The organism is Embleya hyalina (assembly GCF_003967355.1).
Classification (GTDB): domain Bacteria; phylum Actinomycetota; class Actinomycetes; order Streptomycetales; family Streptomycetaceae; genus Embleya; species Embleya hyalina.
Window position 1 is genome coordinate 209065 of sequence record NZ_BIFH01000017.1, and the last position, 56026, is coordinate 265090.

Here is a 56026-nt window from a genome sequence, read left to right on the forward strand (position 1 = left end):
GAAGACGACCCCGACCCAGCCCCGAGACCTTCCCGCCACGACCCCGGCCCCCAGACCGCCACGCCACGACCCCGCCCCCGAGACCTCCCGCCACGCCCCGACACCGCCCCCAGACCTCCCTCACCACACCGCCCCCGAGACCTCGCCTCACACCACCGCCCCCAAGCCCCCAGCCACACCGCCCCCGAGATCTCCCCCCACACCACCGCCCCCAAGCCCCCAGCCACACCGCCCCCGAGATCTCCCCCCACACCACCGCCCCCAAGCCCCCAGCCACACCGCCCCGCCCCTACCCCCGCCGATGCAGCCGCGCCACCGACAACCGCCCCACCGCCAACACGCGCGTATTCACCGACTCGACCCGCCCCGTCCGTCCCACCACGACCTTCGGATACACCGGAGGAAGCACCACCGCGTCCCGTGCGACGATCTCCCCCGCCACCCGCGTGAGTCGCGCCCGTCGCGCGTTGTCCGGGGTCGCCGACGCCTCCTCGACGAGGCGATCCAGTTCGGGGTTCGCATACCCCGTGCTCTCGGCCCCGGTCGACACCGCCGGCGCCAACGCCGCGAAGCCCGTACGCCCCACCGCGTACCCCGACCCGCGCCGATCCACCAGTGCCGCGTCGAAGTCACCGACCCGTCGCCGCGCCGCCCACGTCGTCGCGTCCACCAGCTCGACCGCGACGGTGAACCCGACCCGGTTCCACCCCTCGGCCAACACCCTTGCCACGTCCGGGAGTTCCCCGGCCTCCCCGATCACCGCAAGCAGCGTGAACCGCACGCCGCCCGGTGGCAACGGCACCGGCGCCTCGCCCAGCATCGCGGTGACCCGCTCCGGCTCCACCGTCGGCCCCGCCGTCGCGCTCGGGCTCGGCTTCGGCGACGCGGTCGGGCTGACTCCCCGACCGTACGGGGTGTACTCCGGGTCCCAGCCCTCGTTGCCCGGCCCCAGCGGCCCCTGCCCGATCACCGCGTCGCCCCGGTACACGTCCCGCAGCACGCGGGTGCGATCCATCCCGAACCCCAGCGCCCGCCGCACCGCGACGTCGTCGAACGGCGGCCGGCGCAGGTTCGGCAGTACCACCAGGTCGGCCGGCCCGCTCGCGGTCTGCACGTAGGTGTCGTCCGCCTTGCGCAGCCGCCGCACCTGATCGGGCGTCGGGTGCGGGTACACCGCGAGCCGGTGCGCCTTCAGATCGGCCACCGGATCGGCCGAGGCGCGGAACTCCAACGCGTCCGCCGGTGCGGCCTTGTCCCGATGGCCCGCCTCCCGGCACAGCACGACCGCGCCCCCGTCCGCGCTCGCCAACCGGAACGGCCCGGTGCCCACCAGCGCCCGAGGGTCCCCCAGGCTCGCCTGATGCGGGATCGGCAGACAGGCCAGGAACGCCCGGAGCGCCCCGAACGCACGCGGCAGCTCGATCCGTACCGTCCGCGTGTCCGGGGCCTCGATCGCGCCGAACCGCCCCGCCAGCCACGGCGCCCAGTCCCCCGCCGTCGCCGGGTCGTTCACCCGACGCAGACACGCCACCACATGCTCGGCGGTGAACGGATCCCCGTTGTGGAAGCGGGCGTCCGTCCGCAGCCGCACGGTCCAGCTCAGCCCGTTCGGCGCGATCAGCGGATCGGCCGCGGCCAGCACCGGCCCGATCGTGGTGTCGTCCCGGTAGGTGTACAGCGCCTCGACCACCGGGTCGGCGATCCACCGGGTCGCCTCGGCGGTCGAGTGCACCGGATTGAGCACGTCGGGCAGCCGGGGCAGGCCCACCACGAGCGTGCCCCCCGACCGCGACTCGCGCCCGCCGCAGGCGGCGAGCAGGCCCGCGGACACCGCGGCCACCCCCGTACCGGCCCCCAGGGCAAGCACACGGCGACGGGACAAGGGCATCCGACGGTCCTTCCGAAACAACCCACGCGACCGACAACCGGGACCCGACAACCGGAAACCGACGGTCGAATCAACCAGGGCAAGCGGGTCACAAATGTCAAAAAGGTCAGACCAAAAAGGTCAGACAGTGAAAACGATCTTCCCGAACACGTCACCCTCCGCCAACCGCCGGAACCCCTCGACCGCCTCGCCCAACGGCAGCACCGAATCGATCAGCGGCCGCACCCCACCATGCGCGCACAGCCGAAGCAGCCCCGCGAGTTCGTCCCTGTCGCCCATCGTCGAGCCGACCACGCGCAGTTCGTTGAAGAAGATCCGGGTCAATTCGGCGGCCGGCGGCCGATCGCCCGAGGTGGCCCCCGAGATCACGATCGTGCCGCCAGGCTTCAGGCTCTTGATCGAGTGCGACCAGGTGGCCGCGCCGACCGTCTCCATCACCGCGTCCACCCGCTCGGGCAAGCGCGCGCCCGAGGCGAACGCCGCGTCGGCGCCGAGTTCCACCGCCCGCGCGCCCTTGGCCTCGTCCCGGCTGGTCACCCACACGCGGTACCCGGCCGCCTTCCCGAGCACGACCAGCGCGGTGGCCACCCCGCCGCCGGCGCCCTGGACCAGGATCGTGCCGCCCGGCCGCACGCCCGAGTTGGTGAACAACATCCGATACGCCGTCAGCCACGCCGTCGGCAGGCAGCACGCCTGCTCGAAGCTCAGCTCGGCGGGCTTGGGCAGCAGGTTCCAGCGCGGTACGGCGACCTTCTCGGCGAAGGTGCCGTCGTAGCGTTCGGTCAGGATCGACCGGGGCTCGTCGGTCCCGAGCCCGCCGATCACCGAGTGCACGACGACCTCGTTGCCGTCCTCGTCGATCCCGGCCGCGTCACAGCCCAGGATCATCGGCAACTGCTTCTCGGAGATGCCCACACCCTTGAGCGACCACAGGTCGTGGTGGTTCAGCGAGGCGGCCTTGACCGTGACGGTCGTCCATCCCGGCGGCAGTGCCCCGTCCGCGCCGGGCTCGGGTCGTTCCCCGAGCCGGAGACCGGACAGCGGGTCCTGGGCATCGATGCGCACGGCACTCACGGCAAACATGCAGGCACCCTACTGACGCCGGCGACGAGCCGAGGGGCCCACCCGCCCGGGTGGGCCCCTCGGCTCTCGGCGGCCGTGGCCGCGCGTCGATCGTCGAACGGTCGGCGAGGAGCCGTCGGACGATCGGCGATCCACGGACCGCGGCTCAGACGCGCGCCACGCCGTCCCGGCGCGCGGCCTCGGCCACCGCCTTGGTCACCGCCGGCGCGACCCGCTCGTCGAACGGCGACGGAATCACCCGGTCGGGCGCCAGCTCGTCGGCGACGACCGCGGCCAGCGCCTCGGCGGCGGCCACCTTCATCCCCTCGGTGATCCGCTTGGCGCGCACCGACAGGGCACCGGCGAACACACCCGGGAAGGCCAGCACGTTGTTGATCTGGTTCGGGTAGTCGCTGCGCCCGGTGGCGACCACGGCCGCGTACTTGTGCGCGACGTCCGGGTCGATCTCCGGGTTCGGGTTGGCCATCGCGAAGATGATCGCCTCGGGCGCCATCGTCGCCACGACGTCCTCCGCCACCTTGCCCGCGGAGACCCCGAGGAAGACGTCGGCGCCCTTCATCGCGACCTCGATGCCGCCGCGCAGCCCGGCCTTGTTGGTCAGCTCGGCGATCATCCGCTTGATCGGCGTCAGGTCGTCGCGGCCCTCGTGCACGATGCCCCGGCTGTCCACCACGCACAGGTCGCCGATGCCCGCCTCGATCAGGATCTTGGCGATCGCGATGCCCGCCGCGCCCGCGCCCGAGATGACCGCGCGCAGGTCGCCGAGGCCGCGTCCGGTCACCGTGGCCGCGTTGCGCAGCGCGGCCAGCGCGACGATCGCGGTGCCGTGCTGGTCGTCGTGGAAGACCGGGATGGACACCCGCTCCTGGAGCCGGCGCTCGACCTCGAAGCAGCGCGGGGCGCTGATGTCCTCCAGGTTGATTCCGCCGAACGAGGGCGCGAGCCGGGCGATGGTGTCCACCAGCTCGTCCACGTCGGTGCAGTCGAGCGCGATCGGCACCGCGTCGACGCCGCCGAACTGCTTGAACAGGATCGCCTTGCCCTCCATCACCGGCAGCGACGCGGCCGGACCGATGTCGCCCAGGCCGAGCACGGCGGTGCCGTCGGTGACGACCGCGACCGTGTTGGACACCCACGTGTAGTCGTGGACCAGCTCCGGGTTCTCCGCGATGGCCGTGCAGACACGTGCCACACCGGGCGTGTAGGCCAGCGACAGGTCGTCGCGATCACGCACCGGGACGGTCGAGCGAACTTCCATTTTCCCGCCCCGGTGCAGGGCGAAGACCGGATCGAGTTCGTCCGTCGCCATGCTGTCCGTGGGGATGATCTCCGCTGCCACAGTGACCCCTCTTATCGACTTCATCGACATTGCTCAGTGGAAGTGCAGCTCTCGGAACGCGAGCGCCGGCTGCATTACCTCAGCGGTATCGGCGCCTCGTGCAGCGCACATGATCCGGCTGAGAGTACGGGGGTCACCCGTGACGCCGATTTTGGCACACCCCCCGAACGGGGGTACGCCGGGGCGATGAACCGATTACCACCTTTTTGTGATGGCCCGTCAGACCCTGGTGCACCCGGCCCAGACGCTAGTGCCACGGGGGGTACGCTGACAGTAACCGCCGCCACATCCGTCAGGTCGTTCCGGGCGAATCGCGCGCCGATCGTCCGCGCGAGGAAGGGCAGCCGTTGGACCTCTCCGCGTACGCCGAGCACGCGGTCCGCCTGGTCAACACCGAACAGCCGGCCCGCGGCGAGGACCTGCTGCGCTCCCCCGACGACGTGCCCGCGCTGATCGCACCCGTTCGGCGGATCCCGTCCCGGGTGACGGACGGTGACGTGGCCCGGCTGCGCTCGGTCCGCACCCGCCTGCGCGCCGTCTTCACCGCCGCCGCGGCCGGACGCGAGGCGGACGCGGTGGCGACGCTGAACGGACTGCTCGCCGAATTCCCCGTCCACCCGCGCCTGACCGGCCACGACGCCAGTCCGTGGCACCTGCACCTGGCGGGCGACGCGGTCGGCGCGGCCGAGGGCTTCGCCGCCATCGCCGGCATGGGCCTGGCCGTGCAGTTGGCCACGCACGGTATCGACCGACTCGGCGTCTGCCGGGCGCTCCCGTGCCGGAACGTGTTCCTGGACCTGTCCGCAAATCGCTCCCGCCGGCACTGTTCGGACCGGTGCACCTCCCGGGCCAACGTGGCCCTGTACCGGGCCCGGCGCCGGGCTCGGGAGCCGCAACCCGACCGACATACCTGACATTTGCGGGTTGGCGCGCGGTCGACTGTGGCACATGTACATGGACGGCTTGATCTCCCGGTGCGAAATTACCAAAGTCGGGTACACTACGTACTCGTCAAATCACATATCGTGACGTACCGTCGGGTGGACGGTTCCCGGGTCGTTCCCGCCCACGTTCGCGCATCGATGACGACAGTTGTCGGCCGGCGCGGTAGCGTCGCTGGGGTTCCCCGACATCGGTGGTGACCGCCTCCGGCGGCCACCCACAGCAGCACCTTGGAGGTGAGGGTGTCCCAGCGATCCGCACACACCGCGGACGAGGCCGGCACCGGGCAGCGTGACTTCGTCGAGGTCCGACTGCCTGCCGAAGGTGCCTATCTCTCCGTCCTGCGCACCGCCACGGCGGGCCTCGCGGCCCGACTCGACTTCACCCTGGACGAGATCGAGGATCTGCGCATCGCGGTGGACGAGGCGTGCGCGATGTTGCTCGACCAGACGGTGGCCGGCGGAGTCCTCTCCTGCGTGTTCAACCTGGTGGGCGACGCGTTGCACGTGACCGTGTCCGCGCCGACCACCGACGGTCGAACACCCGCGCGCGACACGTTCGCCTGGACCGTCCTGTCGGCGCTGGCCGGCGAGGTGGACGCCACGGTGAGCGACGACAAGGTGGTCGCCATCAGCCTGCACAAGAAGCGCGGTGGCGGGCCGGAGCAGACGTGAGCAGTGGTGTTGAAGGCGCGGCCAACGAACCGCAGCCGAGCGCGGCCTCACCCGACGAGGCCGCCGGGCGCGGCCGAGGGGAGGGTGAGGGCATGGTGAGCGACGCGAGTATGACGATGGACGGTGGCGTCGAGGCGACGGGGTCGGCGCAGCCTGCCGGAGCCGCCGGACCCACGGGTCCCGCGGTGCCGAATCGGCGGCGGGCCGGTTCCGAACGCCACGCCCACGACCGCGAGGTCGCGCGGGGCCTGTTCGCCCGGTTGGCGGAGCTCGAATCGGATCCGCCGGCCCGGGCCGCGGTGCGCGATCGACTGGTGGAGATGCATCTGCCGCTGGTCGAGCACCTGGCCCGCCGGTTCCGCAATCGCGGCGAGCCGCTCGACGACCTGATCCAGGTGGCCACCATCGGCCTGATCAAGTCGGTGGACCGGTTCGACTCGGATCGCGGTGTCGAATTCTCGACCTACGCGACGCCGACCATCGTCGGCGAGATCAAGCGTCACTTCCGGGACAAGGGCTGGGCGGTGCGGGTGCCGCGCCGACTCCAGGAGCTACGGCTCGCGTTGACCTCGGCCACCGCCGAGTTGTCCCAGCGCAACGGCAGGTCCCCCACGGTCGCCGAACTCGCCGTGCAGTTGGGGATCTCCGAGGAGGAGGTGCTCGAAGGCCTCGAATCGGCCAACGCCTACAGCACGCTGTCGCTGGACGTGCCGGACACCGACGACGATTCGCCGGCCGTCGCCGACACGTTGGGCGCCGAGGACGACGCGCTGGAGGGGGTCGAGTATCGCGAGTCGCTCAAGCCGCTCCTGGAGCAGTTGCCGCCGCGCGAGAAGAAGATCCTGCTGCTGCGCTTCTTCGGCAACATGACCCAGTCCCAGATCGCGCAGGAGGTCGGCATCTCCCAGATGCACGTCTCGAGGCTGTTGGCGCGCACGCTCGCGCAGTTGCGCGAGCGCCTGCTGGTCGAGGAGTAGCACCGGAGCGGCACCGGGCACGAGGTGTGCGCGGGTGTGCACGTGCGGCGGCCCCGGACCGATGTCGGTCCGGGGCCGCTCGCTTCGCCGAGTCGGTGTCCGCGCGCTCAGGCCCGCCGGGTCCGGTGCCGCGTTTCGAGCGCCTTGTACATCCCGGGGGTGCCGAGCGTGCCGATGGTGGCCACGCCCACGATCATGGTCGCGATCCCGATCGCCATCTGATCCGCCTTGATCAGGTACCAGCCCATGCCGACGACGATCAGATTGGCGGTGATCGCCGGCGATCGGCTCCAGCGCCGGCCGCGCACCATGCCGACGAAGGCGGCGACTATCCCGGCGGCGAGGATCAGCAGGTAGATGCCGATCGCCACACCCTCCGAGGAGTTGGTCGGATGGCCGAACTCGCTGCGGAAGGTCAGATAGAGGGCGTAGCCGAGGAGCGCGAACGCCTCGACACCGACCACCGCGGTACAGACGCGCCAGGTGAGCGGGAGGGCCCCGGCGGGGTCCGGCTGGTCCTGGGCGGAAGGGCTCTCGGTCACCCCAAGACTGTAACCTCGGGCCGGTGCGGTCCGGGCCGGGGGCGTCCTACCCGCCGGTAGATACCCTGTCGTAATGCGTGCCCTTCTCGTCGTGAACCCCAAGGCCACGACCACCAGTGAGCGGACCCGCGACGTGCTGGCACACGCGCTCGCCGGCGACCTCAAGCTCGACGTGGTGAGCACCGAGCACCGGGGCCATGCCGCGGAGCTGGCCCGACAGGCGGCCGACGACGGCATCGACCTGGTGATCGCGCTCGGCGGCGACGGCACGGTCAACGAGGTGGCCAACGGCCTCCTGGCGGCGGGCCCGGCCCCCTCGCTGCCGGCGGTCGCGGTGGTCCCGGGCGGCAGTACCAACGTCTTCGCCCGCTCGCTCGGACTGCCCAACGACCCGGTCGAGGCGACCGGCCTGCTGCTCGACGCGCTGCGCGCGGGCCGCAGTCGGGAGATCGGCCTGGGTCTGGCCGACGAGCGCTGGTTCCTGTTCTGCGCCGGGTTCGGCTTCGACGCCGAGGTGGTCGGACGGGTGGAGCACCGACGGGCCGGCGGCCGGCGGGCCACCCCGGGGTTGTACGTACGCTCCGCGATGCACCGCTTCGTCGGCGGTCGCGACGCGCGCAGGCACGGGCCGCTCACGCTGGAGGTCCCGGGCGCGGACCCGATCGGGGGAATCTGCCTCGGCATAGTCCAGAACACGGTCCCGTGGACGTTTTTGCGCAATCGACCACTGAATCCCTGTCCGCAAGCGTCATATGACACCGGATTGGACCTCTTCGCGCTCACCCGGATGACAACACTGCCCACATTGCGCCATCTGGCCCAGATGCTGGGCTCCACGGGTAATGCTCCACACGGGCGTCACGTCGTGTCCCTGCACGACTGCGATGCGTTCACTCTTCGGGCTGAAGAACCTGTTTCCCTTCAGGTCGATGGGGACCATCTGGGAGAACATCGGAGTGTGACCTTCAGGGGGGTTCCCCGTGCACTGCGTGTGATTGTGTGAGTGGAAGGGCCTTTTGGCCTTTCACTCGAACGCGAATACCCCGTTCATCCCTTCGATGTAGTGGTGTGACCTAGTCGACACCGATGATTTAAAAAATCCTGGCCCAAGGGGGTTGTATCGGAGGCCGAGGTTTGTAAGGCTCTACGAGGCGGCAGGGACGTGGCCGAAAGGTCATCTTCACCGCCCGAATCCACTGCCAAACCTGGGGACCGACTCCGTCGGCCCCTTGCTTGTCGGGGGGTTCGTGAAAGCGTTCACATTCACAAGCCACAGCGGGGCCGGAAGCCCTTGCTGACCCACGAGGAGTTGGACCGCATGGACTGGCGCCACGTTGCTGCCTGCCGTGACGAAGACCCGGAGCTGTTCTTCCCGATCGGCAACACCGGTCCCGCTCTGCTTCAGATCGAGGAGGCGAAGGCGGTCTGCCGCCGTTGCCCCGTGATGGAGCAGTGCCTGGGCTGGGCTCTCGAGTCCGGTCAGGACGCGGGTGTGTGGGGCGGTCTGAGCGAGGACGAGCGTCGCGCTCTCAAGCGCCGCGCCGCCCGCAACCGCGCCCGCGCCTCCGCCTGATCACACACGACGGGCTGAACTCTCCGGAGACTTGGATCACCGGAAAACAAAAGAGCTTTACCGCAGTTGCCCCGCCGGGGTCCGATCGGACCGAGGCGGGGCAACTGCTTTTCCCGTGTGGGTGTTCGCGAGTGTGCGCCGCGGGTGTTCGTCGCGTACGCGGGATCCCGGTGCGCGGGCGTCCCGCGAATCGATCCGAAATTCGCCGGCGACGCTCAGCGGCGCTGCCGCAGTTGTACGTCCAGCCTGACGATCGTGCCGCCGGCCGGATTCGGCACCATGTCGAAACGGCCCGCGAGTTCGCTGCCCACGAGGGTGCGCACGATCTGCAGGCCGAGATTGCCGGACGTCTGCGGATCGAAGTCGTCGGGCAGGCCGATCCCGTCGTCGGTGACGGTGATCAGCAGTCGTTCCGCCCGCCGTTCCGCGTGCACCTCCAGGGTGTTGGCCCGATCCGCGTACGCCGGGTCCTCGAACGCGTGCTCCAGGGCGTTCTGCAGCAACTCGGTCAACACCATCGCCAGCGGTGTGGCGGTCTCCGCGATCAGCTCGCCGAAGTTGCCGTGCCGGGCGGTGCGCACCCGCAGCGAGGACGCGGCGACCTCGGTGACCATGGACAACACCCGGTCGGCGATCTCGTCGAAGTCGACCCGCTCGTCCAGCGTCTGGGACAACGTCTCGTGCACGATCGCGATCGAGCCGACCCGGCGCACCGCCTCCTCCAGCGCGGCGCGGGCCTGCGGCGCGTCCATCCGACGGGCCTGCAGGCGCAACAGCGCGGCCACCGTCTGGAGGTTGTTCTTCACCCGGTGGTGGATCTCCCGGATGGTCGCGTCCTTGGTGATCAGCTCGCGCTCGCGGCGGCGCAGTTCGGTCACGTCGCGCAGCAGCATGATCGCGCCGATCCGCTGACCGCGCGGCTTGAGCGGGATCGCCCGCAGCTGCACCACCGCGGCCGGCGTCTCGACCTCGGTCTCGCGGGGCGCCCAACCGCTGGCGACCGCGGAGATCGCCTCGTCGACCGGCCCCTCGTGCGGGGCCAGTTCGGCGGTGATCCGGCCGAGGTGGCAGCCGACCAGGTCGGTGGTCAGGCCGAGTCGGTGGTAGGCGGAGAGCGCGTTGGGGCTGGCGTACTGCACGATGCCGTCGGCGTCGAGCCGGATCAGCCCGTCGCCCACGCGCGGCGAGGCGTCCATGTCGAGCAGTTCGCCCGCGTGCGGAAACGTCCCTGCGGCGATCATCTGCGCCAGGTCCGCGGCGCTTTGCAGATAGGTCAGTTCCAGCCGGCTGGGAGTGCGCGCGGTGAGCAGGTTGGTGTTGCGCGCGATCACCCCGATCACCCGGCCCTCGCGGGAGACGGGGATCGCCTCGACCCGCACGGGGACGTCGTCGCGCCACTCCGGGTCGCCCTCGCGCACGATGCGTCCCTCGTCGAGGGCGGCGTCCAGCATCGGCCGCCGGCCGCGCGGGACGAAGTCGCCGACCAGGTCGTCCTGGTGCGAGGTGGCGCCGGTGTTCGGCCGCATCTGCGCCACCGCCACGTACTGCCCGTCGTCGGTGGGCACCCACAGCACCAGGTCGGCGAACGACAGATCCGCGAGCAGTTGCCATTCGGACACCAGCAGGTGCAGCCACTCCAGGTCGGCGGCGGACAGTGCGCCGTGGCGGCGGACGAGATCGTTCATGGAGGGCACACGCGCAGCGTACTTTCCACCCGGCCTGCGATCCTGGCCGCCCCACTCCGCCGCACCCGTGAGGTATGGATGTCCACCGAATCGCCCACACCCGACCGGTCCCTCCCCGGCGGCGGTCATCCGCTCGACTGGCTGGACCTGCGGGAGAAGGAACGGGAGGAGGCGGGGCTGCGTCGCCGGCTGCGCCCGCGCGAGGCCGCGGTCGGCGGTCTGGATCTGGCCGGAAACGACTACCTGGGGCTGACCCGCGACGAGCGGGTGATCGAGGCGGGCGTGCGCGCGCTGCGCACCTGGGGCGGCGGGTCGACCGGATCGCGCCTGGTGACCGGATCCACGACGCTGCACGCCGAGCTGGAGGCGGAGCTGGCCGGGCACATGGGGGCCGAGGCGGCGCTGGTGTTCTCCTCCGGCTACCTGGCCAACCTCGGGGTGATCTGCGGCCTGATCGGCAAGGGCGGACTGGTCGTCTCGGACGCGATCAACCACGCCTCGATCGTGGACGCGTGCCGGCTCTCCCGGGCCCGGGTGGCGATCACTCCGCACCGCGACGTCGACGCGGTGGCCCGGGTGCTGGCGGAACGGGCCGAGGAACGGGCCCTGGTGGTCGTGGACGCGGTTTTCTCGGTCGACGGGGACATCGCCCCCCTCGCGGAGCTCGCGGCCGTCACACGGCGATATGGCGCCGTCCTGCTCGTGGACGAGGCGCACGGGCTCGGCGTGGTCGGCGCGGGCGGTCGGGGCGCGGTGCACGCGGCCGGGCTGGCGGGGGCCGACGACGTGGTGCTGACCGCGACGTTGTCCAAGGCGCTCGGCGCCCAGGGCGGCGCGGTGCTGGGTCCGCGCCGGGTGGTCGAGCACCTGGTCGACGCGGCCCGCTCGTTCATCTTCGACACCGGACTGGCCCCGGCGAGCGTCGCGGCGGCCCTGGAGGCGCTGCGGATCCTGCGTACGGAGCCTGACCTGGCCGAGCGGGTACGGGCGAACGCGCGCGCGCTCGCGGCCGGCGCCCGGGAGGCGGGCCTGCGCGCGACCGAGCCCCGCGGCGCGGTGACGTCGGTGCTCGTCGGCGAGGCGCGACTCGCGTTCGACACCGCCGCGCGCTGCGCGGAGGCCGGGGTCCGGGTCGGCTGCTTCCGTCCGCCGTCGGTGCCCGACGGCATCTCCCGACTTCGGCTCGCGGCCCGCGCGGACCTGACGTCGGCCGATCTGGAGCGTGCCCTGACGGCGCTGCGAAACGCCACTTCGTGACCCGATAACCACCGGTATACGTGTCATGTCCCTCGACATTGGTCTAGACAACTGGGATTGGTCTGAACCAAAATGGGCGGCGGCCTCCCGGCCCGCACCGGGAGGCCGCCGAACGTTCGGCCGCGTAGCGGTCCCGCAGGGAAGGAAGGGCACGCGTGGCCGGCATTGGGGCACCTCGCGTGCTTGTGGACGGGAAGCTCGTGGGCCCGGCCGAGGTGGGGGTCGAGCAGGGCCGGATCACCGGCGTCACCGAGGGCCCCGGCCGCCCCGACACGCTCCGGCTGCCGCACGGCGTGCTCACCCCGGGCCTGATCGACGTACAGCTCAACGGCGCGTTCGGGCACGATTTCGTGGCCGCGGACGCGACCGCCTGGCGTGAGGTCGCCGCCCGGCTCCCGTCGACCGGGGTCACCGCCTTCTGCCCGACCTTCATCACCGGCGACCTGGACACCCTCACCGCGGCCCTCGTGCGGGCCGCGGAGTTGCGCGCCAAGCTCGCCGCGGAGCCCATCGCGCGCGATCTGGGCGTGCACCTGGAGGGCCCGTTCCTGTCCCCCGCCCGGGTCGGCACCCACCCGCCGGAGTACCTGCGCGAGCCCACTCCCGAACTGGTCGACCGGCTGCTCCTGGACGACGCCGTCCGCGAGGCGCTGACGCTGGTCACCCTGGCCCCCGAACTTCCCGGTGCGCTCGAGGCCATTCGACGCATCGTCGCCGCGGGGATCCGAGTCTCGGCCGGACACACGGACGCGACCGCCGCCGAGATGTCCGCCGCCGCGGACGCGGGCGCGACCATGGTCACCCACCTGTTCAACGCCCAGCGCGGCCTGGGCCACCGCGAGCCGGGCGTGGTCGGCGCGGCGCTGAGCGACCCGCGCCTGACCCCCGGCCTGATCGCCGACCTGCACCACGTGGTGGGCCCGGTCTGCTCGCTGGTCCTGCGCGTGGCGGGCGAGCGCACCGCGCTGGTCACCGACGCGATGGCGGCCGCGGGCATGCCGCCCGGCCGCTACCGGCTCGGCGACGTGGACGTGACCCTGGTCGAGGGCGACGTCCCGCGCAACCCCGACGGCACCATCGCCGGCTCGGCGCTGACCCTGGACCTGGCCGTGCGCAACCTGATCGGCCTGGGCAACCCGCCGGCGCGGGTGCTCACCTCCGCGACCCGGGTCCCGGCCGACGCCCTGGGCCGCACCGACCTCGGCCGGATCGCCCCCGGCGCGACGGCCGACCTGGTCTGGTGGAGCAACGACTGGACGGTCCTGAGGACCTGGATCGGCGGAGTGGTCGCCTACGAGGCCCCCACCCTCTGAGACCACCCCCGCGACACGCCGACGACCGACCCGGACCGGGTCGGACCGGGCCGTCGAGGCGGGGCGAAGGGCCGGCGACGAGGCGAAGTCGAGGACTTCGACCTCCGTCCGGGCGACGAAACGACCCGGGCCTGGACCGTGATGGTCCGGGCCCGGGTCGTTTCGTCGCCCGACGACCGCCGGTGGCGCGAGGCCGAGTCGGCGGACCCGCGACGCGCCCTCGCCGAGCGCGCCCCGGGACCGCCCCCGGCCGGCGCCGTCAGCGCGTCTCGGTCACCTTCGCCAGCGCCCGAGGGGCGTCCGGGTCGAGACCGCGGGCCATGGTGACCTCGTACGCCAGCAGCTGCAGCGGAATGATCTCCAGGATCGGCTGCACCTCCTCGGCCACACCCTCCGGCAGCACGAAGCCCGCCGAGGCCCGGGCGACCTGGTCCGCGTCGCCGATCACCATCAGGTCCGCCCCGCGCCCGCGCAGCCGCTCCAGGACCGGCTGGAGGGCGTCGCCGCCCTTGCCGTCGGGCACCACCGCGATCACCGGGCTGACGTTGTCGACCATGGCCAGCGGCCCGTGCAGCAGGTCCGCGCCGGAGAACGGCTGGGCGGGGATGTAGCTGGTCTCCATGATCTTCAGCGCGGCCTCGCGCGCCGTCGGATAGCCGTAGCCGCGCGAGGTGATCACCAGGCGCTGCGCGAAGCGGTAGCGCTGCGCCAGCTCGGCGACCTCGTCCCGACGGTCCAGCACGTCCTGCGCCAGCGCCGGCAGCAGGTCGGCCGGCGAGGTGTCGCCGCCGCGCAGGCCCTCGACGAACAGGTACAGCGCGAGCAGTTCCGCGGTGTACGTCTTGGTCGCGGGCAGCGCCTTCTCCGGACCGGCCAGCACGTCGATGTGGAACTCGGAGACCGCGGCCAGCGCCGAGTCGGCGTTGTTGGTCACCGCGAGGGTGATCGCGCCGGCCTTGCGGGCCGCCTCGGTGGAGGCCACCAGGTCGGGCGAGCCGCCCGACTGGGAGACGGTGATCACCAGGCAGTCGGTCAGGTCCGGTTCCGCGCCGTACGCCGTGGTCGTGGACATCGAGGTGAGCCCGGCGGGCTTGCCCAGCAGCACCTCGATCAGGTACTTCGCGTACAACGCGGCGTTGTCGCTGGTGCCCCGCGCGGTCAGCAGTACGAACCGCGGGTTGCGCGCGGCGATCTCGGCCGCGACGGCACGGATCGAGGGCGCGCCCTCGGCCAGGATCCGGCGCAGCACGGCAGGCTGTTCCGCCATCTCGGCGGACATGATGGTGCCCCGGTTCGGTGCCAGGACGTCACGGTCGTCGGTGGCGGACATGGTGCGGCCTTCCGTTGATTCCACGTGCTGATTCGGTTCCACATACGAATGCGGAGGTCGGGCGGATCCGCGGGGTCGAGCCTCGGGAACGCCCGCCTCCCCAGTGTCCGGTTTCCCGGTGTCGAGCGGGTTCACGGGGGCCGGACGCCCGGTGTCGAACGGACACCGGGCGTCCGGCCCCTCGTCGACGAACGCCGTCAGGCGAGCCGACGGCCGGTCAGGATCTCGGCGGCGGCGATCCCGCACACCGTGGCGGCGCCGTGCGTGGCGAGATGGGCGGCGCCCGGAGTGGCAGCTCCGGGGACGCCCATCTCGACCACGACGGCGTCCGGCCGCGCGGCGAGCAGGCCCGCCACGATCTCGGTCGCCCAGACGTGGTGCTCCAGGTTGCGCACCACGAGTATCAGGGGACGGTCCGTCCCCGCGCGCAGCACCTCGTCGATCAGCCGCGGCTCGGCGGCCCGGGCCCGGGTCACGGTGGTCCCGGGCAGCGCCTCGGCCAGCACCGGCGCCAGGCCCCACGGGGTCTGCTCGCCGACCGCGATGTTGGCGGTGGGCGACAGCTCCACCACGTGCGCGGGCCGGTCGATCGGCGTCACGGTACCGGTCACCCGGACCGCGCGGCGGGCCGCGTCGAGCCCGAGCGCGTAGTCGACCGGCTCGGCCGCGCCGACCTTGGCCCACGCGGCCAGCGCGTGCACCCGACCGGCCGCGTCGACCAGCCGCTCCTCGGCGAGCCGGCCCTCGCGGACCGCGTCCACCAGCGCGTCGCGCAGGTGCAGCACGGTGTCCTCGTCGCACAGCCCGCCGCCCACGCACACCGCGTCGACGCCGGCCGCGATGGCGCGGACGGTGCCGTCGGCTATGCCGTAGGTGTCGGCGATCGCGCCCATCTCGATGGCGTCGGTGACGATCAGGCCGGTGTAGCCCAGTTCCTCGCGCAGCAGCCCGGTCATGATCTTCCGGGACAGCGTCGCGGGCAGTTCGGTGTCGTACGCGGGCAGCAGGATGTGCGCGCTCATGATCGCCTTGGTGCCGGCCGCGATGCTCGCGTGGAAGGGCACCAGCTCCCGGGCGGCCAGCGTCTCGCGCGAGACGTCCACCAGCGGCATGCCGTGGTGCGAGTCGATCGCGGTGTCGCCGTGCCCGGGGAAGTGTTTGACGCACGCGGCCACGCCGGCCGCCTGCAGCCCGGTGACGTACGCGGCGGTGTGCCGCGCGACCAGGTCGGGCTCGGCGCCGAAGGCCCGCACGCCGATGATCGGGTTGTCCGGGTTGGAGTTGACGTCGGCCGACGGCGCCCAGTTGAGGTTGACGCCGCACGCGGCCAACTCGCGCCCGAGCCCGCGCGCGACCGCCTCGGTGGTCGCGGTGTCGTCCACCACGCCCAGCGCCAGGTTGCCCGGCCAGCGGCTGCCGGTGTTCACGTGTATCCGGGTGACGTCCCCGCCCTCCTCGTCGATCGCGACGATGAGGTCGGGGTTCTCCCGGCGCAGTTCCTCGGTCAGTGCGGTGACCTGTTCGGGGGTCGCGATGTTGCGACCGAACAGGCCCACCGAGCCCAGCCCGCCGGCGATCCGGTGCCGCAGCCATCCGGGCGCGGTCAGGCCGTCGAAACCGGGCTGCAGGACGGCGAGCGCCAAGCGCTCGAGACGTTCGGACATGGTTGATCAGCCCTTTACCGCGCCGGAGGTGAGCCCGCCGGTGACCTTGCCCTGCAACACCAGGAAGATCGCAAGCACCGGAAGCATGAAGAGGGTGGAGGCGGCCATGATGGCGCCCCAGTCGATGGTGAGCCCGTTGCTGAAGGAGTTGAGCCAGGTCGGCAGCGTGCGCTGCTCCGGCTTGTTCAGCAGCAGCGCGTTGGCGAACGCGAACTCGTTCCACGCGGTGATGAAGCCGAACAGCGAAGTGGAGAGCAGACCCGGGGCCAGCAGCGGGAAGACGACCTTGCGGAACGCGGTGAAGCGCGAACAGCCGTCCACCCGGGCGGCCTCCTCCAGCTCCACCGGGATGCCCCCGAGGAAGCCGCGCAGGGTCACGATCGAGAACGGCAGTGTCATCACGAAGTAGATCGCGGTGAGCATCGGCAACGAGTCGAGCAGGTCGTTGTCGCGCGCGATCAGGTACATCGGGATCATCAGCGCCTCCCACGGCGCCATCTGCGCGATGAACACCATGAGGATGAAGGGCGCCCGGCCCTTCCAGTGCATGCGGGCCACCGCGAACGCGGCGAAGCACGCCACCACCAGTGCCAGGAGCACGCCGCAACCCGCGACCAGCAGGCTGTTGCGCCAGTAGTCCCAGAAGTGCGGCGTGTTGACCGCGGTGTCGAAGTTGTGGAACGAGATCGAACTCGGCAGGAACTTCGGCGTCGACGACTGGATGTCCTTGGCCGGCTTGAACGCGGTGAGGACCATCCAGTAGACCGGGAAGATCGACACGGCGAAGACCAGCAGCGCCGCGATGTTGAGCGGAATCCGCTTCAGGGTGCGCGCCTTCACTTGTCGGCCTCCCGCTCCTGCTTGAACATCTGACGGAAGTAGAAGACGAGCATCACCACGAGGATCAGCACGGTGATCGTGGAGATCGCGCCGGCCATGTCGAACAACTTGAGCGACATGCCCTGCTGATACGCGTACACGGGCAGCGTGCGGACGTCGTTGATCGGCCCGTTCTCGCCCGCGATCGCCCAGATCTGGGCGAACGACTTGAAGATCCAGATCACTTCCAGCGAGGTCACCAGCGCGAAGATCGGGCGCAGGATCGGGAAGGTGATCGAACTGAAGATCCGCACCGGACCGGCGCCGTCGAGCCGGGCCGACTCGTAGACGTCGGTCGACACGGTGGTCAGCCCGGCGTACAGGGTCAGCGTCGCGAAGGGGATCGACTGCCACACGATGAGCAGGGTGACCACGGTCAGCGTGGAGGTTCCGTGCGCGAACCAGGTGTAGCCCTCGTAGTCGAAGCCGAGCTTGACCAGCGCCCAGTTGACCACGCCGTTGTCGGAGCGGAAGAGCCACTTGAAGATCGTGGTGGCCGCGATCACCGGGGTCGCCCACGCGGCGACCAGGCCGATCAGCACCACGATGCGCATGGTCTTGCCGAGCTTCATCAGCATCAGCGCGCACAGCGTGGAGATCACCATGATCGCCACGACGTTGATCGCGGTGAAGTAGAAGGTCCGCCGGGTGACCTCCCAGAACTCGTCGTCCTTGAAGACGGCCTGGTAGTTCTCCCAGCCGACGTAGTCGGCCGACCGCGAGATCAGCTGCTTGAAGCGGTAATGCTGGAACGACAACATGACGTTCCGGACCACCGGATAGAACAGCAGGAAGGCGATCCCGAGGATCGCGGGCGCGACAAGAAGGTAGGGGGTGACCGACTTGACGATCCCCGACGGCTTGCGTGGGGGCTTCGATGCGCGTCTGGCACCCGATGGTGCCTGCTTGCGCGGGGGCTGCGTAGGTGTCGCGACCACCGCGTCTGCCTTGGAGGCTGACACAGCTGCCTTCCCGTTGTTCGGTGTCGGGGGTCTCCGGCCCGTCCGGCCCGGTGGCGGGACGTGGCGAGAGCGCGGAGCCGGCGACGGGGGACCGCCGGCGGGCCGCGCCGGGTGGGCCGGGCCGGTCCCGCCGCGGAGGAGTACCCCGCGGCGGGAGCCGACCGTTCGGCCGGATCGTGCGTCACCCGATCCGCTCAGCGGTCCGGGCGGGTGTGGCGGGTCAGTTCTTGGTGTTCAGCGTCTTCTCGATCGACCCGTTGGCTTCCTTGCCGGCCGCGGCCGGGTCGCCGCCGGTCATCACCTTGGTGAGGTACGCCTTGATCGGGTTGTTCTCCTCGACGGAGGCCCAGTTCGGCGAGTTGGGGGTGGCGAAGCCGTTCTTCGCGCCCTCCATCATCGCCGCGCCGCCCGGGTCGGCGGTCACGGCACTGGCGAGCGTGGTCTTGTTCGGGAGCTGCTTGGTCGCCTGCGCGAGCTTGCTCTGCCACTCGTCGCTGTTGATCAGCTTGATGACGTCGTAGGCCAGGTCCTGGTTCTTCGACGCCTCGGGGACCATCAGGTCGGAACCACCGGTGAGGGTGGCACCGGCCTTGCTCGCGTCCTTGCCCGGGATCGGGAAGAAGCCGAACTTGTCCTTCAGGGCCGGGTTCGACTTGATGATCGTCTCGGCCTCGCCCGGAACGGCGATGAACTGGGCGATCTTGCCGCCGTCGGCCGCGAGGACCTCGGGCTGGGTCTTCTCGTCGCCGTCCTTGGCGGCCTTGCCGAGCGCCTGGAGCTGCTTGTAGAAGCCGGCGGCGGCCACGGCCGGGGCGCCGTCGAGGTTGGCCTTCCACGCGCTGCCGGACTTGGTCGCGATCTCCGCGCCCTCGTCCTTGAGCAGACCCGAGTAGAAGTACCAGTTCTGACCGGGCAGGTAGATGCCCTGCTGGTCGCCGGTGTTGAGGCGGGTGGTGACGTCGAGCCACTCGGCGCGGGTCTTCGGCGGCGTGGTGATGCCGGCCTTCGCGAAGAGGTCCTTGTTGTAGATCACGACACGGTTGGCGGCGTAGAACGGGATCCCGTAGGTCTTGCCGTCGACCTTGCCCGGGTCGGACAGGCCGGTCAGCCAGTCCTTGCCACCGAGCTCGTTGACCTTGGAGCTGAGGTCCTTCAGACCGCCCGAGGCGCCGTACTGGGCGATCTGGGTGTTGCCCGCCTCGACGACGTCGGGGGCGTCGTTGCTGGCGAGGGCGCCGGTGATCTTCTGACCGATACCGTTCCACTGCTGGATCTGCACGTCCAGCTTGGCGCCCGGGTGGTCCGCCTCGAACTTGGTCTTCAGCGCGGCGATGTAGTCGTCGGGCGCGGAGCCCTTCATCAGCCAGACGCGAACGGTCTTGCCGTTGCCCGCGGCCGGCGCGCTCGCGCCCGGTGCCTTGGATTCCTTCTTGTTGTCATCGCTGCTGCTGTCGGACCCACAGGCGGCAACACCGGTCAGCGCCGCCGCGACACCGGCCGCGACGAGAAGACGACGCTTCACTACATCCTCCTCAGGATGTCGGGCACCGCAGTTCGGTATGAAGTCGTCGGTATTCGCCCGTCGGATCCGTGAGGTGCGCGGACCGACCGAGTCCCCCACTGGGGAGGGGACTCGAAATGGGAAAACACCGACGCCCCAGGGACGAGGGTTGCGCGGTGACCATCAATGGTTTAGACCATTTCGGAGGTTGGCATAGACCAATTGGGGTGTCAAGGTTCCGTAGACGGCGAAGGCACGCCGTTATCGGACCGACATCCGCGCTCCTGGTCCTGGGGGGATCGGTGGTCGTGCCACGATGGGGACCGAACGTGTCAGGAGGGCACCGGTGACGGCGGAACACGTGATCACGACCACGGCGGACAGTGCGATGGCGGGAGGCGACGCCGGCCTCGAGCCGAGCGCTCGCGTGCCCAAGTACTACCGCCTCAAGCGCCATCTTCAGGAGCTGACCAACACCCAGCCACCGGGCACGCCCGTGCCACCCGAGCGCACCCTCGCGGCGCAGTTCGACATCTCCCGCACCACCGTGCGCCAGGCGCTTCAGGAGCTGGTCATCGAGGGGCGGCTCGAGCGCGCCCAGGGCCGGGGCACCTTCGTCGCCAAGCCCAAGGTGGCACAGAGCCTCCAGCTGACGTCGTACACCGAGGACATGCAGGCCCAGGGCCTGGAGCCGACCTCTCGGCTGATCGAGATCGGCTACATCACCTGCGACGACCACCTCGCGGAGCGGCTCGCCATCCGACCCGGCAACCGCGTGTTGCGGATCGAACGACTGCGGCTGGCCAACTCCGAGCCGATGGCGATCGAGACCACCCACCTGTCCACCAAGCGCTTTCCCGGGTTGCGCAAGCACCTGGCCAAGCACAACTCGCTGTATCGGGCCCTGTCGGCCGGTTTCGACGTACACCTCGCCGAGGCCGAGGAGACCATCGAAACCGCGATGGCCACCCCGCGCGAGGCCGGACTGCTCGGTACCGACGTGGGCCTGCCGCTGCTGCTGCTGTCCCGGCACAGTTTCGACACCGACGGCGAACCGGTCGAGTGGGTGCGATCCGTCTACCGAGGCGACCGGTACAAGTTCGTCGCCCGCCTGCGCCGCCCCCAGGAATGAGCCGGTGAGCGCGCCGTGAGCCCGCCGGCGATCCTCCCGAACACATGCCATCGGCCGGACGGCCCGGGCCCACCCGGACCGTCCGGCCGATCGCCGGAGGATTGCCGTTCACTCCCACGGCCCCGTGCAGAGGACCGCTCGTCCGGTGTCGCGCGCGGCCCCGCCGGACCACGCGCCCACCACCTCGATCATGCCTCGCCGCCGCGCCCCGACGCGGGGGCCACAGGTCCACGAACCGCGGGCCCAAGGTCCCCCCGAGCGTGCCTGCGCTCCCCCGTGGGCCCCGCGGCGTTCGGTGCCGGGCGTCGTGCTGCCCGTCGGGGGGCCGAAGGCACGCCCTACGCTGGACCGTCATGAGCGTTCTCGTGGTGACCGGCACCGACACCGGGGTGGGCAAGACGATCGTCACGGCGGCCGTCGCCGCCATCGCCGCGGTGCGCGGCGGCTCCGTCGCCGTGGTCAAGCCCTCGCAGACGGGGGTGGCGCCCGACGAGCCGGGCGACCTCGCCGACGTGCGGCGCCTGGCCGGGGTGACCGACCTGCACGAATACTCCCGCTACCCCGACCCGCTCTCCCCCGCCGCCGCCTCCCGGGTCTCCGGCCTGCCGCCGGTGGACCTGTACGGGGTCGCCGACCGGGTCCGCACGCTGGCCAAGGAGACCGACCTCGTGGTGGTCGAGGGCGCGGGCGGCCTGCTCGTGCGCTTCGACGACGACGGCACCACGATCGCCGATCTCGCGCACGAGCTCAGGGCGGGCGTGCTCGTGGTGGCCCGGCCCGACCTCGGCACCCTCAACCACACCGCGCTCACCCTGGAGTCGTTGGCCCACCGGGGGGTGGACCTGGTCGGCGTGGTGATCGGCGCCTGGCCGGAGGAGCCCGACCTCGCGATGCGCTGCAACGTCCGGGATCTGGAGACCCTGGCCGCCCGACCGCTGGCCGGCGTACTGCCCGCCGGCGCCGGTTCGCTGCACCCGGCCGACTTCCTGCTCACGGCCCGCGCGAGTCTGGCCCCCGCCCTGGGCGGTACCTTCGATCCGGCCGCGTTCCGCGCCGCACAGGATCCGACCGCAAGGTGAGCCACATGACGGAATCCCTCGACACCGCCCTCGACGACCGTACGCAGACCGGGACCGACGACATCCTGGCCGTGGCCCGACAGCAGGTCCTGGAGCAGGGTCGCGGCCTGAGCGCCGAGCAGGTGCTGGCCGTGCTGACCCTGCCCGACGACCGGCTGGAGGAACTGCTCCAGCTCGCGCACGAGGTGCGGGTCCGGCACTGCGGGCCCGAGGTCGAGGTCGAGGGCATCGTCTCGGTCAAGACCGGCGGCTGCCCCGAGGACTGCCACTTCTGCTCGCAGTCCGGTCTGTTCCCCTCCCCGGTACGGGCCGCCTGGCTCGACATCCCCTCCCTCGTGGAGGCGGCGAAGGAGACCGCCGCGACCGGCGCCACCGAGTTCTGCATCGTGGCCGCGGTGCGCGGCCCGGACGCGCGCCTGATGAAGCAGATGCGCGAGGGCGTCGCGGCGATTCGCGAGGTCGTCGACATCAACATCGCCGCCTCCCTCGGCATGCTCACCCAGGAGCAGGTCGACGAGCTGGCCGACATGGGCATCCACCGCTACAACCACAACCTGGAGACGGCGAAGTCGTACTTCACCAACGTGGTCACCACCCACACGTGGGAGGAGCGCTGGGACACCCTGCGGATGGTGCGCGCGGCGGGCATGGAGGTGTGCTGCGGTGGCATCGTCGGCATGGGCGAGTCGGTCGAGCAGCGCGCCGAGTTCGCCGGCCAGCTGGCCGAGCTGGAGCCGGACGAGGTGCCGCTGAACTTCCTCAACCCGCGCCCGGGCACCCCGTTCGCCGACCAGAAGGTGCTGGAGCCGCGCGAGGCGCTGCGGATCATCGGCGCCTTCCGGCTCGCCCTGCCGCGGACCATCCTGCGCTACGCGGGCGGCCGGGAGATCGCGCTGGGCGACCTCGGCACGCGCGACGGCCTGCTCGGCGGGATCAACGCGGTGATCGTCGGCAACTACCTCACCACCCTGGGCCGCACCGCCGACGCCGACCTGGCCCTGCTCGACGAACTGAGCATGCCGGTCAAGGCGCTCAACCAGACCCTGTAGCCGACCGCCCCGCCGGCGGCCCCCGACCCGGGGGCCGCCGGCGCCGGCCCCTCTACTGCCCGTCGGGCGCGCGCGGATAGGTTTCCCCCCGGCACACGAGGGTGGCGGCGTCTACGGCGACGGAGGCCGGGCATGCGCGCACGACGAGGGGCCGGGGGCCGGGGACCCGCGAGCGGGACGGTCGAGGGGCACGGTGGCGCGCTGGCGGTCGCCGCCGCCCGGGCACACGGGATCGACACCATGTTCACCCTGTCGGGAGGCCATGTCTTCCCGCTCTACGACGGCGCGGTCGGCGCGGAGCCGGCGCTGCGGGTGATCGACGTACGGCACGAGCAGACCGCCGTGTTCGCCGCCGAGGCGACCGCCAAGCTCACCCGCCGACCGGGCCTGGCCGTGCTCACCGCCGGCCCCGGCGTCACCAACGGGATCAGCGCGGTGGCCACCGCCTGGTTCAACGGCTCGCCGATGCTGGTCCTGGGCGGCAGGGCGCCCGCCTTCCGCTGGGGCTCGGGCGCGCTCCAGGAACTCGACCACCCCCCGCTGCTCGCGTCGATCACGAAACGCGCGGCCACCGTGCACGACACCGACCGGATCGCGACCGAGGTGGACGCCGCACTGGTCCTGGCCGACAGCCCGCACCGCGGTCCGGTCTTCCTGGACGTGCCGATGGACGTGCTCTACGACCGGGCCGAGGTGACGCTGCCCGCCGCCGTGCGGCCCGCGCCCGCGGCGCCCGACCCGGACCTGGTCGCGGTGATCGCCGACCTGCTGGTGCGCGCCGCCCGCCCGGTCCTGGTGCTCGGCCAGGACGTGTGGATCGGCGGCGCCGAACACGCCGCCCGCCGGGCCGCCGAAACGATCGGCCTGCCGGTGGTGGCCAACGGCATGGGCCGGGGCGTGTTGCCCGCCGGACACCCGCTGCTCGCCGGTCGGGCCCGGGTCGGCGCGCTCGGCGGCGCCGACCTGGTCCTGGTGGCGGGCGCGCCCCTGGACTTCCGGCTGTCCTACGGCGGCTTCGGCGGGCAGGGCGGCGGGCCGCCCGCCCGGGTGGTGCACCTGGCCGACGCGCCGCCCGAGGCGACCCCGCACGGGCACTGCGCGGTACGCGCCTGCGGCGACCTGAGCGCCCTGTTCGACGCGATCACCGCGGCGTGGGAGCGGGTCGGCCGGGTCGGCATGTACCGCGACTGGGCCGCCCACGTGCGCGCCGCGGCCCGTACCGCCGCGCAGTCCGACGCGCCGCTGCTCGGCAGCGCCGGCCGACCGATCCATCCGGCGCGCGTGCACGGCGAACTGCTGCGCCTGCTCGACGAGGACGCGGTGGTGATCGGCGACGGCGGCGACTTCGTGTCCTACGCGGGCAAGTACATCGAGCCCGCGCGCCCGGGCGGCTGGCTGGACGCGGGCCCCTACGGCTGCCTGGGCACCGGCCTGGGCTACGCGCTCGGCGCCCGGCTGGCCCGGCCCTCGGCGCAGGTGGTGCTGCTGCTCGGGGACGGCGCGGCGGGCTTCTCGCTGATGGACGTGGACACCCTGGTCCGGCATCGGCTGCCGGTGGTGCTGATCGTCGGCAACAACGGGTGCTGGGCCCTGGAGAAACACCCGATGCGGATGCTCTACGGCCACCACGTGGCCGCCGACCTGGCGCCGAGCACCCGCTACGACGACGTGGTGCGGGCGCTGGGCGGCGCGGGCGAGACGGTCGCCCGGCCCGAGCAGATCGCCCCCGCGCTGCGCCGCGCGTTCGCCTCCGGGGTGCCGTATCTGGTGAACGTGCTCACCGATCCGGAGGCGGTCTACCCGCGCTCGACCATGGGGGTGTGATTCGCGGCGTAAACTGGACGGCTATGAATCCCCCTGGCTCCGCCGCCGCGGCCCGACCGCACGACCATCACCCCGCGCCGACCGGCGTCCGCATCCGCCAGGCCCGTCCGGAGGAGTACGAGGCGGTGGGCGAGGTGACCATCGCCGGCTACGCGGGCCTGGTCGCCTCCGATCAGGACTACGTCAACGACCTGCGCAAGGCCGCGCACCGCGCGGAGAACTCCGAACTGCTCGTGGCCGTGGACGAGCACAGCGGCGAGATCCTGGGCACCGTCGCGTTCGTCCTGCCCGGCAGCGCCTACGCGGAGGTCTCCCGCGAGGGCGAGGGCGAGTTCCGGATGCTCGCGGTCGCCCCGGCAGCACGCGGGCGCGGCATCGGCGAGGCGCTGGTCGAGGCGTGCCTGGAGCGCGCCCGCAAGTACCACTTCACCGCCGTGGCGATCTCCACCGTGTGGGACATGCGCGCCGCGCACCGGCTCTACGGCCGCATGGGCTTCCACCGCGCGCCCGAGCGGGACTGGTGGCCGGTGCCCGAGGTGGAGCTGATCTGCTACCTCAAGGACCTGCGCGAGACCCCGCGGGGCTGACCGCGGCCGCCCGCGGCGGCCGGGGGTGTCCGGTCGGGTCGCCGGGACCCAGGCCGTAATCTACGGCCGTGACCACCATTGCAGCCTTCTGCGACCACTGCGGCGAGCAGCTTGCCGGCGCCGCGCACGACGACTGTGTGCGGCGCCGCGAACTCGAGCCGCCGCGCTACTGCGGACAGTGCCGACGGCGGATGACCGTACAGGTGACCCCGCGCGGTTGGACCGCCAAGTGCGTCGAACACGGAGTGCTCACCTCGATCTGACCGGCACCCCTCACCGCCCGGCACCCGTCGCGGTCCTACCGCTGTCGGGCCCGATCCGGCGGGTGCCCCTCGATCCGCCCGGCACCCATCGCGACCCGACCGGGACCCGCCCCGATCCCATCGCTGTCCGACCCGATCCGGCGGGTGCGCCTCGACCCGCCCGGCACCCATCGCGACCCGACCGGCGCACGTCGCGGTCCCACCGCTGTCCGACCCGACCCGGCTGGCGCACGTCGCGACCCGCCCGGGACCCGTCGCGGTCCCACCGTTGTCCGACCCGACCCGGCAGGTGCGCCTCGACCCGCCCGGCACCCGTCGCGACCCGACCGGCGCACGTCGCGGTCCGGCCGGAACCCGCCCTGGTCCCACCGCTGTCGGGCCCGATCCGGCGGGTGCGCCTCGATCCGGCCGGCGCACGTCGCGGTCCGGCCGGGACTCGTCTCGGTTCGATCGGGAGCACCGCGGCTCGGAGGGCGCACTCGGACGGAGGCCCCGGCGTTCAGCCGGCCCGTTCGAGCACCTGCGCCAGCGCCTCGACCACCCTCGGGTCGTAGGCCCCGGCGGCGTCCGCGCGCAGCCGGGCGAACGCCTCACGGCGCGCGCCGAGGTCGTCGGTGGACGCGAGCAGGTCGTCGTAGGCGTTGGCCACCTTGATGATCCGACTGGCCAAGGGCGGCGGCGGCGCCGCGCTCTCGTCGCGATACGGATCGGCCTGCGCGGCCACGATGGTCGCCACCCGGTCGAGTACGCCGCTCTCGCGGATCACCTCCGCGCCCAGCCGGGCGATCCGCCGCTGTTCGGCGACGGGCAGGTCGAGCGTGGTCCCGCCGGGCACCGGGTCGGCCAGCGCCAACTGCCCGATGTCGTGCATCCGCGCCGCGTAGGCCAGTTCGCGCAGTTCCACCTCGCCCAGCCCCAAGTCGACCCCGACCGCGTGGGCCAATTCGCCCACCCGGGCCGCGTGTCCGGGCGAGCCGCACCCCGCCGCCTCGGGCAGCCGCGACAGCGCGTCGACGGTCTGCCGATGCACCTGCCCGATCGCGGCGCAGCGCCGGAAGGACAGCAGCACCAGCAGCGACGGCACGCAGAACACCGGTACCGCCCACAGTCCCAGCGCGCCGGTGGACAGCGCGATCAGCATCCCGGTGGCGCCCACGGCGGTGCCGATCCCGGCCGGTCCGCCCGGCGCCCGAGCGCCGTCCCCGCCGTCCGCCCCGATCCGCTCGCCGGTGCCGAGGCCCGCGCCGAGCGCCCGCAGTTCGGCCAGCAGCGCGGGACAGAACGGACCGCCCACCCGGAGCATGGCGACCACCACCGCGTCGCACAGCGCGGTCAGCAGCACCACCAGGACCAGGAACGTGCCGTACGCCCAGCCGCGCGCCATCACCGGATCGAGCCCGCCCGCCGCGTACAGCGGCCGGAACAGCGTCGCGGCGAACGCCGCCGCGAGCAGACGCCGGGCCACGTACGCCGGATCCGGCGCCCGCCCGCGCGCCACGTGCGGCAGCGTGCCCGCGAGCAGCGCGACGCCGACCACCGCGACCACCTGGAGCACGCCGTGCCGCGACACCGTGCCGTGCACGTCCGGCAGCAGGGCATAGGCCAGCGCGCCGGCCGCGCCCAGCGGGGCGCTCTCCCGGCTCCCGGGCAGCGTCACCCGGGCCGCCTCGCCGACCGCGATCACCAGGCCGAACACCAGCGCGTACCAGGGCTGCACCACGCCACGGGCCGCGGTGCCGGCCACCGCGGACACCGCGGCGAGCGCGCCCAGCCCGAGCACGAGGGTGCCGGTATGCGTGCGCAGCCGCGCGGCCGGACCGCCCGGCGCGCGCCGGACCCGTGACACCGCGATCACGATCCGCCACCGACCCGCTCGCGCGCCACCGAATGGGTGTCCGAGGCCCCGTCCCGGCAGGCATCCGGGGAGGTGCCCGCCGAGGGGATCTCCGGCCGGCTCTCCGCACGCGGCCTCCCGCGCGGCGCGGGTACCCGGTCCCGCACCTCCCCCTCCGGCCAGCCGTGTCGGTCGAGGGCCTCGGCCAACGCCTCGACCATCCGGGGGTCGAACTGCGTCCCGCTGCATCGGCGCAGCTCGGCCATCGCCGCCTCGGCACCGCGCGCGGGCCGATACGACCGGGTCGAGGTCATCGAGTCGAACGCGTCCGCGACCGCGATCACCCGGGCGAACTCGGGGATCTCGGCGCCGGCCAGACCCGCCGGGTAGCCGCGTCCGTCCATACGTTCGTGGTGGTGCAGGATGCCCGCGCGCGCCTCGCCGAGGAACGTCAGGTCGGCCACCATCGCGGCACCGGTCACCGGGTGCCGCTGCATCTCGCGCACCTCGTCGGGGTCCAGCCGCCCCGGCTTGGTCAACACCCGGGTGGACACGCCCAGTTTGCCGACGTCGTGCAGGATCCCCGCGTAGCGCAGGCAGACCACCCGGTCCTCGCGCATGCCGAGCCGGCGGCCGATCAACACCGAGGCGCGGGCCACCCGTTCGCTGTGCCCCCGGGTGTAGCCGTCCTTGATCTCCACCGCCCGCACCAGGGTGCGCACCGTCGCCTCGTGCGCCGCCCGCTCCCGGGCCAGCTGCACGTAGGCCCAGAAGGCCACGTACAGCGGGAGCAGCACCAACACGGCGGCGAACACGCCCAGTCGCTGCTGCCACAACACCGCCATCATCAGCGCGATCGGCACCGAGCCCAGCCGCCAGCCGGCCGAACGCACGAACACCTCGCGCAGCACCTGCGGTCGCACGGCGCCCTCGGCCACACCGACCGAGACGGTGTCGAACAGCCCGCTCACCAGGTAGAGCGCCACCCCCGCCGCGGCCGGCGGCACCAGCCCCTCGGGCAACTCGGCGGCGGACGGATACCGCGATCCGTCCTGCAGTTCGTACACGCCGGCGGCGACCGCGACGGCGAGCACCAGGTGGGCGGCGTGGGCCACGCGGGTGACCATGGTCGCGGTGCGCGACCGCGCGATCAGTACGCCGGGCACCACTACGGCCGCGGCGGGGCCGGCGGGCAGCAGCAGCACACCCGCGCACACCAGCGGGAAGAGCACCCCGTCGGGGGCACCGCACAAACCGCCGAGCCGGGCGCGGGCGACGGCTCCGAAGACGACGAACAGCACCGCCAGCGCGCCCAGTCGATCGGGTTCGACGCCGGCCCACGGAAGCAGGACGAGCGCGGACACGGACCCGCCCACCACGATCCCGACGTGGATCCGGGCGCTCGGCGGCAGCGTGCGCATGCGACTCCTCGACTGGTCGCTCGGACCACCGAGAATAGGCCGCCCCGGGAACGGCGGAGGGGCGCATGCCCGGTTTATCCCGACCATGCGCCCCATTTTTAGCCCGATGGAGTCAGTGGATCCGCACGCCTCGACCATCCGTTCGAGTCGGCGGTCCGCTCCCTCCGGAGCCCCTTCGGGTCACCGACCCGGTCGCTCCAGCTCGATCGACGTCTCCTCGACCGAGACCCGCTGGGCGTCCACTTCGACGCGCACCAGCTTGATCCGCTCCAGCACCTTGTTGCGCAGCTCCGAGGGGACCTCGTCGCGGCCGCAGCAGCGGTGCACCAACTCCTTCACCTGCTGCTCGAGGCCGTACTTGTCCAGGCACGGCGAGCACTCGTCGAGGTGGGTGCGGATGCTGGTGCAGTCCGCGTCGGCCAGCTCGTTGTCGATGTACTCGTACAGGTGCCCCAGGATCTCGGAGCAGTCCACCTCGTGGTGGTCACCGCAGCTCATGAGTCCGAGCCTTTCCGGTCGGTGCCTGCGGGGACGAGGCCGCGCTCGCGGGCGTAGTCGGCCAGCAGGTCGCGAAGCTGGCGGCGCCCGCGGTGCAGGCGCGACATCACGGTCCCGATGGGAGTACCCATGATGTCCGCGATCTCCTTGTACGCGAAACCCTCGACGTCGGCGAGGTACACCGCGATCCGGAACTCCTCGGGAATGGCCTGGAGGGCCGTCTTCACGTCGGAGTCGGGCAGGTGATCGAGTGCCTGCGCCTCGGCCGAGCGCAGTCCGGTGGACATGTGCGACTCGGCGCGGTGCAGCTGCCAGTCCTCGATCTCCTCCGCATGCGATTCCAGCGGCTGCCGCTGCTTCTTGCGGTAGGAGTTGATGAAGGTGTTGGTCAGGATCCGGTACAGCCAGGCCTTGAGGTTGGTGCCCTCTTTGAACTGGTGGAACGACGCGTACGCCTTCGCGAACGTCTCCTGGACCAGGTCCTCGGCATCGGCCGGGTTGCGGGTCATCCGCAGCGCCGCCGAGTACAACTGATCGAGGAACGGCAGGGCGTCCCGCTCGAACCGCGCGTCTTGCTGCTCCAAGGTCTCCGTTACGAGACCCACCTCCTTCAGGCCAGGAGTCGACGATATCGCCCGAGGCTGATCGGTGCCCGCACCCCACTCGGGCCAGGCGAGAAACGGTGCCTCGTTTCGGACAACCGAACCGGCGGCCTTGAGCATGGGAGCGACCTCCACTCGTCGACGCTTGACAGTGGTGGGAACACGTCGCCGGGGCGGATCATTCCCGGGTGCTCGGCACCGTCAACCAATCGCCCACACCGGCCGTGATCAGCGCCAACGCCGCTTCCTGAGTGATCTCGGCGCGCCTCGGCACGGCGAATCCGTGGTCCGCGAAGGGCACCGGGAGCACGGTCGGACCGTCCTTCGGGAACTCGCTCGGCGCACCGAACGTGTCCCGCTCGCCCTGCACCACCAGGGTCGGCACGCCCGCCCCGAGCAGTTCAGCCAAGCGCGAACGCTCCGGTCGACCGGGCGGGTGCAGCGGGAACGCGAGCGCCACCACGCCGGCGACCCCGGTCTCCGCCGCGGTGCGGCACGCCACCCGGGCGCCGGCACTGCGGCCGGCCCCGAACACGGGCAGGGCCTCGGCCGTGTTGCGCCGGGCGATCTCCTCCAGCACCGGAAGCCAGCCCGCATCCAACGTCCTGGGCGCCGGCGCGAGCCGCCGCCCGGCGACCCGCCACGGCTGCTCGACCAGGGCCACGTGCACCCCGCGCGCGGGCAGCGCGGCGGCGAGCGCCGCCAGGTCGCGCGCCTCGATCCCGCCACTCGCGCCGTGGCTCGCCACGAACCAGGCACGCGCCGCGACGGTGGCCCGGCGCAGCGTCACCCGCGCGGCGCCGGGCGCGGTGGCCACCTCGAACACCTCGGGCGCGGCGACCGCCGCGGGGCCGGCCGGTTCAGAAGAGCGTCGCGTCAACGGTGACCTCGTCCGGGGGAATCGCGTCGAGCAGGTGGGGCGCGTTGTTGCGCACGTTGTTCACGTCCGTGGAGACCGGGTGCGCCGTCATGAACCCGGCGGGCGGCGGCACGAGCAGCCCGCGTATCTCCTCCGGCTCGGTCCAGGCCGGGTCCAGCCACCCGTCCCACTTGTCCCGGGTCAGCACCAGCGGCATCCGCGGGTGGATCCGGGCCAGCTCGGGCTCGGCGTCCAGGGTCAGGATGGTGCACGTCCACAACCACGCGAGCGGGTCGTCCTCGGCCCGCCCGCGATCGCGCCACCACTCGTACAACCCGGCGAAGGCGACCTCGGTGCCGTCCGCCGCGTGGATCCAGTACGGCTGCTTGCGCGAGCCGCCCTTGGGGCCGTCGGGCGCAGTCTCCGGGGTGTGCCACTCGAAGTAGCCGTCGGCCGGCAGCAGGCACCGCCGCGCGGCGAACGCCTTCCGATACGCCGGCTTCTCATGCACCGTCTCGGAGCGGGCGTTGATCATCTTGGCGCCCATGCCGGGGTCCTTGGCCCAGGACGGCACCAGGCCCCACTTGACCGATCGCAGTTGCCGGGTGGGCGCGCCGCCGGACTCCACCGGGCGCTCCAGGACCGCGTACACCTGCTTGGTCGGGGCGATGTTCCAGTCGGGCGGAAGCTCGTCCGCGGGGTCGAAACGATCGACCTCGAACATCTCGACGAGGTCGTCGGGGCTCTTGCTGGACGCATACCGACCACACATGGCGTCCAGAGTGCCACGGGCCGGATGCCGACCACACATGGCGTCGAAGGTGCCACGGGCCGGATGCCGACCACACATGGCGTCCACAGAGCCACCGGCCGAAACGAAATCGGGGGTGGGGCGGCAACGCACTAGGCTTGGTTCGTGATGTCTGCGCTGTGGTCTGCCCCCGTTGCCTCCGCTCCCGTGACCGCCACCGTCGAGGTGCCCGGGTCCAAGTCGGTGACCAACCGTGCCCTCGTGCTGGCCGCGCTGGCCGGCGGGCCGGGGTATGTGCGCCGTCCGCTGCGCAGCCGGGACACGCTGTTGATGGTGGCCGGGCTGCGCTCGCTCGGCGTGGTGATCGAGGACCGCGGCGACGACTGGTACGTACTGCCCGGGCGGCTGGCCGGCCCGGCCGTGGTGGACTGCGGCAACGCCGGCACGGTGATGCGCTTCCTGCCGCCGGTGGCCGCGCTCGCCGCGGGACCGGTGCGCTTCGACGGCGACCCGCGCTCCTACGAGCGCCCGCTCGACGGGGTGATCAACGCGCTGCGCGACCTGGGCACCCGGATCGACGACGAGGGCGAGGCCCGGCTGCCGATGACGGTGCTGGGCGGCGGCGGGGTCGAGGGTGGCGTGGTGCGCATCGACGCGTCCTCCTCGTCCCAGTTCGTCAGCGCGCTGCTGCTGTCCGGGCCGCGCTTCAATCTCGGCGTCGAGGTCCGGCACACCGGCACCTCGGTGCCCTCGATGACGCACATCGCGATGACCGTGGACATGCTGCGCGCGGCCGGCGCGCGGGTCGACGACGGCGAGCCGAACGTGTGGCGGGTCGCCCCGGGCGCACTGCTCGGCCGCGACATGGTGGTCGAGCCGGACCTGTCCAACGCCGGCCCCTTCCTGGCCGCCGCGCTGGTCACCGGCGGCTCGGTGACCGTGCGCGACTGGCCCGAGCACACCACGCAGCCCGGTGACCGGCTGCGCTCGATCTTCACCACGATGGGCGGCTCGTGCACGCGCACCTCGGCGGGGCTGACCCTGACCGGCGGCGGCGCGGTGCATGGCATCGAGGCCGACCTGCACGACGTCGGCGAGTTGACGCCGGTGATCGCGGCGGTGGCGGCGCTGGCCGACGGCCCCAGCCGGCTGACCGGTGTGGCCCACCTTCGGCTGCACGAGACCGACCGGCTGGCCGCGCTGGTCAAGGAGATCAACGACCTCGGCGGCGACGTGAACGAGATCGACGACGGCCTGGAGATCCGGCCGCGCGCGCTGCACGGCGGGGTGTTCCACACCTACGACGACCATCGGCTGGCCACCGCCGCGGCGGTGCTCGGCCTGCTCGTCCCGGGGGTGGAGGTGGAGAACGTGGCCACCACCGCGAAGACCCTGCCCGACTTCACCGGCATGTGGACGCGCATGCTGAGCGCGCGCCGCGGCTGAGAGGCCGGGGACGATGGCGGGACTCGGCTCCAACCGACGCAGGGACCTCGACGAGGACGACATCCGGATCCGTCCGGGCAAGCACGGCTCACGCCCGCGCACCCGGACCCGGCCCAAGCACGAGGACGCCCGCGAGGGCCGGGTGCTGACCGTCGACCGGGGCCGCTACACCTGCCTCCTGGAGGACGAGGACGCGCCCGACCGCTCGATCACCGCGATGAAGGCCCGCGAACTGGGCCGCAAGGGCGTCGTGGTCGGCGATCGGGTCGCCATCGTCGGCGACCTCAGCGGCGGGGAGGGCTCGCTGGCCCGGATCGTCCGGGTCGAGGAGCGCCGCAGCACGCTGCGCCGCACCGCCGACGACGACGACCCGTACGAGCGCATCATCGTGGCCAACGCCGACCAGCTCGCGATCGTCACCGCGCTGGCCGATCCCGAGCCGCGCCCGCGCCTGATCGACCGCTGCCTGGTCGCCGCCTACGACGCGGGCCTGGAACCGCTGCTGGTGCTGACCAAGGCCGATCTCGCCTCCCCCGACCCGCTGTTGGAGATGTACGGCGCCCTCGGCGTGGAACACGTGGTCACCAAGAGCGAGTCCGCGTGGGACCTGGACCCGATCCGGGCCCGACTGGCCGGCAAGGTCACCGTCTTCGTCGGACACAGCGGCGTCGGAAAGACCACCCTGGTCAACGAGTTGGTACCGGATCACCGGCGCGCCACCGGTCACGTCAACGAGGTGACCGGGCGCGGGCGGCACACCACCACCTCGGCGCTGAGCCTGCGGCTGCCCCCGTTCGCGGGCGCCGCGAGCGCTCCGGGCACCGACAGGGGCTGGGTCGTCGACACCCCCGGCGTGCGCTCGTTCGGCCTCAACCACGTCGACCTCGGCCGGGTGATCAACGCCTTCCCCGACCTCGCGGCGGGCACCGAGGGCTGCCCGCGCGCCTGTTCGCACGACGAACCCGATTGCGGGCTCGACGCGTGGGTCGAGGCCGGGCACGCGGACCCGGCCCGGCTCTACTCGCTGCGCCGGCTGCTGCGCACCCGCGAGCGCGACGAGGGCGACTGACACCCGCCGACCGGCGGGTGTGCCGGGTCCGGATCCGGGCGGTCAGCCCAGCGGGCCGCTGCTGTTCTGCACCCTGTCGTGCCACACCGCCTTGCTGCCCGACTCGCCCACCCGCACCACCTGCACCACCGCGAGCACCGCGGCGGCCGCGGTCAGTACGGCCACGATCGGCAGCACGATCGGCGGTATCGTCCGCGGCCGGAAGGTGGCGGCGGCCCGGTGCCGGGCGACCAGGAGCAGCACCAGCGTGACGGCGAACAGGCCGAGGGCGTACCAGAGCATGTCCGCGCCGCGGTCCACGTGCGTCTGCACGTCGGCGGCGCGTTGGCCGTCGCTGAGCCGGTCGAGCCGGGCGAGCAGTTCCTCGCCGCTCTCCTTGGCCACGAAACAGGTCAGCGCGGCGACCGCGTCCAACCCGACCACCCACCAGCCGGCGCGCAACAACCAGGGCCGCCGGGCCGCCACGAGTACGCTCGCGACCGCCGCCACCGGCACGATGACCACCGCCAAGTGCACGACCAGGACGTGAACGGGCAGGCCGGAGACGGTGTCGAACATGAAGCGGTTCTCCTGAACGGTCGGGGATCGCGGGGCAATCGGGGGAGGTATCGACCCTCGCACAGATCAACGGCTCCCAGAGTGCCCGGGTTCAGCCGTGGTCGAACACACATTCCGCCGGGCCGGTCACCGTCCGCGCAGGGGGGACAGCCCTACCCCCGGTTCGGGTGACCGCCGGATGCCGGCCCCGGGACGCCCGCTCATACAGTTTGGGCAGCTTCGGATCACCTGTCGGGGAGAGTGTCATGAAAAGGCCGCTTCGGACGTCTTTGATCTTCTTCGGTGGGCTGTTCGCCGTCGGAGGGATCCTGATGGCCGCGTGGACCGGGCTCACGTTGCTCTCCAGCCACGACGTCCGCGACCACCGCGACTTCGCCCTGTCCACCGGCGACCTGATCATCGACAGCGACAACGCCGGGGTCACCATCGAAGCGGGCGCGCCCGGGACGATCAGCGTGGACAGCAAGATCACGCACAGCATCAACGGCGCGGAACCGTCCTGGAGCCTGACCGGCAACCGCCTCAAGCTGCGGCTGAACTGCCCGGGCTTCTTCAACGTGGAGTGCGACGGGTCCTACCGGATCAAGGTGCCGCTCGACATCCCGCTGGAGGTGACCTCGGACAACGGCGCCATCAACGCCAGCGGGCTGCGCCAGAACATGAAGCTCAGCACCGACAACGGGCACATCGATGTCACCGAAAGCACCGGGAACCTGCAACTGTCCACCGACAACGGGGGCATCACCACGTCGAGGGTGCGCGCCGACACGATCACCGTCGACACCGACAACGGCGGGGTACGGCTGCGCCTGGACACCGCGCCGACGAAGGTGAAGGTGACCACCGACAACGGTGGTGTGCGGGTCACCGTGCCCGGTGACGAGAACACGTACCGGGTGAGCACCAAGAGCGGCAACGGCGGCATCGACAACGAACTCGGCACCGACCCCCGGGCGAACCGCTCGATCGAGATCCGCACCGACAACGGCGGCATCACCCTCGACCGTGCTGCCGCTCACTGAGCCGCGGGTCACGGGCGGCGGGGCGCGGATGTCCGACGGGGGGACATCCGCGCCCCGCCCCGGCCCCGGCCGGACGGCGGGTCAGACCACGAACGATCCGCCCGTGCGCCAGTACACCCCGCCCTCGCGGCCCAGGAAGCCCTCGTCCACGAGATGTCTGCGCAGCGCGGCGTGGTCGTCCATGAAGCGGCGCAGGGTCTCCACGATCTCCGTCTCCTCGTAGCGCACGCCGGGTTCGAAGCTGCCGGCGATGTGGTCGAGCACGACCAGGCGCTTGGCCCGCTGCACGGGCAACTGCCGGACCCGGCCGCGCGCGAGGTAGGTCCGCAACACGGCCGCCTCGGCGGGGCCCCGGTCGGCGAACGCGTCGTCGGGCTCCTCGCCGATCCCCGCCGCCGCCTGGGCCAGCGCCTCGGGACACGCGTGCCAGCCGTCGCCGGCCCGCGCGGCCAGACCCACCGCTTCGAGCCGGGCCAACACCTTGATCGTGTCCCGCAGCGACAGGCCGGCCCGATCGGCGATGTCGGAGCTGAGATGGGCCTCGAGGACCAGCGCGGCGAACACCTTCAATCGGGTGTCGTCGGCGAGGAGACGGAGCAGTTCCGCAGGTTCGTCGGCCGGACCCATGTCCCCAGGGTAGGACGTGGCGCCCCGGCCGGGACGGGTTGACCGAACAGGATCACCCGGATGCGTGCGGGGCTCAGTCGCCGCGCACACCCAACTCGTCGATGTGCGCCAGCAGGTCGGCGGGCTCGTCGTAGACCCGGAAGGCGTGCGCGCGCTCCAGTTCGTCGGCGCCGTAGCCGCCGGAGAGCAGGCCCACGCCGAGCGAGCCGGCGCGGCGGGCGGCGAGCAGGTCCCAGATGCTGTCCCCGACCACCACGCACTGGGCGGGGTCGACGCCGAGCTTGGCCGCGCCGGCCAGGAACAGGTCCGGGTCGGGCTTGGCCCGCGCGACCTCGTCGCGGGTGACCATCGGCAGGTCCGCCGGCGCGCCGAGCTTGGCCAGCATCGGCTCGGCCCCGGCCCGCCGGCCGCTGGTGGCGATGGTCCACGGGATGCCCGCCTCGGTGAGGTGGCGCAACAGTTCGGGGGCACCGGGCAGCGGCTCCACGAACGGCACCCGGGCGGCGTAGTGGCGCCCGTGCGCGTCGGTCAGCGCCTCGACCTGCTCGGGCGACAGGTCGATCCCCGTCTCGCGCTGGATGCCCCGGACGAACAGGCCGCCGCTCATTCCGATCTTGCGGTGGATCCGCCACATGGCCAGGTCGATGCCGGCCTCGCCGAGCGCTTCCTGCCACGACATGACGTGGTGGTAGACGCTGTCGACGAGGGTCCCGTCGAGGTCGAAGACGAAAGCCGGCGGACGGGAACGCACAAGATCGGTCATGCCGGAAATCTAGCCCGTGGCCGACCTTCGAGGCCGTCCGCGCCGCATCCCGGACACCCGGCGCGCCGTGCGGCGCCGGGCACACCGGGTCACTTCCGAGTGGCCTGCCCGGTCGCGGACCTGCTCGGCACCGGCGGCGGGGTGCCCGGCTTGGCGGGTATCGCGGGCGCGGTCCTGGTCTGGGTGGGGATCGCCGGCGCGGGCGCGGCCGGGGTGCCGAGCCGGCTGCGCAGCCGCTGGCGGCGTCGGCCGAGCGATCGGGTCGCGGCCGGACCGGCCCGGCGCACCTCCTCGGGCAGCGCGAACCACGCCTCCACCACGGCCAGCGCCTGCGGGCGCTCGCCGGCCCGCTCCAGCAGGTCGGCCGCGCGCTCGTAGGTCCAGGCGGTGCGCATCTCGGCGCCGACGCCGTGCAACAGCGTGGCCAACTCGCGCAGTTCCTCGCGGTCGAAACGATCCGCGAGCGCGGTGCCCTCCAGCGTCCACCCGTCCAGACTTCGACGCGGCTGGACCAGCCCCGGTCCCGGTACGGGCTCTCTGCCGTGTGTTGTCCTGCGCCCGACCCCGAACAGTGCCATCGCGGTCCCGCACCCCCTCCGCCATCGACTCGTACCCGTAACACGCGCCCGACCGATGAACGGTTGTCGACTCTCGCTGTTCGCGCTTCCTTTCTGCATAACGAGCGTACGAGGCCACGGCGACGGCGCGTAAGTGTGTCCATGGGCGCGGGGCGCGCGGACCCGCGGACGCTCGCCGGTACTGTTCGTGTCATGCCCGGCTATGACGACGACCTGCGCTTCGCCCACGTCCTCGCGGACGCCGCCGACGCGACCACCATGGACCGCTTCAAGGCGCTCGACCTGCGGGTCGAGACGAAGCCGGACATGACTCCGGTGAGCGACGCGGACAAGGCCGCCGAGGAGATCGTCCGGCACCAACTCGGCCGCGGTCGTCCGCGCGACGCGGTGCTCGGCGAGGAGTTCGGCTCGACCGGACACGGCCCCAGACGCTGGGTGATCGACCCGATCGACGGCACCAAGAACTTCGTCCGGGGTGTCCCGGTGTGGGCCACCCTGATCGCGCTGATGGACGGCGACGAGTCCGTCATGGGCGTGGTCTCCGCGCCGGCCCTGGGCCGTCGCTGGTGGGCCGCCAAGGGCGCGGGCGCGTGGACCGGGCGCAGCCTGTCCCAGGCGTCCCGCTGCCGGGTCTCGCAGGTGGCGGAGATCGAGGACGCGTCGTTCGCGTACTCCAGCATGGGCGGCTGGGAGGAGCGCGGCCGCATGGACGACTTCCTGGACCTGACCCGGGCCTGCTGGCGGACCCGCGCCTACGGCGACTTCTGGTCGTACATGCTGGTCGCCGAGGGCGCCGTGGACATGTGCGCGGAGCCCGAGGTCAACCTGTGGGACCTGGCGCCGCTGGCGGCGATCGTCGAGGAGGCGGGCGGCCGGTTCACCTCGCTCACCGGCTCCCCCGGCCCGGCGGGCGGCACCGCAGCCGCGTCCAACGGCCTGCTGCACGACGAACTGCTGGCCCGCTTGGGCGATCCGCACGAGGGGTTCTGAGCGCGCGGATCGCGCTACTCCCTTCGAGTGACTTGCCCGCTATACCTTCCGTTGACCTTCCCGGGCATGTGACCATGTGAAAACAAGGCTTGTGAACTTGTGAATTCTTTCTCGAGCGCTCACCCGCCCTGTATCCACGCCCCGACGGAGGTGGTGTCACATGTTCGTCCGCGACGGCATGAGCACGATCGTTCTGACCATCGGCCCGGCCCATACCCTGCGCGCCGCCGCGCGCCTGATGTCCGCCCGCCAGATCGGCGCGGCGGTGGTGATCGACCCCGAGACGTCCGGCCTGGGCATCCTGACCGAGCGCGACGTCCTGATGTCGATCGGCGCCGGCCAAAATCCCGACACCGAGTTCGCCGGTGACCACCTCACCTCGAACGTCGTCTTCGCGACCCCCTCCTGGTCGCTGGCCGACGCGGCGGCGGCGATGACGCGCGGCGGTTTCCGGCATCTGATCGTGCTCGACGACGGCGAGGTGCTGGGGATCATCTCGGTCCGCGACATCGTTCGCTGCCAGATCCACGAGGCACAGCGAACCGAGGAACTGGTGGGCTGACCCCGGCGGGCGCCCGATGCGCGCCCGCGTCCCGCCTCCCGGTCCGGGCGTGCGAAACGCCGCCCGGTACCGACTCGTGGTTCGGGTACCGGGCGGCGTGCTCATCGGGGGTGGATCGCCGTCAGGCGCGCAGCTCCTTCACGGCCGCCGCGAGCCGGTCCCCGTAGTCCCGGTCGGCCGCCCGGAAGTGGCCCACCACCCGGTCGACGATGTCGTCCCGGGAGACCTTGGCCAGGAACCCGGCGATGTTGGCCACCAGCCGGACCTGCTCGTCCGCCGCCATCAACCGGTACAGGTCGCCGGCCTGTACGTAGTCGTCGTCCTGCGCGTGCGCCGGGGCCGGGTGGGTGCCGGTGGGGCCGGACACCTCGGTCGACGCCCACAGTGGCGCGCCGCTCTCGTACGGGCCGCCGAAGCTGTTCGGCTCGTAGTTCTTGGCCCGACCGCCCGGATTGGTCGCCATGTGCCCGTCCCGCCCGTGGTTGCGGGCGGTCGCGGCGTGCGGCGCGTTGACCGGCAGTTGGGTGTGGTTCACACCGAGGCGGTAGCGGTGCGCGTCGGCGTAGGCGAACAGCCGTCCCTGGAGCATCTTGTCCGGGCTCGGCCCGATCCCGGGCACGAAGTTGGCCGGGTTGAACGCGGCCTGCTCGACCTCGGCGAACACGTTGTCGGGGTTGCGGTCGAGGGTCAGTCGGCCGACCTCGATCAGCGGATAGTCGGTGTGCGACCACACCTTGGTCAGGTCGAACGGGTTGAACCGGTAGGTCGCGGCCTCGGCCACCGGCATGATCTGCACCTTCAGCGTCCACGACGGGCCCGCCCCGGCGTCGATCGCGTTCACCAGGTCCCGCTGGTGCGAGTCGGGGTCGGCCCCGGCCAGTTCGGCGGCGGCCTCCGCGGTCAGGTTCCGGATTCCCTGGTCGGTCTTGAAGTGGTACTTGACCCAGAACGCCGCACCCTCGGCGTTGACCCACTGGTAGGTGTGCGAGCCGAAGCCGTCCATGTGCCGGTAGGACGCGGGGATGCCGCGGTCGCCGAACAGCCAGGTGACCTGGTGGACGGCCTCCGGCGAGTGCGACCAGAAGTCCCAGACGTTGTCCGCCTCCTGGCTGCCGGTGTACGGGTCGCGCTTCTGGGTGTGGATGAAGTCCGGGAACTTCAGCGGGTCCTTGATGAAGAAGATCGGCGTGTTGTTGCCGACGAGGTCGTAATTGCCCTCCTCGGTATAGAACTTCACCGCGAACCCACGCGGATCGCGCACCGCGTCGGCGGCACCGAGGTTGCCGGCCACGGTGGAGAAGCGGGCGAACACCTCGGTGCGGCGGCCGGGTTCGGCGAGGAAGTGCGCCTTGGTGAACCGCGACACGTCCGCCGTCACCTCGAACCGGCCGTACGCGCCGGACCCGCGTGCGTGCACCACCCGCTCCGGGATGCGCTCGCGGTTGAACCGGGCCAACTTCTCCAGCAGGTACTGGTCCTGGATCAGCAACGGCCCGCCGGGACCCGCGGTCTGACTGTTCTGGTTGTCGGCCACCGGAGCGCCGGATTCGGTGGTGAGGGTCTGCGGCTGCTGCGACATGGTTCGTGACTCCCCTGGTGTTGCTGCTGTCGTCCGGGCCCCCAACCTAGAGCCAAGTTTGGACTTTGTCCAGAACAGTATTTAGACCAAATCCAAACCAAGACCTGTACCATCCAGCTATGAGCAACCTCCCGGAACGACTACGCGAGCGGGGTTGGCGCCTGACCGCACAGCGCCGGGTGGTGGCCGAGGTCCTCACCGGCGACCACGTCCACCTGACCGCCGACGAGGTGCACACGCGGGCGGCCCGGCAACTCCCCGAGATCGGCAGGGCGACCGTCTACAACGTCCTCAACGACCTCGTGGCCCTGGGCGAGATCCGCGAGGTGAGCACCGACGACCGGGCCAAGCGCTACGACCCCAACGCCCACCACCCACACCATCACCTGATCTGCACCGGCTGCGGCACCATCCGAGACGTACACCCGACCGCCGACCCGGCAACCACCCTCACGCCCCCCGAACGCCTCGGCTTCACCATCACCACCACCGAAATAACCTTCCGCGGCCTATGCCCAACCTGCCGCCCACTCAGACCCCAACCCAGCCCGTCCGGCGTTTGAGAGGGCGGTTCGTGAGTTGATGTCCTTTTCTGGGGAGCCTGGCAGGCTGCTGGTTGCGGCGCCGGGTCGACTACTTCTTCCTGGTGAAGCTGCCGGGGGTGGCCTCGGTGAGGACATCAAGCCTGACCAGGCGTTTCAGCTTGGCGCGGGTGCTCTCGATGTTCCTGGGCAGCGGTTCGTGATCGAGGGCCCGGCAGACGTCGCGGGCCCGAATGGGGCCGGTGGCCTCGTTGAACAGGGCGAGGATGCGGGGTAGTCCGGGTGCTCGGGTAGGTCGGGCGAGTCGGCCCGAGTGGGGATCCGGTCGGCGAGAGCGGTGACCGTCTTCCGGGTGATCGCGAGGTGTTCGAGGTGGGTCTCGGCCTCCCGCAGTCGAACCTGCAGTTCGTCGATCCGGGTGCGGAGGTCGTCGGCCAGGGCCCGGGAGGCGTCCTCCTGGACGCCGAGCGCGTCGAGCAGGGGTCGGATGTTCACACGGCCACCGTTTGCGGGTCGCGCCAGGTGGGGGTGTTCGCGCCGGTGAGCCGGCGGGCCATGACCTGGGTCATCGCCCAGTGGACACGGGAGGCGGACGAGGCGGTGCGGTGCTCGTAGTCACGGACCAGGCGCCGGTGCAGTATCAGGATCCCGTAGGTCTGCTCGACCCTCCACCGCTTGCGCTGCGGGACGAACCCCGTTTCCTGCGGGTTGCGTTCGACGATCTCCACGTCGATCCCGAGCAGGGAGCCGTGGGCGACCACGGCGTTCTTGAAGCCCTGGTCCACCAGCGCCTTGCACACCGTGGTCGCATGCTCGGCGACCCGGTCGAGCAGAGCGATGCCCGCGGCGTTGTCGTGCGTGCTCGCGGCGACAACGGTGACGGCGATGATCAGGCCCAGCACGTCCACGGCAAGACCCCGCTTGCGGCCCGGCACGCGTTTCGCCGGATCCCGGCCGGTCGTGGAGGAGGGGACCCCTGCAGCCACGTGGACACTCTGGGTGTCCAGCACCACCAGGGTCGGGTCCTCTAATCGGCGCGCCCTCTCACGGACCTGGCAGCGCAGAAGTTCGTGGACGACCTGGTCGGTGCCGTCGTCGCGCCAAGCGGCAAAGTAGTAGTACGTCGCGCTCTTCGGCGGCAGGTCGTGCGGGAGATAGGCCCACTGGCAACCGGTCCGGCCCTGGTAGAGGATCGCGTTCACGATCTCCCGCATCGCATAGGCGCCCTGGTGACCGCTGACCGAACGGTGCCGGTGCTTCCACGCCGTGATGACCGGCTCGATCAAAGACCACTGCCCATCCGATAAGTCGCTTGGGTACGACTTGCGTTCACTCACCCCGCCACCCCAACAGACCACCGTCTGCGGGACCCGCAGATTCCGCACTCATACACACCATCAGGCGACGACAGAAACACTCAAAGACTCACGAACCGCCCTTTGAGAACACACCAAACACCCACCCACCCACACAGGCACCCCAAACCCAGCCCGTCCGGCGCTTGAGAACACACCAAACGCCCAGCGGCCCACTCAGGCGCCCAAATCCAGCCCGTCCGGCGTTTGAGGACACACGAAACGGCCACCTGCCCACTCAGGCGCCCCAACCCAGCCCGTCCGGCGCTTGAGGACACACGAAACGGCCACCCGCCCACTCAGGCGCCCCAACCCAGCCCGTCCGGCGCTTGAGGACACACGAAACGGCCACCCGCCCACTCAGGCGCCCCAACCCAGCCCGTCCGGCGCTTGAGGACACACGAAACGGCCACCCGCCCACTCAGGCGCCCCAACCCAGCCCGTCCGGCGCTTGAGGACACACGAAACGGCCACCCGCCCACTCAGGCGCCCCAACCCAGCCCGTCCGGCGCTTGAGGACAACACGAACTCGGGCGCATCGGCGAACGGCTCACACCGCCACCCGTCAGCTCGCCAGCGACTCCGCCCGCAACGCGTCCAGCAGCCGCTGCGCCCTCGCCGCGACCTCCGCAGGACCATGCGCCACCGCCGGCCCACACCAGTGCTCCGCATCGGCCAGATCCCCGCGCCGCAACGCCAGCACCACCAGCCGCAACGCCGCCCGCCCGTGCCCACCCCGCGCGGCCACCGTCAACCACGGCTCCGCACCGTCGGAGTCCCCGTGCCGCAGATGCAGCAGCGCCAGGTTCCACGCCCCCGACACACTGCCCGCCTCGGCCGCGACCCGGAACCGCCGCGCCGCCGGCTTGTCCTCACCCCGCCGCGCACACAGCACCCCGCACCGCAGCGCCGCGGTCACATGCCCCGCGTCCGCCGCCACCGCGTACCAGCGCTCCGCCTGCTCCACCGCCCCCGCGTCCGCGAGCATCGCCCCGAGCCGGAACGCCGCCGTGGGCCGCTCCGCCCGCGCCGCCGTCTCGTACGCCCGCGCCGCCCCCTCGGCATCCCCCCGACGCTCCAGCAACAGCCCCATCTGCAAAGCCGCATCCGGGTGCCCGGCGGCCGCGGCGCGACTCCAGCACACCTCGGCGGCGTCGTCGAGACCACCACGCGCGTGCAGGATGCCCAGGTTGTACGAACCGTCCACGCTGCCCGCCTCGGCGGCCCGCGCGAACCATATCCGCGCCTCCTCGTCGTCCCCGCGCTCGAGCAACATCCCGGCCAGCGCGTTGGCCGCGTCCCCGTGCCCCGCGTACGCGGCCATCCGGAACCACCGCTCGGCGCCCGACGCGTCCTCGTGCTCCGCGTGCAACAGCCCCAGATTGAAGGCCCCGTTGCACTCGCCCGCCGCCGCGGCCCGCTCGTACCACCGCGCGGCCTCGCTCGAACTCCCCAGGGACGCGAACCACGCGCCCAGCGCATTGGCCGCCGTGCCGTCGCCGGCCTCCGCCGCGACCTGCCACCACCGCACCGCGCCCTCGACGTCCCCCGCGTCCTGCAGCAGGAACCCGAGCGCCCGGGCCCCCTCGGCGTCGCCCTCCTCGGCCGCCAGCCGATACCACCCGATCGCCTCGGCGGTGTCCCCCGCCCGCTCCAGCGAGGTCGCGAGCCGCACCGCCGCCCGCACGTGCCCACACGAGGCCGCGCGCAGGAACCACGTGGACGCCGCACGTTCGTCGTCCCGCTCCTGCCCCATCCGCCCGAGCCGGTAGGCCGCCTCCGGATGCCCTGCCTCGGCCGCGCGCCGATACCACCGCTCCGCCCCGGGGCGCCCGGTCAGCTCGAAGAACTCGCCCAGCGTGAGCGCCGCCCGCACATGCCCCGACTCCGCCGCGTTGCGCAGCCAGTAGACGCCCTGTCCGGACAGGTCGTGATACGCGCCCGCATCGGCGCCCACCCCCGCGCTCGCCCGTGCCGCGTCGGCCTGGTCGAGCAGCAGCGCGCCGAGCGAGTAGGCGGCGATCCGACTGCCCGCCTCGGCCGCCCGGTGCCACCACAACGACGCGGCGTCGTCCCGCCCCTGACGGTGCATCAGCACGCCGAGGTTGGTCGCCGCGCCGCGATGCCCCGCCTCGGCGGCCCGACGCAGCAATTCGGCCGCCTCGTCCGCCCCGTCCTCCTCGTCGCGTTCGAGCAACATCAGGGCGAGGCTGTTGGCGGCGGAGGGGCTGCGCGCGGCCCGCTCGCGGTAGCGCCGTTCGAGTTCGGCCGATTCGTGCCGATCCAGCGCCTCGCGGCCCTCGACGCTGCCCCCGGGCCCGCGTCGGCGCGGCCGGAACGGCACCAGGACCGCGTATTCGTCGGGATGCGCCGGAGCCGTGGCGGCGGCGGCCCGCCCCCGGTCCAGGACCACCGTGTCGGGGCCCTCGGGCACGGTTTCGAAGACGTCGGGCTCCGGCGGTGGGTGCTCCCCCCGCCGTCCGCGATGTCCCTTCCACGCCCCCATGTGTCCATCGTGGCATCTCGGGCCACATCCATGCAGTCGCGATTCGGCAACAGCCGGCCCCACCCGGCGACGAATCCTCGGCGAACACCCGGTGTCCGAGGGCATGCACGAAGGGCCCGGCCGCAATGGCCGGGCCCTTCGACGTGGTAGCGGGGACAGGATTTGAACCTGCGACCTCTGGGTTATGAGCCCAGCGAGCTACCGAGCTGCTCCACCCCGCGTCGGTGAACACAACCTTACGGCAGCCCCGACCGGGCAGGCAAATCCCTTCCCGGCCGACCCCGAACCACCCGCCGCCACGCGTGGCACGCGTCACTCGTGGGTGTCGCGGCCGAATTCAGACCATGGAGTGAACCCGACTCACCCCGCCCCGACTCCGGATCGTCTCCCCTTTGACCCCAATTACCCCTGGTTGCCCGGGAGTTCGATTGCGCCACAACCGGATTGTCGGCCATCGCCGGACACGATCCGGTCTCGGCACGGGGCGGGAAGCCGTCACGGCGTGCCTCCGATGGGGTACGGTCTGCGTCGTGGTCATATCAGGAATGGACCATCCGAGCATGCCGCGCCGAGTCCCGGTTCCGCCGATGGACGCAGGCCGAAGCGGCATGGGCGAGCGCCTCGAACGGCACCTCGCCCTCATCGGCCGTGCCTCCGTCCAGGAGACGGCGAACAGCACCGAATCGGCCGCCATCATCCAGAGCCTGGTCCCGCGTGCCGAACAGCGCGGCACACACCGTCTGGCGCGCGTCACCCTGATGGCACCGCTGCGCGCCAAGCGTCGCCGCCAGATCGCGCTCTAGACCGCCACGCCCTCAGCTCGTGCGCCACCCCCGGCTCCCCGAGCCGGGGCATCGGATACAAACGCGCAACGCGAGAGGCCCGGTTCCTGAGAACCGGGCCTCTCGCGTTTTCATCGAGTAGCGGGGACAGGATTTGAACCTGCGACCTCTGGGTTATGAGCCCAGCGAGCTACCGAACTGCTCCACCCCGCGATGCGTTGTGTCCCGAGCTTACGTGACCCCGGCCCGCGCTCCAAATCGACGACGCGACGGGCCCGCCCCCCGGAGGGGACGGGCCCGTCGTACGTCACACGTGGACGGTCACGGCTTCGGTGCCCCGGTCGCGGGCGGCGCCCCGATCGCCGGCGGCGTGCCGTTGGCCGGTGGCGTCCCGTTCGCGGGCGGGGTGCCGGTCGCCGGCGGCGTGGTCGCCGGCGGCGCCTTCGCGGCGTTCTCCGCCGCGATGGCCTTGTTCACCGCCGCCTGGAGCCGCTTCTGCGCCTCGCCGTACTTGCCGAAGTCACCGGCCTTCAACGCCGCGTCCGCGTCCTTGAGTGCCTGGTTGGCCTCGTCGAGCGCCTGCTTGACCGTCGGGTTCTCGGTCGCCGGCGGCGGAGTGCCCGTCGTCGGCGGCGTCCCGGTGGTCGGCGGTGTCCCGGTGTCGGTCGGTGGCACCGTGGTCGTCGGCGACCCGCTGAACACCTTGCTCAGCGCCTGATCGAGGGTGTCCTCGAAGGCGATGCTGCCGCCGTAGGAGACCAGCACCTTCTGCAGGACCGGATACGACCCGGGCGCGTTGGCCTGGACGTACACCGGTTCCACGTACAACATGCCGCCGCCCACGGGCAGGCTGAGCAGGTTGCCGTAGACCACCACCGAGTCGCCGCGCTGCAGGATGTTGATCACCTGCGCGACCGCGGCGTTCGACTTGAACTGGTTCTGCATCTGATCCGGGCCCAGGATCGCCGTGTTCGGCGGCAGGCTCAGGAGTCTGATCTTGCCGTAACCCGGTGATCCCGGTTCCGAGTTCACCGCCATGAACGCGGCCAGGTTCTGCCGTTCCTTCGGCACGAACGTGCTGGTCAGCTGGAACGACTGCTGCGCGTCCGGGGCACCGCCCGGCGTCGCGGCCGGCATCTTCATCGACAGGTAGTACGGCGGCTGGTCGCCCGAACCGGCGGTGCGACCCGTCGGGTCCTTGGGGACCTTCCAGAAGTCGGAGCCGTTGAAGAAGGTCCGGGGGTCGGTCACGTGGTACCGGGTGAGCAGATCGCGCTGCACCTTGAACAGGTCCTGCGGGTAGCGCAGGTGCTCCATCAGGGTCGGCGGGATCGTGCCCTTCTTCTTGATCGTGTTCGGGAAGGCCTTCATCCAGGTCTTCAGGACCGGGTCCTTCTCGTCCCACTGGTACAGCTTGACCGAACCGTCGTACGAATCGACCGTCGCCTTCACCGAGTTGCGGATGTAGTTGACGTTGCCGGTGTTGCCCACCGCGCCCCGGGCCCGGTCCTCGGCGTTGAGCGAGTCGGCGGTGGCGGTGCCGAGCGTGGTGCGGGTCGCGTACGGATAACCGTTGCTGGTCGTGTACGCGTCCACGATCCACTGCACCCTGCCGTCTATCACGGCCGGATACGGGTCACCGTCGATGGTCAGCCACGGCGCGACCGCCTCCACCCGCTCCTTGGGCGTGCGGTTGTACAGGATCCGGGAATCCTTGTTGATCGTGTCGGAGAGCAGGATGTTGCCCTCCTGGAACTTCGTCGCGTACAGCAGCTTGTTGAACATGCCGCCGATCGGCACGCCGCCCTTGCCGTTGTACGTGTAGGTGGCCTGCCCCGCCGCGGTGTCGGTCGGGTAGTCCACCTCGGTGGGCGTGGTGTTCTTCGGCGCGCCCACGATCGAGTACTCGGTGGTCGACTCGCCGAAGTAGATCCGCGGCTGGTACGGACCGAGCGGGCTGGGGGTCTGGGCCTCCTGCGCGTCGGTGCGGATGTTGCCCTCGATGTAGACGGGCTTGCCCTCGCGGTCCACCCGGGTGCCCTCGGCCGCGACGACGCCGTACCCGTGGGTGTACTTGGTGTGATCGTTGACCCAGTTGTGCGTCTGACCACCCCTCGGGTTCAGCTCGCGCAGCGCGATCACGGTGTCCTGCATCTTGCCGTCGATCATGTAGCGGTCGACGTCCAGCGTGGTCTGGAAGGCGTAGTACTGCCGCAGCTGCTGCATCTGGTTGAACGTCGGCGAGACGATGTTCGGGTCGAGCAGCCGGATGCTGGCCGTGTTCGCGGCCTGGTCCTTCAGCTCGGGCTTGGCCTCGACGTTGCCGTCGTACTTCTCCGGCTCCACCTTGTCGATGCCGTACGCCAGCCGGGTCGCCTCGATGTTGCGCTGGATGTACTTGGATTCCTTGGCCTGCTGGTTCGGCTTGACCTGGAACCGCTCGACGATCGCCGGGTAGAGCCCGCCGATGAGCACCGCGGAGAGCACCATCAGGCCGAAGCCGATGATCGGCAGCGCCCACGTGCGGCGGAAGACGTTGACGAAGAACAGCGTGGCGCAGATCAGCGCGACGATGAACAGGATCGTCTTCGCCGGCAATACCGCGTGCGCGTCGGTGTACCGCAGGCCGGTGAATTGCGAGGCCTGCTTGAAATCACCGGACGAGACCGCGAGCGAATAGCGGTCCAGCCAGTACGCGACGGCCTTGAACAACACGAAAAGGCCGAGCAGCAGCGAAAGATGCGCCTGTGCGGCGGGGGTGGCCCGCGACCCCGGGCTCTGCACCCGAAGTCCGCCGTAGAGGTAGTGCGTGATCACCGCGAGGACGAGGCCGACGACGACCGCGACGAACGCGAAATTGATCAGGAACCGATAGAACGGCAGATCGAACGCGTAGAACGAGACGTCCTTGTGGAACTGCGGATCCTTGGCGCCGAACGAGACGCCGTTCACGAACTGGAGCCACGTCTTCCACTGCCCCGACGCCGAGGTTCCGGCGATGATGCCGATGATCACCGACAGCGCGATCAGCAGCCAGCTACGGAACGGCGTGATGGCCGAGCGGTAGCGGTCGAGGCTCTGCTGTTCGAGCGACATCCCGCGGAACGCGGGACGCAGCCGATAGGCGACGTAGATGTTGGCGCCGACGGCCGCGGCCATGAGCAGACCGAACACCAGGAACAACCCGATGCGCGTCCACAGCTTGGTCGTGAATACGTTTCCGTAGCCGACCGACTTGTACCAGAGCCAATCCGTCCAGAAATTCGCGAACAGCACCCACGCGACAACGATCACCACGAGGATGGCCAGCGTCAGGAGCAGTGTTCTGGACCTGCGGGACGGAGCTCCCAATCTGATCCGACGGCCACCTGAGCCGCCTCGTTCGGGCATCTGAAAAACCAAGGGTGCGCACCTCGATCATTACCTGGACGCGCCCGGTCGGCGCTCGATGGGTCAACTTACCGAGACAGGACGTGGTTCCCCACGGACACGGCCGATACAGGCTCGTGATCCGTCGTGGGGCGGAGACGGGAAGATGGGGTCATGACCGTTGCACTCACCCAGGCCCTCGTCGAGATCGAACGCCACGTGGCGGGGTACGGCTGGGACCAGCAGCCCCGCCTGTACGCGCTCGTGGACACCGGGGAACTGGCCCGTACCGAACCCGACCTCGCCGCGCAGCTCGGCCTGTCCGCCGACCGTGACGCGCCCATCGACACCCTTACGCCGATCGAGCAGGAGGAGATCCCGGAGCACGTCGCGATCGATGAGTTCCTGGCGAGCATCGCCTGGCCCGACGCCGTGCTCGGCTGCGCGCTCGTGGTCGAGCGGCTGATGTTGCCGCCGTCCGCCGAGGCGAACATGCCCACCGTCGGCAGCGACGAGGAGATCCACGACTGGGTGGCGGCGCACCCGGAGCGCCAGGAGGTCCGACTCGCGGTCGGCGTGCTGCGCGACGGCTCGCGCGAGTCGGCGGTGCGGCTGCGGGCCAAGGACGACGACTCCGAGGTGCTCTCGGGCGCGGACCTGGTGCCCGGCCTGGCCGAGGCGTTGCTGGCCACGTTCGGCGACACCGACGAGGAGTAGGGGCCGAGCGGGTCCGCACCGGTCACGCATGACATTCCGTCAGGGTTCCCTGACCGGTGCGGATCGTCGCCAGCGCCTTGAGCGCGTCGTCCAGCGTCTCCACCTGGACGAGGGTCAGACCGCCCGGCCGGGTCTGCGCGGCGGCGGCGCAGTTGGCCTTGGGGGTGAGGAAGTACTTCGCACCCTGGCGGCGGGCCCCGATGGTCTTCATCTGGATGCCGCCGATCGCGCCGACCTTGCCCGCGTCGTCGATGGTGCCGGTGCCGGCCACGAACTTGCCGCCGGTCAGGTCGCCCGGGCTGAGCTTGTCGACGATGCCGAGCGCGAACATCATCCCGGCGCTGGGGCCGCCGACGTCCTCCAGGTGGATCTCCACCTTGAACGGGAACTTCGGCAGGATGCCCGGGGTGATGCCGACCAGGGCGCGGCCGTCGTCCTCGGCCCGGCCGGTGACCACCTGCACGTCGCGCCTGGTGCCGCGGGCGTCGGCCGGGTCCACGGTGAGCGTGACCGTCTCGCCGGCCTTGTGCTTGGTGATCGCCCCGGCGACGTCCTCGGTCCGGGTGATCGGCGTGCCGTCCACGGCCAGGATGATGTCGCCGGCGTGCAGCTTGCCGAGCGCGGGCGCGTCCTTGGCCACGGTCGAGACGATCACCTGCTTCTCGATCGGGATGTTCAGGGCGGCGAACGCGGCGACCTTGGCGTGCTCCTGCGAGGAGCTGAACTCCTCGGCGTTCTCCCGCTCGACCTCGGCCGCCGACTTGTCGTCGGGGTACAGCGACTTCTTCAGCACCACGTCCGCGTCGCCCTTGACCCAGCCGGCCAGCGCGTCGAGCAGCGGCATGTCGTAGGACTTGTTGGTCACCGACACGGTGGTCATGTTCAGGTGCCCGCTCGTGGGATACGTCTCGTGGCCGGAGATCTCGATGACCGGCCTGCCGCCCTCGTCGCCGAGCGTGTTGTACGTGGGCCCGGGGCTCAACTCGGCGTAGGGCACCGGCGCGAACAGCACGGCGCAGGCCAGGGCCAGGAGCAGCAGCCCGGAGACGACCAGGGTGGCGGTGCGGCGCGACATGCGCCCGACCCTACGGCACCCGGATTCCGGCGGTGCGGGCCGGGCCGTCACGGGTTGTCGCGGACCGTTCCCGGGAGTGTCGGGTCGGGTGCGTCGACGGTGGGGTCGTGGATGATCGGGGTGGCCGTGCGCACCCGGTCCAGAGCCGCGCTCCACTCCTCGAAGTCGGACATCGAGTCGTGCATGCTCGGCGTACGCAACGCCCGACACGTCCACGCGGCCCAGCTCACCGCGATCACGAGCGCGACGCCCGGGATGGCCCACCACCATGCGACAGCCGCCATGACGTACTCCATCGACACGAGAGGGAGGGTAACGGCTTAAATCATATGTATGTGGTGGTGATGGTGCATTTCCGTTGCTCCGAGGTGCCCGGGACGCCCGGCGGCGGATGGTGCGGACGGGGCGGGTGGAGCGTCGGAACGGATGGGCGTCGGGGTCAGCAGGCGCCGACCCAGTCCGCGTCGCCGTCCGCGAAGTGCTGGAGCTTCCAGATCGGCACCTCGTGCTTGAGGTCGTCGATCAGTCGGCGGCACGCGGCGAACGCCTCCGCGCGGTGCGGGCAGGCGACCGCGACCACGACCGCCAGGTCGCCGATCTCCAGGCGGCCGATCCGGTGTACCGCGGCCATCGCCAGCACCGGCTGGTCGGCGGCGATCTTCTCCATCACCCGACGCAGTTCCACCGCGGCCGACGGGTGGGCGGAGTATTCGAGCGCGGTGACCGTGCGCCCGCCGTCGGCGTCACGGACCGTACCGACGAACAGGTCGATGCCCCCGGCGGCGCGGTCGCCGACCGCGGCGAAAACCTCGTCGACGGACAACGGCGTGTCGCGGATCTCGGCGATGCGGATGACGTCCATACCGGGCAGTATCGCGCGCCGCGCCACGGACCCGGACACCCCGGTCCCCCGACGGCGCGGGCGACCCCGCGCCGGACCGGGCCGAAACCCGGTCGCCACGGGGCCGCGCGGCTCAGAACCCCCGGCGCCGGCGGCGCACCTTGCGCACGATCGCGGCCGTGCCCACCAGCGCCACGGTGGCGCCCGCCGCGCCGAGCGTGGTGGCGTCCTTGCGGCCGAGCCGGCGGGCCACCAGCGCGTGCCGCCCGGCGACGTCCTCCAGGAGCGCGGCGAACGCCGCCTCGTTGGTCCACGCCGGTCGCCAGCCCGCCGCGCGCAGCCGTTCCGCGGAGACCACCCAGCCGTGCATCGTGTAGGCGAGGTCGCCCGCGGGGGCGGGCGTGATGCCGAGGCGGTGCAGCCGTTCGGCGGTGCCCAGGGCGAGCGAGGCGGGCAGTTCCATCCGGCGCATGCCGGACAACTCCTCGATCTCCTCCTGCTCCAGCCAGCCCTCCGAGCCGACCGTGACCACACCCTCGACCCGGCCGAGCGCGGCGAATTCCAGCGCCGAGGCCAGGTCGTCCAGGTGGCAGAACTGCCAGCGGGGCTGCCCGCCGGAGACCACGAGCAGGCGCGGCGCCTCGAAGTGCCGGGTCATCACGCTGTCCGCCTCGGGACCGCCGACCAGCGTCGCCGGCCGCACCACGGTGACCTTGACGTGCGGATGGGCGCGCGGGGTGCGCTCGGCCAGTTCCTCGATCTCCAGCAGATCCCCGACCAGCGAGGCGTCGGCCGTGGCACGCAGCGGCGCGTCCTCGGCGAGCGGTACGTCGTTGTCCGGCAGCGCGCCGTAGACCATCGCCGAGGTGCACAACACCACGCGCGGCACCCGGGCCGCGGCGGCGGCGGTCAGCACGGTCTGGGTGCCGCGCACGTTGCGCGCGCCCCGGGACCTGGGCTCGGAGTCGAGCGACATGTCGAGCGCGAGGTGCACCACCACGTCCACGCCCTCCAGCCGGCCGGCCAGCGCGGGGTCACGGACGTCCATGATCCGCCACTGGGCGCCGGGGATCTCGCCACGCCGCTCGTCGATCGCGATCAGACGTTTGACCTGGTCGTTCGCGGCCAGAAGCGAGGCGACGCGATGACCGAGCCCGGCGGCGGCGCCGGTGACCGCGACGACCGGGCGCACCCGGGGCACACTGGTGGCCGAGGGCTGGTCCTCGGGCCGGCCCGAGGACTGGGGATCGCTCTCCGGAGCGGTCTGCGCGGCATCGGTTCCGGTGCCTTCGCTCGTGCTCTCCCGCCCGCTCCGCCCAGAGCGAACGCGTGGGGGCTGGGAACTCACTGGCGGTCTCCCGTGGTTAGTTTGGTACGAGCGGTTCGTCAAGAAAGGTACGCGCGACTGCTTGCCTTTCCTGTCAGTGTCCGCGATCCATCCTGCCGGAGGTGTTGTCGTGATCTTCACGCCAGGCGCGTTTCGACGCCTGCGCGGTGTCGCCTCCGGCCGGGGCGGCGGGCGGCTCGAGCGAGACGAGGTAACCGTGAGTCGGCATCGAATGGTCGGGCCCGAGGGCGCCGCGCACATGGAAAACGTAGAGGGGCCCCACCATGGCTGACTTCCCGTTCGGCTTCGGCAAGCCCTCGGGCGACGACGATCCCAACCGCCCCGGCGGCGGGTCCGGCGGTTCGAATCCGAACGACCCCTTCGGGTTCGGTGCCGCCGGCGGTGACCCGAACAACCCGTTCGGCGCGCTTTTCGGACAGATGAATCAGGCCGACCTCGGCGCGGCCTTCCAGCAGCTGGGCAAGCTGCTCTCCTACGAGGGCGGCCCGGTCAACTGGGACCTGGCCCGCGACATCGCCCGGCAGACCGTGGCGCAGCAGGGCGACGCGTCGATCGGCGCGGTGGAGCGCTCGGGCGTCGAGGAGGCCGTGCGGCTCGCCGAGCTGTGGCTGGACGAGGCCACCTCGCTGCCGTCCGGGGCGAGCACCACCGCGGCCTGGAGCCGTTCCGAGTGGATCGAGGCGACGCTGCCCCAGTGGCGCGCGCTGGTCGAACCGCTGGCGACCCGGGTGGTCGCGGCCATGGGCGAGATGATGCCCGAGGAGATGCAGAGCATGGCCGGGCCGCTGCTCGGCATGATGCGCGGCATGGGCGGCGCGATGTTCGGCGCCCAGGTGGGCCAGGCGCTCGGCGCGCTGGCCGGCGAGGTGGTCGGCTCGACCGACGTCGGGCTGCCGATCGGTCCGGCGGGCAAGGCGGCACTGCTGCCGGCCAACCTGACCGCGTTCGGCGAGGGCCTGTCCCTGCCCCAGGAGGAGGTGCGGCTCTACCTGGCCCTGCGCGAGGCCGCGCACCAGCGCCTGTTCGTGCACGTGCCGTGGTTGCGGCAACACCTGTTCGGCGCCGTCGAGGCGTACGCGCGGGGCATCAAGGTGGACATGAGCCGCCTGGAGGAGGCCGCGGGTCGGATCGACCCGAGCAACCCCGAGGCGCTGCAGGAGGCGTTCTCGCAGGGGTTGTTCGAGCCCGAGGAGACGCCGGAGCAAAAGACCGCGCTGTCCAGGCTGGAGACGGCCCTCGCGCTGGTGGAGGGCTGGGTCGACGCGGTCGTGCACAGCGCGGCGGCGCCGCGGCTGCCCTCTGCGGGCGCGCTGCGCGAGACGCTGCGTCGGCGGCGGGCCACGGGCGGTCCGGCCGAGCAGACCTTCGCCACGCTGGTGGGCCTGGAGTTGCGTCCGCGCCGGCTGCGCGACGCGGCCCGACTGTGGGCCTCGCTGGCCGACGCGCGCGGCGTGGACGGGCGCGACGCGGTGTGGCAGCACCCCGACCTGCTGCCGACCGCCGCCGACCTGGACGACCCCGACGGCTTCGTGCACCACACCGAGCTGGACCTGTCCGGTCTCGACGCCGAGTTGGACGCGGACCTGGACTCGCTGGAGTCGAAGGGCGAGGCGAAGGGCGAGCCCGAGGCCGACGACGCCGAACGCGGGGCGAACGGCGACGACGAGCCGAAGGGCACCGACGGCGGCAAGGGGCCCGCCGCGTGAGCCTTCGCGTCGCGACGGTCGACGCGCTGTCCGCGTGGCACGCGCCCGACGATCGTGCCGACGGGCTGCGCCGGGACTACCTGGAGCATCTGGCCACATACGAGGACGGCATGCTCAAGGCCTGCCGCGCCGGGCACGTGACGGCGAGTGCGGTGATCGTGGATCCGGCCGGCGGTCGGGTGTTGCTCACGCTGCACGCGAAGATCCTCCGGTGGTTGCAGACCGGCGGGCACTGCGAGCCGGGCGACCGCACGCCGGCCGAGGCGGCGCTGCGCGAGGCCCACGAGGAGTCCGGGATCGCCGGCCTGACCCTGCTCGCCGACGGCGCGCCGGTCTACCTCGACCGGCACGACACGCCGTGCGCGGTGCACCTGGACGTGCAGTACGCGGCGCTGGCCCCGCCCGGCGCGGCGGAGGTGATCAGCGAGGAGTCGCTGGATCTGCGCTGGTTCGCGTTCGACGCGCTGCCGGCCGACACCGACGACTCGGTCCGCGCGTTGGTGGGCCGGGCCCGCGCTCTGGTCTGAGGTCGCGCGCGCCGAGCGGCGGTCACGGACATACCGAGGGGCGCCCGACCGGTGATCGGTCGGGCGCCCCTCGGCGTCGCTGTTCCCCGGTTTCCCGGGCCGGGTGCTACTGGCCCCAGGTGTTGCCGCGGACCCCGCCGTCCTGGCCGAGGCCGCGGTTGGCGAGGTAGCCGCCGGGCTGGATGAACTCGACCGGCGGAAGCAGTTCGCTGGGCTGGACCACCACGTAGCCCTCGCCCATGAAGGCCATGTTCCAGCCCTCGCCGGTGCCCCGGCGACGGCGGTAGATCCGGGCCGAGGTGGCCTGCGCCTGGAGGCTGATCTGCAACCGGGTGCTCCACGCGATCACCGCGTCGGCGTCCGCGAACACCTCGGCGCCGTGGGTGACCCGCATGATCAGCGGCTTGCCCGAGGTCATCAGCGCGATCTTGCCGTTGCCGCTGATGTCGAGGTTGTACGACCCGGCGCCGGCGATCGACTGGGCGCTCTCGATCGCGACCACGTTCCAGCTCAGCGTGCTGTCCAGGGCCAGTACGTACTGCCCGTCCACGCTCAG

Annotated in this window: 52 protein-coding genes and 2 tRNA genes (1 of these 54 cut by a window edge); 23 read left to right on the forward strand and 31 right to left on the reverse strand. The window is 71.7% G+C overall.

The annotated features are described in order from the left end of the window. Nucleotides 1-289: 289 nt before the first annotated feature. The 3 genes from EMA17_RS14300 to EMA17_RS14310 all read right to left on the reverse strand — a co-directional run bounded on the left by EMA17_RS14300 (nt 290) and on the right by EMA17_RS14310 (nt 4280). Entirely contained in the window at nt 290-1888 is a 1599-nt protein-coding gene (locus EMA17_RS14300) for an ABC transporter substrate-binding protein (RefSeq protein WP_126637370.1), read from the reverse strand. Between the two features lie 120 nt (nt 1889-2008). Further along, nucleotides 2009-2971 carry a zinc-binding dehydrogenase gene (locus tag EMA17_RS14305; RefSeq protein ID WP_126637371.1) on the reverse strand — a complete coding sequence of 321 codons (963 nt, stop codon included), beginning with the start codon at nt 2969-2971 and terminating at the stop codon, nt 2009-2011. Between the two features lie 145 nt (nt 2972-3116). After that, nucleotides 3117-4280: an NAD(P)-dependent malic enzyme gene (locus EMA17_RS14310; RefSeq protein ID WP_174861365.1), complete on the reverse strand. Its 1164-nt coding sequence runs from the start codon at nt 4278-4280 to the stop codon at nt 3117-3119. A gap of 377 nt (nt 4281-4657) precedes the next feature. Between EMA17_RS14310 and EMA17_RS14315 the strand changes: the two genes are divergently transcribed. From EMA17_RS14315 to EMA17_RS14325, 3 genes are all read left to right on the forward strand, one after another. Further along, complete coding sequence (locus EMA17_RS14315) at nt 4658-5224, forward strand: CGNR zinc finger domain-containing protein (RefSeq protein WP_126637373.1); 567 nt, start codon at nt 4658-4660, stop codon at nt 5222-5224. A 270-nt stretch (nt 5225-5494) separates the two neighbouring features. Then, the gene (locus EMA17_RS14320; RefSeq protein ID WP_126637374.1) at nt 5495-5926 is read left to right on the forward strand and encodes an ATP-binding protein; all 432 of its coding nucleotides are present in this window, start codon (nt 5495-5497) and stop codon (nt 5924-5926) included. A gap of 92 nt (nt 5927-6018) precedes the next feature. Continuing rightward, the gene (locus tag EMA17_RS14325) at nt 6019-6903 is read left to right on the forward strand and encodes an RNA polymerase sigma factor SigF (RefSeq protein ID WP_078975490.1); all 885 of its coding nucleotides are present in this window, start codon (nt 6019-6021) and stop codon (nt 6901-6903) included. Between the two features lie 107 nt (nt 6904-7010). Here EMA17_RS14325 and EMA17_RS14330 read toward each other — a convergent pair whose 3' ends face one another. Continuing rightward, on the reverse strand, nt 7011-7445 hold the full coding sequence (locus tag EMA17_RS14330) for a hypothetical protein (protein ID WP_126637375.1): 435 nt from the start codon (nt 7443-7445) through the stop codon (nt 7011-7013). A 73-nt stretch (nt 7446-7518) separates the two neighbouring features. Here EMA17_RS14330 and EMA17_RS14335 point away from each other — a divergent pair, with 73 nt between their 5' ends. Continuing rightward, the gene (locus EMA17_RS14335; RefSeq protein ID WP_126637376.1) at nt 7519-8448 is read left to right on the forward strand and encodes a diacylglycerol/lipid kinase family protein; all 930 of its coding nucleotides are present in this window, start codon (nt 7519-7521) and stop codon (nt 8446-8448) included. A gap of 315 nt (nt 8449-8763) precedes the next feature. After that, entirely contained in the window at nt 8764-9018 is a 255-nt protein-coding gene (locus EMA17_RS14340; protein ID WP_020557388.1) for a WhiB family transcriptional regulator, read from the forward strand. 215 nt (nt 9019-9233) lie between these two features. Here EMA17_RS14340 and EMA17_RS14345 read toward each other — a convergent pair whose 3' ends face one another. Next, complete coding sequence (locus EMA17_RS14345; RefSeq protein ID WP_078975493.1) at nt 9234-10703, reverse strand: sensor histidine kinase; 1470 nt, start codon at nt 10701-10703, stop codon at nt 9234-9236. Between the two features lie 78 nt (nt 10704-10781). On the opposite strand from EMA17_RS14345, the gene EMA17_RS14350 reads away from it, so the two are divergent. After that, the gene (locus EMA17_RS14350; protein ID WP_126637377.1) at nt 10782-11960 is read left to right on the forward strand and encodes an 8-amino-7-oxononanoate synthase; all 1179 of its coding nucleotides are present in this window, start codon (nt 10782-10784) and stop codon (nt 11958-11960) included. A 155-nt stretch (nt 11961-12115) separates the two neighbouring features. Beyond that, nucleotides 12116-13273, forward strand: a complete 1158-nt coding sequence (gene nagA, locus EMA17_RS14355) for an N-acetylglucosamine-6-phosphate deacetylase (protein ID WP_246126654.1) — start codon at nt 12116-12118, stop codon at nt 13271-13273. 259 nt (nt 13274-13532) lie between these two features. Here the strand turns inward: nagA and EMA17_RS14360 are convergent, their stop codons facing one another. The 5 genes from EMA17_RS14360 to EMA17_RS14380 all read right to left on the reverse strand — a co-directional run bounded on the left by EMA17_RS14360 (nt 13533) and on the right by EMA17_RS14380 (nt 19630). Beyond that, on the reverse strand, nt 13533-14603 hold the full coding sequence (locus EMA17_RS14360; RefSeq protein WP_126637378.1) for an SIS domain-containing protein: 1071 nt from the start codon (nt 14601-14603) through the stop codon (nt 13533-13535). A 197-nt stretch (nt 14604-14800) separates the two neighbouring features. Continuing rightward, nucleotides 14801-16267, reverse strand: coding sequence for a glycoside hydrolase family 3 protein (locus tag EMA17_RS14365; RefSeq protein ID WP_126637379.1), 1467 nt, complete (start codon nt 16265-16267; stop codon nt 14801-14803). A gap of 6 nt (nt 16268-16273) precedes the next feature. After that, nucleotides 16274-17107 carry a carbohydrate ABC transporter permease gene (locus EMA17_RS14370; RefSeq protein ID WP_126637380.1) on the reverse strand — a complete coding sequence of 278 codons (834 nt, stop codon included), beginning with the start codon at nt 17105-17107 and terminating at the stop codon, nt 16274-16276. Then, complete coding sequence (locus tag EMA17_RS14375) at nt 17104-18108, reverse strand: carbohydrate ABC transporter permease (RefSeq protein ID WP_246126655.1); 1005 nt, start codon at nt 18106-18108, stop codon at nt 17104-17106. The genes EMA17_RS14370 and EMA17_RS14375 overlap by 4 nt, the downstream gene beginning before the upstream one ends. A 220-nt stretch (nt 18109-18328) precedes the next feature. Continuing rightward, nucleotides 18329-19630, reverse strand: coding sequence for an extracellular solute-binding protein (locus tag EMA17_RS14380; protein ID WP_126637381.1), 1302 nt, complete (start codon nt 19628-19630; stop codon nt 18329-18331). Between the two features lie 367 nt (nt 19631-19997). Here EMA17_RS14380 and EMA17_RS14385 point away from each other — a divergent pair, with 367 nt between their 5' ends. From EMA17_RS14385 to bsaP, 6 genes are all read left to right on the forward strand, one after another. Next, complete coding sequence (locus EMA17_RS14385) at nt 19998-20741, forward strand: GntR family transcriptional regulator (RefSeq protein ID WP_126637595.1); 744 nt, start codon at nt 19998-20000, stop codon at nt 20739-20741. A gap of 353 nt (nt 20742-21094) precedes the next feature. Further along, entirely contained in the window at nt 21095-21820 is a 726-nt protein-coding gene (gene bioD / locus EMA17_RS14390) for a dethiobiotin synthase (RefSeq protein WP_126637382.1), read from the forward strand. A gap of 5 nt (nt 21821-21825) precedes the next feature. Beyond that, a complete protein-coding gene (gene bioB / locus EMA17_RS14395; protein WP_126637383.1) occupies nt 21826-22869 on the forward strand; it encodes a biotin synthase BioB in 1044 nt (347 codons plus the stop codon). A 132-nt stretch (nt 22870-23001) separates the two neighbouring features. Next, entirely contained in the window at nt 23002-24693 is a 1692-nt protein-coding gene (locus EMA17_RS14400; RefSeq protein ID WP_126637384.1) for an acetolactate synthase, read from the forward strand. 23 nt (nt 24694-24716) lie between these two features. Further along, a complete protein-coding gene (locus tag EMA17_RS14405; protein ID WP_126637385.1) occupies nt 24717-25280 on the forward strand; it encodes a GNAT family N-acetyltransferase in 564 nt (187 codons plus the stop codon). A gap of 68 nt (nt 25281-25348) precedes the next feature. Further along, nucleotides 25349-25543, forward strand: coding sequence for a biotin synthase auxiliary protein BsaP (gene bsaP / locus EMA17_RS14410; protein ID WP_126637386.1), 195 nt, complete (start codon nt 25349-25351; stop codon nt 25541-25543). Nucleotides 25544-26042: 499 nt separating this feature from the next. Here the strand turns inward: bsaP and EMA17_RS14415 are convergent, their stop codons facing one another. From EMA17_RS14415 to EMA17_RS14440, 6 genes are all read right to left on the reverse strand, one after another. Then, a complete protein-coding gene (locus EMA17_RS14415; protein ID WP_246126656.1) occupies nt 26043-27389 on the reverse strand; it encodes an HD-GYP domain-containing protein in 1347 nt (448 codons plus the stop codon). Nucleotides 27390-27394: 5 nt separating this feature from the next. Further along, a complete protein-coding gene (locus EMA17_RS14420) occupies nt 27395-28798 on the reverse strand; it encodes an HD-GYP domain-containing protein (protein WP_126637387.1) in 1404 nt (467 codons plus the stop codon). A gap of 180 nt (nt 28799-28978) precedes the next feature. After that, on the reverse strand, nt 28979-29296 hold the full coding sequence (gene rsrA, locus EMA17_RS14425) for a mycothiol system anti-sigma-R factor (RefSeq protein WP_078975506.1): 318 nt from the start codon (nt 29294-29296) through the stop codon (nt 28979-28981). Beyond that, nucleotides 29293-30018, reverse strand: coding sequence for a sigma-70 family RNA polymerase sigma factor (locus EMA17_RS14430; protein ID WP_235618548.1), 726 nt, complete (start codon nt 30016-30018; stop codon nt 29293-29295). Before EMA17_RS14430 ends, rsrA begins: the two co-directional genes overlap by 4 nt. Nucleotides 30019-30076: 58 nt before the next feature. Continuing rightward, nucleotides 30077-30715 carry an alpha/beta hydrolase family protein gene (locus EMA17_RS14435; protein ID WP_371862998.1) on the reverse strand — a complete coding sequence of 213 codons (639 nt, stop codon included), beginning with the start codon at nt 30713-30715 and terminating at the stop codon, nt 30077-30079. 43 nt (nt 30716-30758) lie between these two features. After that, nucleotides 30759-31529 carry an SOS response-associated peptidase gene (locus EMA17_RS14440; protein ID WP_078975508.1) on the reverse strand — a complete coding sequence of 257 codons (771 nt, stop codon included), beginning with the start codon at nt 31527-31529 and terminating at the stop codon, nt 30759-30761. A 147-nt stretch (nt 31530-31676) separates the two neighbouring features. Here EMA17_RS14440 and aroA point away from each other — a divergent pair, with 147 nt between their 5' ends. Both aroA and rsgA read left to right on the forward strand, forming a co-directional pair. Then, nucleotides 31677-32954 (forward strand): 3-phosphoshikimate 1-carboxyvinyltransferase, encoded by a 1278-nt coding sequence (aroA, locus tag EMA17_RS14445; RefSeq protein WP_126637597.1) that lies wholly within the window; start codon nt 31677-31679, stop codon nt 32952-32954. 13 nt (nt 32955-32967) lie between these two features. Continuing rightward, entirely contained in the window at nt 32968-34023 is a 1056-nt protein-coding gene (rsgA, locus tag EMA17_RS14450) for a ribosome small subunit-dependent GTPase A (protein ID WP_126637389.1), read from the forward strand. 42 nt (nt 34024-34065) lie between these two features. Here the strand turns inward: rsgA and EMA17_RS14455 are convergent, their stop codons facing one another. After that, nucleotides 34066-34581, reverse strand: a complete 516-nt coding sequence (locus EMA17_RS14455) for a DUF2231 domain-containing protein (protein WP_126637390.1) — start codon at nt 34579-34581, stop codon at nt 34066-34068. A 245-nt stretch (nt 34582-34826) separates the two neighbouring features. Here EMA17_RS14455 and EMA17_RS14460 point away from each other — a divergent pair, with 245 nt between their 5' ends. Next, nucleotides 34827-35603 (forward strand): DUF4097 family beta strand repeat-containing protein, encoded by a 777-nt coding sequence (locus EMA17_RS14460; RefSeq protein WP_126637391.1) that lies wholly within the window; start codon nt 34827-34829, stop codon nt 35601-35603. A gap of 81 nt (nt 35604-35684) precedes the next feature. Here the strand turns inward: EMA17_RS14460 and EMA17_RS14465 are convergent, their stop codons facing one another. The 3 genes from EMA17_RS14465 to EMA17_RS14475 form a co-directional block, all read right to left on the reverse strand. Further along, nucleotides 35685-36230, reverse strand: a complete 546-nt coding sequence (locus EMA17_RS14465) for a DUF2087 domain-containing protein (RefSeq protein WP_126637392.1) — start codon at nt 36228-36230, stop codon at nt 35685-35687. A 73-nt stretch (nt 36231-36303) separates the two neighbouring features. Next, entirely contained in the window at nt 36304-36993 is a 690-nt protein-coding gene (locus EMA17_RS14470; RefSeq protein WP_126637393.1) for an HAD family hydrolase, read from the reverse strand. Between the two features lie 89 nt (nt 36994-37082). Continuing rightward, complete coding sequence (locus EMA17_RS14475) at nt 37083-37571, reverse strand: hypothetical protein (RefSeq protein ID WP_126637394.1); 489 nt, start codon at nt 37569-37571, stop codon at nt 37083-37085. Nucleotides 37572-37763: 192 nt separating this feature from the next. Here EMA17_RS14475 and hisN point away from each other — a divergent pair, with 192 nt between their 5' ends. Together hisN and EMA17_RS14485 are read left to right on the forward strand one after the other, a co-directional pair. Next, complete coding sequence (gene hisN / locus EMA17_RS14480) at nt 37764-38561, forward strand: histidinol-phosphatase (RefSeq protein WP_126637395.1); 798 nt, start codon at nt 37764-37766, stop codon at nt 38559-38561. 160 nt (nt 38562-38721) lie between these two features. After that, nucleotides 38722-39123 carry a CBS domain-containing protein gene (locus EMA17_RS14485; RefSeq protein WP_126637396.1) on the forward strand — a complete coding sequence of 134 codons (402 nt, stop codon included), beginning with the start codon at nt 38722-38724 and terminating at the stop codon, nt 39121-39123. A gap of 121 nt (nt 39124-39244) precedes the next feature. Here EMA17_RS14485 and EMA17_RS14490 read toward each other — a convergent pair whose 3' ends face one another. After that, entirely contained in the window at nt 39245-40702 is a 1458-nt protein-coding gene (locus EMA17_RS14490; protein ID WP_126637397.1) for a catalase, read from the reverse strand. A gap of 119 nt (nt 40703-40821) precedes the next feature. Here EMA17_RS14490 and EMA17_RS14495 point away from each other — a divergent pair, with 119 nt between their 5' ends. After that, a complete protein-coding gene (locus EMA17_RS14495; RefSeq protein WP_126637398.1) occupies nt 40822-41265 on the forward strand; it encodes a Fur family transcriptional regulator in 444 nt (147 codons plus the stop codon). Between the two features lie 470 nt (nt 41266-41735). Here EMA17_RS14495 and EMA17_RS14505 read toward each other — a convergent pair whose 3' ends face one another. The 3 genes from EMA17_RS14505 to EMA17_RS14515 all read right to left on the reverse strand — a co-directional run bounded on the left by EMA17_RS14505 (nt 41736) and on the right by EMA17_RS14515 (nt 45326). Beyond that, complete coding sequence (locus EMA17_RS14505) at nt 41736-42581, reverse strand: IS5 family transposase (RefSeq protein ID WP_126637399.1); 846 nt, start codon at nt 42579-42581, stop codon at nt 41736-41738. A 583-nt stretch (nt 42582-43164) separates the two neighbouring features. Next, nucleotides 43165-45105, reverse strand: a complete 1941-nt coding sequence (locus EMA17_RS14510; protein ID WP_126637400.1) for a tetratricopeptide repeat protein — start codon at nt 45103-45105, stop codon at nt 43165-43167. Nucleotides 45106-45249: 144 nt separating this feature from the next. Then, nucleotides 45250-45326 (reverse strand) — tRNA-Met (locus tag EMA17_RS14515). Nucleotides 45327-45692: 366 nt separating this feature from the next. Here EMA17_RS14515 and EMA17_RS14520 point away from each other — a divergent pair. Then, the gene (locus EMA17_RS14520; protein ID WP_126637401.1) at nt 45693-45908 is read left to right on the forward strand and encodes a hypothetical protein; all 216 of its coding nucleotides are present in this window, start codon (nt 45693-45695) and stop codon (nt 45906-45908) included. A gap of 118 nt (nt 45909-46026) precedes the next feature. Here EMA17_RS14520 and EMA17_RS14525 read toward each other — a convergent pair. Both EMA17_RS14525 and EMA17_RS14530 read right to left on the reverse strand, forming a co-directional pair. Further along, nucleotides 46027-46100 (reverse strand) — tRNA-Met (locus EMA17_RS14525). Between the two features lie 108 nt (nt 46101-46208). Continuing rightward, a complete protein-coding gene (locus tag EMA17_RS14530; RefSeq protein WP_246126657.1) occupies nt 46209-49277 on the reverse strand; it encodes a UPF0182 family membrane protein in 3069 nt (1022 codons plus the stop codon). A gap of 153 nt (nt 49278-49430) precedes the next feature. Here EMA17_RS14530 and EMA17_RS14535 point away from each other — a divergent pair, with 153 nt between their 5' ends. Then, nucleotides 49431-49973: a PPA1309 family protein gene (locus tag EMA17_RS14535; protein ID WP_078975522.1), complete on the forward strand. Its 543-nt coding sequence runs from the start codon at nt 49431-49433 to the stop codon at nt 49971-49973. A gap of 22 nt (nt 49974-49995) precedes the next feature. On the opposite strand, the gene EMA17_RS14540 is transcribed toward EMA17_RS14535, so the two are convergent. The 4 genes from EMA17_RS14540 to EMA17_RS14555 form a co-directional block, all read right to left on the reverse strand. Beyond that, nucleotides 49996-51048: a YlbL family protein gene (locus EMA17_RS14540; RefSeq protein ID WP_126637403.1), complete on the reverse strand. Its 1053-nt coding sequence runs from the start codon at nt 51046-51048 to the stop codon at nt 49996-49998. Nucleotides 51049-51095: 47 nt separating this feature from the next. After that, entirely contained in the window at nt 51096-51332 is a 237-nt protein-coding gene (locus tag EMA17_RS14545) for a hypothetical protein (protein ID WP_126637404.1), read from the reverse strand. 155 nt (nt 51333-51487) lie between these two features. Beyond that, the gene (locus EMA17_RS14550; RefSeq protein WP_126637405.1) at nt 51488-51910 is read right to left on the reverse strand and encodes a molybdenum cofactor biosynthesis protein MoaE; all 423 of its coding nucleotides are present in this window, start codon (nt 51908-51910) and stop codon (nt 51488-51490) included. Between the two features lie 112 nt (nt 51911-52022). Next, on the reverse strand, nt 52023-53090 hold the full coding sequence (locus EMA17_RS14555) for an NAD-dependent epimerase/dehydratase family protein (RefSeq protein ID WP_126637598.1): 1068 nt from the start codon (nt 53088-53090) through the stop codon (nt 52023-52025). A 410-nt stretch (nt 53091-53500) separates the two neighbouring features. On the opposite strand from EMA17_RS14555, the gene EMA17_RS14560 reads away from it, so the two are divergent. Together EMA17_RS14560 and EMA17_RS14565 are read left to right on the forward strand one after the other, a co-directional pair. Beyond that, a complete protein-coding gene (locus EMA17_RS14560; protein ID WP_126637406.1) occupies nt 53501-54943 on the forward strand; it encodes a zinc-dependent metalloprotease in 1443 nt (480 codons plus the stop codon). Then, nucleotides 54940-55470, forward strand: coding sequence for an NUDIX hydrolase (locus EMA17_RS14565; RefSeq protein WP_174861360.1), 531 nt, complete (start codon nt 54940-54942; stop codon nt 55468-55470). The genes EMA17_RS14560 and EMA17_RS14565 overlap by 4 nt, the downstream gene beginning before the upstream one ends. Nucleotides 55471-55576: 106 nt before the next feature. On the opposite strand, the gene EMA17_RS14570 is transcribed toward EMA17_RS14565, so the two are convergent. Further along, nucleotides 55577-56026: the 3' portion of an AIM24 family protein gene (locus tag EMA17_RS14570; protein WP_246126658.1), read on the reverse strand. 306 nt of this gene lie beyond the right edge of the window; 450 of the gene's 756 nt are visible here — the last part of the coding sequence; its start codon lies beyond the right edge, outside the window; its stop codon occupies nt 55577-55579.

Excerpts from the sequence above, each read along its gene's own strand:
- EMA17_RS14340 (WP_020557388.1), top strand. The coding sequence starts at position 8,764 with ATGGACTGGCGCCACGTTGCTGCCTGCCGTGACGAAGACCCGGAGCTG.
- EMA17_RS14305 (WP_126637371.1), bottom strand. The coding sequence starts at position 2,971 with ATGTTTGCCGTGAGTGCCGTGCGCATCGATGCCCAGGACCCGCTGTCC.
- EMA17_RS14430 (WP_235618548.1), bottom strand. The coding sequence starts at position 30,018 with ATGCTCAAGGCCGCCGGTTCGGTTGTCCGAAACGAGGCACCGTTTCTC.
- EMA17_RS14335 (WP_126637376.1), top strand. The coding sequence starts at position 7,519 with ATGCGTGCCCTTCTCGTCGTGAACCCCAAGGCCACGACCACCAGTGAG.
- bioD (WP_126637382.1), top strand. The coding sequence starts at position 21,095 with ATGAGCGTTCTCGTGGTGACCGGCACCGACACCGGGGTGGGCAAGACG.
- EMA17_RS14405 (WP_126637385.1), top strand. The coding sequence starts at position 24,717 with ATGAATCCCCCTGGCTCCGCCGCCGCGGCCCGACCGCACGACCATCAC.
- EMA17_RS14485 (WP_126637396.1), top strand. The coding sequence starts at position 38,722 with ATGTTCGTCCGCGACGGCATGAGCACGATCGTTCTGACCATCGGCCCG.
- EMA17_RS14465 (WP_126637392.1), bottom strand. The coding sequence starts at position 36,230 with ATGGGTCCGGCCGACGAACCTGCGGAACTGCTCCGTCTCCTCGCCGAC.
- EMA17_RS14420 (WP_126637387.1), bottom strand. The coding sequence starts at position 28,798 with ATGCGCACGCTGCCGCCGAGCGCCCGGATCCACGTCGGGATCGTGGTG.
- aroA (WP_126637597.1), top strand. The coding sequence starts at position 31,677 with ATGTCTGCGCTGTGGTCTGCCCCCGTTGCCTCCGCTCCCGTGACCGCC.
- EMA17_RS14510 (WP_126637400.1), bottom strand. The coding sequence starts at position 45,105 with ATGGGGGCGTGGAAGGGACATCGCGGACGGCGGGGGGAGCACCCACCG.
- EMA17_RS14365 (WP_126637379.1), bottom strand. The coding sequence starts at position 16,267 with ATGTCCGAACGTCTCGAGCGCTTGGCGCTCGCCGTCCTGCAGCCCGGT.
- EMA17_RS14520 (WP_126637401.1), top strand. The coding sequence starts at position 45,693 with ATGGACGCAGGCCGAAGCGGCATGGGCGAGCGCCTCGAACGGCACCTC.
- rsgA (WP_126637389.1), top strand. The coding sequence starts at position 32,968 with ATGGCGGGACTCGGCTCCAACCGACGCAGGGACCTCGACGAGGACGAC.
- EMA17_RS14470 (WP_126637393.1), bottom strand. The coding sequence starts at position 36,993 with ATGACCGATCTTGTGCGTTCCCGTCCGCCGGCTTTCGTCTTCGACCTC.
- EMA17_RS14440 (WP_078975508.1), bottom strand. The coding sequence starts at position 31,529 with ATGTGTGGTCGGTATGCGTCCAGCAAGAGCCCCGACGACCTCGTCGAG.
- EMA17_RS14325 (WP_078975490.1), top strand. The coding sequence starts at position 6,019 with ATGGTGAGCGACGCGAGTATGACGATGGACGGTGGCGTCGAGGCGACG.
- rsrA (WP_078975506.1), bottom strand. The coding sequence starts at position 29,296 with ATGAGCTGCGGTGACCACCACGAGGTGGACTGCTCCGAGATCCTGGGG.
- EMA17_RS14530 (WP_246126657.1), bottom strand. The coding sequence starts at position 49,277 with ATGCCCGAACGAGGCGGCTCAGGTGGCCGTCGGATCAGATTGGGAGCT.
- EMA17_RS14400 (WP_126637384.1), top strand. The coding sequence starts at position 23,002 with ATGCGCGCACGACGAGGGGCCGGGGGCCGGGGACCCGCGAGCGGGACG.
- EMA17_RS14490 (WP_126637397.1), bottom strand. The coding sequence starts at position 40,702 with ATGTCGCAGCAGCCGCAGACCCTCACCACCGAATCCGGCGCTCCGGTG.
- EMA17_RS14310 (WP_174861365.1), bottom strand. The coding sequence starts at position 4,280 with ATGGCGACGGACGAACTCGATCCGGTCTTCGCCCTGCACCGGGGCGGG.
- EMA17_RS14560 (WP_126637406.1), top strand. The coding sequence starts at position 53,501 with ATGGCTGACTTCCCGTTCGGCTTCGGCAAGCCCTCGGGCGACGACGAT.
- EMA17_RS14385 (WP_126637595.1), top strand. The coding sequence starts at position 19,998 with ATGGCGGGAGGCGACGCCGGCCTCGAGCCGAGCGCTCGCGTGCCCAAG.
- EMA17_RS14550 (WP_126637405.1), bottom strand. The coding sequence starts at position 51,910 with ATGGACGTCATCCGCATCGCCGAGATCCGCGACACGCCGTTGTCCGTC.
- bioB (WP_126637383.1), top strand. The coding sequence starts at position 21,826 with ATGACGGAATCCCTCGACACCGCCCTCGACGACCGTACGCAGACCGGG.
- EMA17_RS14540 (WP_126637403.1), bottom strand. The coding sequence starts at position 51,048 with ATGTCGCGCCGCACCGCCACCCTGGTCGTCTCCGGGCTGCTGCTCCTG.
- EMA17_RS14300 (WP_126637370.1), bottom strand. The coding sequence starts at position 1,888 with ATGCCCTTGTCCCGTCGCCGTGTGCTTGCCCTGGGGGCCGGTACGGGG.
- EMA17_RS14460 (WP_126637391.1), top strand. The coding sequence starts at position 34,827 with ATGAAAAGGCCGCTTCGGACGTCTTTGATCTTCTTCGGTGGGCTGTTC.
- hisN (WP_126637395.1), top strand. The coding sequence starts at position 37,764 with ATGCCCGGCTATGACGACGACCTGCGCTTCGCCCACGTCCTCGCGGAC.
- EMA17_RS14495 (WP_126637398.1), top strand. The coding sequence starts at position 40,822 with ATGAGCAACCTCCCGGAACGACTACGCGAGCGGGGTTGGCGCCTGACC.
- EMA17_RS14475 (WP_126637394.1), bottom strand. The coding sequence starts at position 37,571 with ATGGCACTGTTCGGGGTCGGGCGCAGGACAACACACGGCAGAGAGCCC.
- EMA17_RS14345 (WP_078975493.1), bottom strand. The coding sequence starts at position 10,703 with ATGAACGATCTCGTCCGCCGCCACGGCGCACTGTCCGCCGCCGACCTG.
- EMA17_RS14535 (WP_078975522.1), top strand. The coding sequence starts at position 49,431 with ATGACCGTTGCACTCACCCAGGCCCTCGTCGAGATCGAACGCCACGTG.
- EMA17_RS14350 (WP_126637377.1), top strand. The coding sequence starts at position 10,782 with ATGTCCACCGAATCGCCCACACCCGACCGGTCCCTCCCCGGCGGCGGT.
- EMA17_RS14360 (WP_126637378.1), bottom strand. The coding sequence starts at position 14,603 with ATGTCCGCCACCGACGACCGTGACGTCCTGGCACCGAACCGGGGCACC.
- EMA17_RS14545 (WP_126637404.1), bottom strand. The coding sequence starts at position 51,332 with ATGGCGGCTGTCGCATGGTGGTGGGCCATCCCGGGCGTCGCGCTCGTG.
- EMA17_RS14455 (WP_126637390.1), bottom strand. The coding sequence starts at position 34,581 with ATGTTCGACACCGTCTCCGGCCTGCCCGTTCACGTCCTGGTCGTGCAC.